General features: G+C 40.9%; 49 protein-coding genes and 1 tRNA gene (1 of these 50 running past the window's edge). 20 read left to right on the top strand and 30 right to left on the bottom strand.

The genetic code is table 11. The features are described 5' to 3' along the window. Positions 1–39: 39 nt before the first annotated feature. Positions 40–115: transfer RNA gene (locus K5R16_RS15590), tRNA-Gly, on the bottom strand. Positions 116–633: 518 nt separating this feature from the next. Beyond that, positions 634–2070, bottom strand: coding sequence for a glyceraldehyde-3-phosphate dehydrogenase (locus tag K5R16_RS15595; protein WP_220738477.1), 1437 nt, complete (start codon positions 2068–2070; stop codon positions 634–636). A 220-nt stretch (positions 2071–2290) separates the two neighbouring features. On the opposite strand from K5R16_RS15595, the gene K5R16_RS15600 reads away from it, so the two are divergent. Further along, positions 2291–3127, top strand: a complete 837-nt coding sequence (locus K5R16_RS15600) for a DUF2989 domain-containing protein (RefSeq protein ID WP_220738478.1) — start codon at positions 2291–2293, stop codon at positions 3125–3127. Positions 3128–3343: 216 nt separating this feature from the next. Next, positions 3344–4354 (top strand): type I glyceraldehyde-3-phosphate dehydrogenase, encoded by a 1011-nt coding sequence (gene gap, locus K5R16_RS15605; RefSeq protein ID WP_020912629.1) that lies wholly within the window; start codon positions 3344–3346, stop codon positions 4352–4354. 301 nt (positions 4355–4655) lie between these two features. On the opposite strand, the gene K5R16_RS15610 is transcribed toward gap, so the two are convergent. From K5R16_RS15610 to K5R16_RS15625, 4 genes are all read right to left on the bottom strand, one after another. Further along, positions 4656–4985, bottom strand: coding sequence for a hypothetical protein (locus tag K5R16_RS15610; RefSeq protein WP_220738479.1), 330 nt, complete (start codon positions 4983–4985; stop codon positions 4656–4658). 115 nt (positions 4986–5100) lie between these two features. After that, complete coding sequence (locus K5R16_RS15615; protein ID WP_020912627.1) at positions 5101–5376, bottom strand: hypothetical protein; 276 nt, start codon at positions 5374–5376, stop codon at positions 5101–5103. Between the two features lie 68 nt (positions 5377–5444). Then, complete coding sequence (locus tag K5R16_RS15620; protein ID WP_220738480.1) at positions 5445–6785, bottom strand: FAD-binding oxidoreductase; 1341 nt, start codon at positions 6783–6785, stop codon at positions 5445–5447. Between the two features lie 15 nt (positions 6786–6800). Beyond that, complete coding sequence (locus K5R16_RS15625) at positions 6801–7355, bottom strand: GNAT family N-acetyltransferase (protein WP_220738481.1); 555 nt, start codon at positions 7353–7355, stop codon at positions 6801–6803. A gap of 285 nt (positions 7356–7640) precedes the next feature. Between K5R16_RS15625 and K5R16_RS15630 the strand changes: the two genes are divergently transcribed. The 3 genes from K5R16_RS15630 (at position 7641) to K5R16_RS15640 (ending at position 12003) form a co-directional block, all read left to right on the top strand. Further along, positions 7641–8699, top strand: coding sequence for a hypothetical protein (locus K5R16_RS15630; RefSeq protein WP_220738482.1), 1059 nt, complete (start codon positions 7641–7643; stop codon positions 8697–8699). Between the two features lie 349 nt (positions 8700–9048). After that, positions 9049–11502, top strand: a complete 2454-nt coding sequence (locus K5R16_RS15635) for a M1 family metallopeptidase (protein WP_259649903.1) — start codon at positions 9049–9051, stop codon at positions 11500–11502. Positions 11503–11505: 3 nt separating this feature from the next. Further along, entirely contained in the window at positions 11506–12003 is a 498-nt protein-coding gene (locus K5R16_RS15640) for a DUF6702 family protein (RefSeq protein ID WP_220738484.1), read from the top strand. 62 nt (positions 12004–12065) lie between these two features. Here the strand turns inward: K5R16_RS15640 and K5R16_RS15645 are convergent, their stop codons facing one another. Then, entirely contained in the window at positions 12066–12455 is a 390-nt protein-coding gene (locus K5R16_RS15645; protein ID WP_220738485.1) for a glycine zipper family protein, read from the bottom strand. Between the two features lie 127 nt (positions 12456–12582). Here K5R16_RS15645 and K5R16_RS15650 point away from each other — a divergent pair, with 127 nt between their 5' ends. Further along, positions 12583–13608 carry an ecdysteroid 22-kinase family protein gene (locus K5R16_RS15650; protein ID WP_259649904.1) on the top strand — a complete coding sequence of 342 codons (1026 nt, stop codon included), beginning with the start codon at positions 12583–12585 and terminating at the stop codon, positions 13606–13608. Positions 13609–13724: 116 nt separating this feature from the next. Here the strand turns inward: K5R16_RS15650 and K5R16_RS15655 are convergent, their stop codons facing one another. Next, positions 13725–14225 carry a hypothetical protein gene (locus K5R16_RS15655; RefSeq protein WP_220738486.1) on the bottom strand — a complete coding sequence of 167 codons (501 nt, stop codon included), beginning with the start codon at positions 14223–14225 and terminating at the stop codon, positions 13725–13727. Positions 14226–14631: 406 nt separating this feature from the next. Here K5R16_RS15655 and K5R16_RS15660 point away from each other — a divergent pair, with 406 nt between their 5' ends. Continuing rightward, positions 14632–15675 (top strand): tyrosine-type recombinase/integrase, encoded by a 1044-nt coding sequence (locus tag K5R16_RS15660; RefSeq protein WP_220738487.1) that lies wholly within the window; start codon positions 14632–14634, stop codon positions 15673–15675. A 123-nt stretch (positions 15676–15798) separates the two neighbouring features. On the opposite strand, the gene K5R16_RS15665 is transcribed toward K5R16_RS15660, so the two are convergent. The 5 genes from K5R16_RS15665 to K5R16_RS15685 form a co-directional block, all read right to left on the bottom strand. After that, complete coding sequence (locus K5R16_RS15665; RefSeq protein ID WP_220738488.1) at positions 15799–17793, bottom strand: bifunctional UDP-sugar hydrolase/5'-nucleotidase; 1995 nt, start codon at positions 17791–17793, stop codon at positions 15799–15801. A 388-nt stretch (positions 17794–18181) separates the two neighbouring features. Continuing rightward, positions 18182–20761 (bottom strand): M1 family metallopeptidase, encoded by a 2580-nt coding sequence (locus K5R16_RS15670; RefSeq protein ID WP_220738489.1) that lies wholly within the window; start codon positions 20759–20761, stop codon positions 18182–18184. A 288-nt stretch (positions 20762–21049) separates the two neighbouring features. Further along, on the bottom strand, positions 21050–21784 hold the full coding sequence (locus K5R16_RS15675) for an RluA family pseudouridine synthase (RefSeq protein WP_259649905.1): 735 nt from the start codon (positions 21782–21784) through the stop codon (positions 21050–21052). A 311-nt stretch (positions 21785–22095) separates the two neighbouring features. Beyond that, positions 22096–23136, bottom strand: coding sequence for a porin (locus tag K5R16_RS15680; RefSeq protein ID WP_220738490.1), 1041 nt, complete (start codon positions 23134–23136; stop codon positions 22096–22098). An 80-nt stretch (positions 23137–23216) separates the two neighbouring features. Beyond that, on the bottom strand, positions 23217–24548 hold the full coding sequence (locus K5R16_RS15685) for an FMN-binding protein (protein WP_220738491.1): 1332 nt from the start codon (positions 24546–24548) through the stop codon (positions 23217–23219). A gap of 201 nt (positions 24549–24749) precedes the next feature. Between K5R16_RS15685 and K5R16_RS15690 the strand changes: the two genes are divergently transcribed. From K5R16_RS15690 to K5R16_RS15700, 3 genes are all read left to right on the top strand, one after another. After that, entirely contained in the window at positions 24750–25904 is a 1155-nt protein-coding gene (locus tag K5R16_RS15690; RefSeq protein ID WP_220738492.1) for an FAD:protein FMN transferase, read from the top strand. A 176-nt stretch (positions 25905–26080) separates the two neighbouring features. Further along, on the top strand, positions 26081–27826 hold the full coding sequence (locus K5R16_RS15695) for a PhnD/SsuA/transferrin family substrate-binding protein (protein ID WP_220738493.1): 1746 nt from the start codon (positions 26081–26083) through the stop codon (positions 27824–27826). A 7-nt stretch (positions 27827–27833) separates the two neighbouring features. Beyond that, complete coding sequence (locus tag K5R16_RS15700; RefSeq protein ID WP_220738494.1) at positions 27834–28436, top strand: response regulator transcription factor; 603 nt, start codon at positions 27834–27836, stop codon at positions 28434–28436. 33 nt (positions 28437–28469) lie between these two features. On the opposite strand, the gene K5R16_RS15705 is transcribed toward K5R16_RS15700, so the two are convergent. From K5R16_RS15705 to K5R16_RS15720, 4 genes are all read right to left on the bottom strand, one after another. Then, on the bottom strand, positions 28470–28739 hold the full coding sequence (locus tag K5R16_RS15705; protein WP_220738495.1) for a hypothetical protein: 270 nt from the start codon (positions 28737–28739) through the stop codon (positions 28470–28472). A 102-nt stretch (positions 28740–28841) separates the two neighbouring features. Beyond that, positions 28842–29600, bottom strand: a complete 759-nt coding sequence (locus K5R16_RS15710; RefSeq protein WP_220738496.1) for a tRNA-uridine aminocarboxypropyltransferase — start codon at positions 29598–29600, stop codon at positions 28842–28844. 87 nt (positions 29601–29687) lie between these two features. Further along, positions 29688–31001, bottom strand: a complete 1314-nt coding sequence (gene pssA / locus K5R16_RS15715; protein ID WP_259649906.1) for a CDP-diacylglycerol--serine O-phosphatidyltransferase — start codon at positions 30999–31001, stop codon at positions 29688–29690. A 10-nt stretch (positions 31002–31011) separates the two neighbouring features. Next, on the bottom strand, positions 31012–31344 hold the full coding sequence (locus tag K5R16_RS15720; RefSeq protein WP_220738498.1) for a DUF1904 family protein: 333 nt from the start codon (positions 31342–31344) through the stop codon (positions 31012–31014). 261 nt (positions 31345–31605) lie between these two features. Here K5R16_RS15720 and K5R16_RS15725 point away from each other — a divergent pair, with 261 nt between their 5' ends. Continuing rightward, entirely contained in the window at positions 31606–31782 is a 177-nt protein-coding gene (locus tag K5R16_RS15725; RefSeq protein ID WP_220738499.1) for a hypothetical protein, read from the top strand. Between the two features lie 30 nt (positions 31783–31812). Continuing rightward, positions 31813–33204: a D-alanyl-D-alanine carboxypeptidase/D-alanyl-D-alanine-endopeptidase gene (gene dacB, locus K5R16_RS15730; protein WP_220738500.1), complete on the top strand. Its 1392-nt coding sequence runs from the start codon at positions 31813–31815 to the stop codon at positions 33202–33204. A 123-nt stretch (positions 33205–33327) separates the two neighbouring features. On the opposite strand, the gene K5R16_RS15735 is transcribed toward dacB, so the two are convergent. After that, positions 33328–35088 (bottom strand): acyl-CoA dehydrogenase family protein, encoded by a 1761-nt coding sequence (locus tag K5R16_RS15735; RefSeq protein ID WP_220738501.1) that lies wholly within the window; start codon positions 35086–35088, stop codon positions 33328–33330. 361 nt (positions 35089–35449) lie between these two features. Between K5R16_RS15735 and K5R16_RS15740 the strand changes: the two genes are divergently transcribed. Continuing rightward, complete coding sequence (locus K5R16_RS15740) at positions 35450–36097, top strand: hypothetical protein (RefSeq protein ID WP_220738502.1); 648 nt, start codon at positions 35450–35452, stop codon at positions 36095–36097. 108 nt (positions 36098–36205) lie between these two features. Here the strand turns inward: K5R16_RS15740 and K5R16_RS15745 are convergent, their stop codons facing one another. The 9 genes from K5R16_RS15745 to aroA form a co-directional block, all read right to left on the bottom strand. Continuing rightward, complete coding sequence (locus K5R16_RS15745) at positions 36206–36748, bottom strand: DUF2058 domain-containing protein (RefSeq protein ID WP_220738503.1); 543 nt, start codon at positions 36746–36748, stop codon at positions 36206–36208. 17 nt (positions 36749–36765) lie between these two features. Continuing rightward, positions 36766–37578, bottom strand: coding sequence for an SDR family oxidoreductase (locus K5R16_RS15750; RefSeq protein ID WP_220738504.1), 813 nt, complete (start codon positions 37576–37578; stop codon positions 36766–36768). A gap of 96 nt (positions 37579–37674) precedes the next feature. Further along, positions 37675–38370, bottom strand: coding sequence for an orotidine-5'-phosphate decarboxylase (gene pyrF, locus K5R16_RS15755; RefSeq protein ID WP_220738505.1), 696 nt, complete (start codon positions 38368–38370; stop codon positions 37675–37677). 64 nt (positions 38371–38434) lie between these two features. Beyond that, on the bottom strand, positions 38435–39595 hold the full coding sequence (gene lapB / locus K5R16_RS15760) for a lipopolysaccharide assembly protein LapB (protein WP_220738506.1): 1161 nt from the start codon (positions 39593–39595) through the stop codon (positions 38435–38437). 1 nt (position 39596) lies between these two features. Then, on the bottom strand, positions 39597–39905 hold the full coding sequence (locus K5R16_RS15765) for a LapA family protein (protein WP_220738507.1): 309 nt from the start codon (positions 39903–39905) through the stop codon (positions 39597–39599). 122 nt (positions 39906–40027) lie between these two features. Further along, positions 40028–40315, bottom strand: coding sequence for an integration host factor subunit beta (gene ihfB, locus K5R16_RS15770; RefSeq protein WP_044555860.1), 288 nt, complete (start codon positions 40313–40315; stop codon positions 40028–40030). A 72-nt stretch (positions 40316–40387) separates the two neighbouring features. Beyond that, positions 40388–42055, bottom strand: coding sequence for a 30S ribosomal protein S1 (rpsA, locus tag K5R16_RS15775; RefSeq protein WP_020912589.1), 1668 nt, complete (start codon positions 42053–42055; stop codon positions 40388–40390). Between the two features lie 97 nt (positions 42056–42152). Then, entirely contained in the window at positions 42153–42845 is a 693-nt protein-coding gene (cmk, locus tag K5R16_RS15780) for a (d)CMP kinase (protein ID WP_220738508.1), read from the bottom strand. A gap of 180 nt (positions 42846–43025) precedes the next feature. After that, positions 43026–44306, bottom strand: coding sequence for a 3-phosphoshikimate 1-carboxyvinyltransferase (aroA, locus tag K5R16_RS15785; protein WP_220738509.1), 1281 nt, complete (start codon positions 44304–44306; stop codon positions 43026–43028). Positions 44307–44734: 428 nt separating this feature from the next. Between aroA and K5R16_RS15790 the strand changes: the two genes are divergently transcribed. Next, entirely contained in the window at positions 44735–45925 is a 1191-nt protein-coding gene (locus K5R16_RS15790) for an amino acid aminotransferase (protein ID WP_220738510.1), read from the top strand. Between the two features lie 54 nt (positions 45926–45979). Here K5R16_RS15790 and serC read toward each other — a convergent pair whose 3' ends face one another. Further along, on the bottom strand, positions 45980–47071 hold the full coding sequence (gene serC, locus K5R16_RS15795) for a 3-phosphoserine/phosphohydroxythreonine transaminase (protein WP_220738511.1): 1092 nt from the start codon (positions 47069–47071) through the stop codon (positions 45980–45982). A 264-nt stretch (positions 47072–47335) separates the two neighbouring features. On the opposite strand from serC, the gene K5R16_RS15800 reads away from it, so the two are divergent. Further along, entirely contained in the window at positions 47336–48493 is a 1158-nt protein-coding gene (locus K5R16_RS15800; RefSeq protein ID WP_220738512.1) for a serine hydrolase, read from the top strand. Positions 48494–48729: 236 nt separating this feature from the next. On the opposite strand, the gene gyrA is transcribed toward K5R16_RS15800, so the two are convergent. Next, complete coding sequence (gyrA, locus tag K5R16_RS15805; RefSeq protein ID WP_220738513.1) at positions 48730–51441, bottom strand: DNA gyrase subunit A; 2712 nt, start codon at positions 51439–51441, stop codon at positions 48730–48732. Positions 51442–51733: 292 nt separating this feature from the next. Between gyrA and ubiG the strand changes: the two genes are divergently transcribed. The 5 genes from ubiG to yfaE all read left to right on the top strand — a co-directional run bounded on the left by ubiG (position 51734) and on the right by yfaE (position 57377). After that, entirely contained in the window at positions 51734–52444 is a 711-nt protein-coding gene (ubiG, locus tag K5R16_RS15810; RefSeq protein WP_220738514.1) for a bifunctional 2-polyprenyl-6-hydroxyphenol methylase/3-demethylubiquinol 3-O-methyltransferase UbiG, read from the top strand. Further along, positions 52437–53132 carry an HAD family hydrolase gene (locus K5R16_RS15815; RefSeq protein ID WP_220738515.1) on the top strand — a complete coding sequence of 232 codons (696 nt, stop codon included), beginning with the start codon at positions 52437–52439 and terminating at the stop codon, positions 53130–53132. The genes ubiG and K5R16_RS15815 overlap by 8 nt, the downstream gene beginning before the upstream one ends. A gap of 399 nt (positions 53133–53531) precedes the next feature. Next, positions 53532–55820: a class 1a ribonucleoside-diphosphate reductase subunit alpha gene (nrdA, locus tag K5R16_RS15820; protein WP_220738516.1), complete on the top strand. Its 2289-nt coding sequence runs from the start codon at positions 53532–53534 to the stop codon at positions 55818–55820. 74 nt (positions 55821–55894) lie between these two features. Then, positions 55895–57025: a class Ia ribonucleoside-diphosphate reductase subunit beta gene (gene nrdB, locus K5R16_RS15825; protein WP_220738517.1), complete on the top strand. Its 1131-nt coding sequence runs from the start codon at positions 55895–55897 to the stop codon at positions 57023–57025. Next, the gene (gene yfaE / locus K5R16_RS15830; protein WP_220738518.1) at positions 56994–57377 is read left to right on the top strand and encodes a class I ribonucleotide reductase maintenance protein YfaE; all 384 of its coding nucleotides are present in this window, start codon (positions 56994–56996) and stop codon (positions 57375–57377) included. Before nrdB ends, yfaE begins: the two co-directional genes overlap by 32 nt. Positions 57378–57599: 222 nt before the next feature. Here yfaE and K5R16_RS15835 read toward each other — a convergent pair whose 3' ends face one another. Further along, positions 57600–57671: the final stretch of an FAD-dependent oxidoreductase gene (locus K5R16_RS15835; protein ID WP_220738519.1), read on the bottom strand. 1944 nt of this gene lie beyond the right edge of the window; the window shows 72 of its 2016 coding nt (coding positions 1945–2016); its start codon lies beyond the right edge, outside the window — the gene reads right to left on this strand; the stop codon is at positions 57600–57602.

Below are 57671 nucleotides of genomic sequence, written 5' to 3' on the forward strand. Positions count from 1 at the left end.
TCCGCAGCATAGCCATTCTGCCATCGCGCCATATTAAATTGGAGCGACATATCGGGTTCGAACCGATGACCTATACCTTGGCAAGGTATCGCTCTACCAACTGAGCTAATGTCGCATTTCAATTTAACCTGTAATCAAGTTCTTGCTTAGTTCGCTTCCCCTTGACTACGGAATGGCATTCTACCGATTTACTCTGCATAGTCAATCGAGAAAAATGCTTTTTATAACTGTTTGACGTTAAAAGCATCAAAGATAACGTTTTTTGTTCTTATTGATCGTTAGTTGCACAATATCAATGCCCTGCCGTGTTATTGAGTGCTTCTAAATAATACTAGAGTGCAAAATTTTCGTTTAGTAAAGGCTGACATATTCAAGTTATGTGTACAACTTTAGGCATATGATTTGAAATACGCTGCTTTTGCCGGGTGGAATGCTTTCAATATTCAGCTAAACGACTTTGAGAGTGCCAAAACCAATGCAGCCCCTTTATAATGCTGGCAATTTAGTGTCGGTCATAGAGCTGTGCTTGAGACCTAGGGCTGTTGTAATCCTTTGAAGTGAGTACTCAACTTAGCGTAAAATAAAAAACGCCTCTATACAGAGGCGTTTTAAATGTATACACGCTATCCAGACTTAACCAAGTGGTAATGACTGGTAGTTAAGACCTAACATTTTTTGCATCACGCCAACGACCTGGCAGCTATAGCCAAATTCATTGTCATACCAAACATAAAGAATAGTACGGTTACCGTCAGCAATGGTTGCTTGAGAATCAACAACACCTGCATAGCGAGAACCAACCAAATCACTAGACACGATCTCTGTAGATTCAGTGAAGTCGATTTGATTTTGCAGTTCAGACTGCAGCGCCATATCTTTTAGGTATTCATTCATTTCATGCTTATTAGTTTCACCATTAAGGTTTAAGCTAATAATTGCCATTGAAACGTTTGGTGTCGGAACACGAATCGCATTACCTGTTAACTTACCTTCAAGCACAGGTAATGCTTTAGAAACGGCTTTAGCTGCGCCAGTTTCAGTAATTACCATGTTCAAAGGTGCACTACGACCGCGACGATCAGCAGAGTGGTAGTTATCGATAAGGTTTTGGTCATTAGTGTAAGAGTGAATAGTCTCTACGTGACCATTAACAATGCCATATTTATCATTAACAGCTTTAAGTACCGGAGTAATGGCGTTAGTGGTACAGCTTGCTGCAGATACAATCGTATCTTCATCAAGAATGTCAGACTCGTTAACACCATAAACGATGTTCTTAATTGCGCCTTTAGCTGGAGCAGTTAAAAGTACTTTAGTTGCGCCCTTCGATTTAAGGTGCAACCCAAGTCCAGCTTCATCTTTCCATATACCCGTGTTATCTACCACTAGTGCGTTAGATATACCGTACTTTGTGTAATCAACTTCATCTGGAGAGTTTGCGTAGATGACTTGAATATAAGTACCGTTAGCAATGATTGCATTGTTTTCTTCGTCGACTTCTACTGAACCATTGAATGGGCCATGTACAGAGTCGCGACGAAGTAGGCTTGCGCGTTTTTCTAGGTCGCCCTTACGGCCACCACGAAGTACGATAGCACGAAGTCTAAGCTTATTGCTTACACCCGTTCTTTCAATTAACAAGCGAGCTAGAAGACGTCCAATACGGCCAAAACCGTAAAGAACAACATCTCTTGCTTCTTCAGTATCTTCTTGTGTAATAGCTGCTGACAATTCGCTGCTCATGTAAGCTTCGATTTGGCTCGCATCTTTATATTCACGCCAGTAATTAACAGCCAGTTTTCCAATGTCGACTTTACACTGTTTTACCGCTAACTTGCTTAAAGCTTCGATAAATGGAAAGCTTTCACGTAGTCTTAGTTTGTCACCGACATGACGGCGCACTAAACGGTGTGATTTAATGATTTCGATGGTAGAAGCGTTAAGTAATGGTTTACCGTATACGACAACCTCTACACCTTGGTTACGATATAACTTACCAAGTAAAGGCTGCATAGCCTCTGCCATTTCGAAACGTTCTTGCCAGCTTTGTAGGTGTTTATCAGCGCTCATTAACAGATCCTTTATCTCACTTTTCTGATTTTTTACCAGAAATGTTTGAGTAACAAAAAGAAAAGACCAATAATCTAGGTTATGTAGGGTGTCTTTCCCCGTTTGGTCGGCGCTATTGTAATGAAAACTGGCCTTTCAGGCTAGTCAGATATTTTATATAACGATGTAATTTAATTAGATAAAAACCAGCATGGAGCCTGTTTTGAGTAGAAAATTTGTAATGTTTACATCACTTCTAGGAATTACGGCCTTTTTTGGTCTATTTGGCTGCGAACCGACCTCAAATACACAGAAGATCTGTAACAAAAATCCTGAACTTTGTTCCGATCTACATAAAGATAGTTGGTGCAGATTCGAAAAAGGTGACCTTATCCGTAACAGATACCTGTTAATGACGACGGAATCACCAAAAGGCGAACAGCTTTTCGACCAATTATTGTACTTAGAAGATTACAACAAGTGCATTGAACTTGCTGCTGGAGTGCAGCATATTTTGCATCCTGAGCGCACAAACGATCGCGCTCGTGCTTTTGGGTTAAGCTCTCAGACACTGGCTCAACTGCAAGAAACAACCAAAAATAGCCAAGATCCACATTTGGCTTATTATCATTGGTCTAGGTTTAACGATATAGAAGCTGGAAAAGTACTATTCGACGCAGAGAAGAATGGTTTAATTAAAGATATTAGGCTTAAAGCGCAACTAGCGGCTCATTATTTAAAGAGCAACCCTAGTAAAGCGAAACGTTTGTACGCAGCAACATTATCAGGCGCCGACAAAGCCTCATTTGATCCAGATTGGTTGTTAGCTTTAGCTACCCTCTATAAAAACGAAAATCGCCCAGAGATGCACTATTTGCTATCAAAAACAAATATCATCATGACAGATGCTAATTTTGTAGAGGAGCAGATGTTAGCAATGATCCAAGGAAATAGGATATTGCAGGAAAAGTTAGATAAAGAAGCTGAAAATTTGGCTAATGTACTAGAATCTGGAATGTATGCGCAAAGTAAGCTAAAAATTGTCTTGGAGCAGGATTTAGACCAAGCAGTTAATTAAAAATGGCGCGTGTAGTTTGTATTCGGCAATATGTTTGCCAACTTACAAACATTTTCTTAATTTAGCTGAAAAATAGCGAAATACGCGATCCATGTAAAAAAATTACCTAAATTGTTAAGGGAATCGCGCCTATTTGGTCGATATTGCTTGACGGTAGCTGTCAGTTTGGTAATTTTACTACCAGATTCTATTTAAACTTTACCTGAGGGATATGAGATGACTATCCGAGTTGCAATTAACGGCTATGGCCGTATCGGCCGCAATGTTCTACGTGCTCTATATGAAAGCGAAAAGAACTACCCTATCAAAATTGTTGCGTTAAATGATCTAGGCGACGCTTCAATCAACGCTCACCTAACAAAGTATGATTCTGTTCATGGTCGCTTCAATGCAAAAGTTGAGCACGCTGACGATGCTATTTTTGTTAATGAAGATAAGATCCTTACATTCCAAGAGCGTGACCCATCGAAACTTCCATGGGATGAGCTCAATGTAGATGTTGTTTTCGAGTGTACAGGTATATTCACTTCTAAAGAGTCTGTGCAACCTCACCTAACTGCTGGCGCAAAGAAAGTCATTATCTCTGCACCAGGTAAGAATGTTGATGCAACGGTTGTTTACGGTGTTAACAATGACGAAATTACTGGCGACATGACTGTAATTTCTAATGCCTCTTGTACTACTAACTGTTTAGCACCATTTGCTAAGCCGTTAAATGATGAGATTGGTATTGAATCAGGTCTAATGACAACCATTCATGCTTACACTAACGATCAACGTTTATCAGATGTTTACCATACTGATTTGCGCCGTGCTCGTGCTGCTGCAATGTCAATGATCCCAACACGTACTGGCGCTGCTGCTGCAGTGGGCCTCGTTGTACCAGAACTTGCTGGTAAGTTTGATGGTTTAGCAGTACGTGTACCAACAGTAAACGTATCACTGGTCGATCTTTCTTTCGTAGCTGCTCGCGACACGACAGTCGAAGAGATTAACGCTATCATTGAAAAAGCAGCTTCTGTTGCGCCACTGAGTGAAGTTCTAGCTGTAAACCATGAACCTTTGGTTTCTATCGACTTTAACCATAACCCGTACTCGTCTAACTTTGATGCGACTCAAACTCGCGTTAATGGACGTCTAGTTAAAGTTATGGCTTGGTATGACAACGAATGGGGTTTCAGCAACCGCATGCTAGATAACGCTGTTGCGTTAATGTCTGCAAAGTAAATTTGCTAATACCATAAAATAAAAAAGCCCAGCAATGCTGGGCTTTTTTGTATCTAGCTATGCAACCAATAGCGCTAATAACCTATATAGAGCTATTCAAGTAATTTCAGTTGGCCGTTAGCAATAATGACTGTGGGCTCTGCAAGTAATAATAGGGTTATCATTAAGTTTACACGCCGTAGTTAGATAGAGAGCAAAGTCTGCGCCGCGCCATTGTATAAACCGATAAATGGCCTTATCTAAGACCACTAAACTCTCGTTGAGCGATCTAATCTTTATACTCATCGGTATTAGATCAATATTAGTGTTTTGATTGCACTTTTGGGTTCATGCAAAGGTAGTCGTCTATCATTTCAATATTTTGGTCGATATAACCCAATAATATCTTTTGTTCAACTTCACCTATCTCAGCACTCAAAATTGCTCGATGTAGCTCAAGCGCTTCAGATTTGTGACTTAGTAATGTCATTGAAGAGATAAGATTACTCTCTAGACATCGCTTAAGTAATGCTCGCTGTGTAAGCTTAATTGATGTTTGGACTGAGTCACATAAAACGGATAGTTTTTCATCAATGATTATCTGCGCTGCTAGACCTGCGTGTTGCCTGTTTAGTTGTCTACTTGAATACATCTAACACCTCTATAAAATAAGATTTTCACTTTCTATAAGAGATTATATTTCTTGTTAGCTGTACCTAGGCTTAATCAGGTGAGTGTACATAACTGTATGTATCTACGTTAATATTCTAGCTGCGCTTTATACGTACCACTTTGAACACATCGATTTCAAAACCTGCTATGCCTTCTGTTGCGCTATAGTAAGTCATGTTGACTCGGGCACCTTTTAAGCACTTATATTTTTTTCGGCGTTTAAACTTAAACGGGGTATCGCAATCTTCTATCATGACCGTATGCAGCACCCAGTCTTCTTTCTCTCGTTGAACATGAGATAAAACAGAAACATTTTCAGAGTGAACGAGTTGCTGGTGTTGATTTAGCATCTTGTCTACAGGTGTTTTCACGAACTTCGTCCTAATAAAAAAATCAGTCTATAAAGGTAGCACAACCAGCGGGAACTGTATTGAGCTAGCTAAAGAAATCGGTCTCTTAACCAGCCATAATGGTAATAGCCCCACTGTCCTACCCGTCTTAGTTGCGGTAATGGGAATTTAGGTAGCGGTAGTTGATAAAGTGGTAAAGCTGGAACTTGTCTTCCGGCTATTTGTTCAGCTAGCCTGAACGCTGCTTGTGAGCTGAAAGATACCCCTGAACCACAATACCCCATACTATAGCCTACGCCGTTAGAGGCATATACATGTGGCATGTCATCGAGTGCTGCGGCGATCCAACCAGTCCAATTATAAGCGACAGCCTTATTCTGCAGCGCTGGAAAACACTTATCAAGCGCAAACTTTAATCGTTTCTGGTAAATAGGCTTATGTGCATCTTTGCCTTGAATCGCCCCTCTGCCACCGAAAAGTAGCCTGTTATCTGGCAACAAGCGGTAATAATACTTAAGAATGCGGGTATCCATTGTCACCTGATGGGTATTGAGGCCACAGCTATGCAGCTCTTGTTCCGATAATGGCTCGGTAACAATCACATTGCTGAGTATCGGTAAGTAACGATTATCAATATTTGAACTGAACGACTTTGGTGTATAGGCGTTTCCTGCGGTGATGACCTTGTTAGCCGTGATTTCCCCTTTAGAGGTTATCAGACGGTGTTTATTACCTTCTGTAAGCCATTCGGTTACGCAGGTGTTTTCATAAAGGTCAACGCCCTTTCCTAGCACCATTGATTTATAACCTAGCAATAATTTTAACGGGTTAACACCAAAACCATCAGCTAATCTTAACGCACCATAGGCTTGTTGATGATCCATGAATTCAGTTTTAAAGCGGCTAGCCGTTATAAACTCAGCATCTTCTCCAAGTTCTTTCTTTATAAACCCAGCAGCGCTTTGCAGCTGATCTAGTGCTTTTTTGTTATGCGCTACTTTTAAATAACCTTTTTGTTGCGGTTCGCAATCAATATTAAACTCGTTGATCAGCCCATCGACTCTAGATACCGCTTCGCTAAACTCATTGTAAATGCCCTTAGCGGTGTCGAGATCCCATCTCGATGCCATCTGCTTATAGCCCAGTCTTCCTGAGCCCTTTAATACAAAACCTGCATTTCTTGCTGATGCACCAAAGCCGACTTGGTTGGCTTCCAACACACAGACATCAATGTTGTGCTCAGTTGCTAGATAATAAGCACTCAACAAACCGGTATAGCCGCCGCCTATTACCGCGACATCAACACTTCGATTACCCGGCAACATTGGACTCGCTACGCCTAATGATGCGGTGCTTGCCCAGTATGAGTGGCAAGGCTTTAGGTTTGCAGGCGTACTGTTATAAAGTGGGTCAAATAGTTCACTATTCATAAAAAGCTTATAATTTTAGTTAAAGGTCAGTAACATTTCACTGGCGGTACATGTGCAGTTTGAACCGCATATCACGCAAATATAATCGGGGTGGTCACTGGTATCATTCCATCGATTTGGATGATCTTTGATGAGTATGCCACCTGCTTTACTAAAGTAACGCACAGCTGAGTTATTTGGGCTTTGTTTCCATAGATGGCTTATCCCAGCTCGCGCCCCCTGACGCTTTAGCGCTGCCACTGAAGACTGCAACAGCAATCCGCCTAAGCCTTTACCTCGAGCCTCTTCTGCGACCGTATTGCATTTAAAGTAACCGACATGCTCGGTTGGAACTGACCATTCGTCTGGTGAGCACCATTTATCTATATCCCATTGCTCGGCAGCATAGGTCAGCCTAAAACCGAGTAATTTGCCAGATTCTAATGCAACAAAGCTACTATTAATGCCGTTTTTGGAGCCTTTTTCAACAATCATTGATAAAGAACTGCGGTCTAAGTAACCTTCACCATGAACCAAATTACCCAGGTTAATCACTTCGTCAAAGTAAGTATCTGTAATTTCAAAAATCATATTCTATTATTTTTATCCTAAAACGGTGAATCGGCACAATAGCATATTCATAACCAAATTCTGAATCGGTGAAAGAATCGTCGAGTTCAATTTTAAAAAAAGCGCAGTTTATGGATGTTCTGCTCGTACCTTTTGGTTTCCGATTAGGTGTAGGGAGTATATTAAATTCGCTGACGTTTTAATCTATTGTGCAGCTAGGTTTGTACTTATATGTCCATTTCCATTATGTTATTAGAAAAAATTCAATGATTAAACATCATATGATAGTGAACAGGGATAAGTTAAGTGTCTAAAGATAAGCTTTTAGCGCCAACATTTAATGTGGCACGTTATATTATAAACATGAACAACCGAGTATATGATGGTTTACTTGCTTTCATTGGTAAACTTACCTTTGTTCAAAAGCTCTATCTTTTTGCCTTTATTTTATTATGTTTTAGCAAGAGTTTAGTCATTGTTGCAGCCATAACGGTTGTTGGATTACTCGCTGAATTCTGGCCGCTATTTGCTCGAGTATGGCACTCTCTAGCAGGAAAAGCAGTGTTACTACTTTTCTATGCCGTTATTGCTAACTTTGCGTTAGCAGGTGCCGCCTCGGTCGTTAATGAGGTTGTTGGCGTATCTTCGAGTCATTTTAGCTATACCCATAACTTCGCTATTTTGCTTTATCTGCCCGCATGGACATTGGCAATCAGCATTATTGCACTATTACTGCTTCAAATTTTTGTACCTTTCTACCTGTTTACTCTGTTGTTATTAAAACCGTTTGGTGTCGACGGCTTTAACCTTACTAATTTGCAACATTATCAGAAGTGGACGATGTTTTTTCGCCTCATTCTATCCAGTATTTTGCTTTATCACTTAGCACTTATAAGCGATGTAGATTCGGTTATAGAGGAAAACCTTGATAACCCCAAGTTGCTCAATATCCAACAGACATCAACCGAGGGAGCAGATCTTGAGAAGATTATTCTAGACTCTGTGGGTGAGAGTGAGGTCGATGCTCTAGAGCAAGAAAATACTGACGATAAAAGCGCTCCGACTAACAACGAGAAGCACGATTCAGGCAACTCGACGTTAGACTCCTTGGAGCAAGAGATTAAAACCAGTGTTAATAAATCATTGCGATTACGGGCGCTCTATTCTCAAAAAACAAGGGAATTAATTGCGCACTTTGCTTATCAATTAGAAGCAGATGGAAAGTCGCGCTGCGCTATTTCTGATAATGCTCATATTGTTGAACTTAATGATTATGAAATTCTAGAGATCAGCCCTGATATGTCGAAACCATATGGATATGATTTCGAGGTCAAAGTGTGCCAATCTCCGGCTTTTCCACTTTGACCCCAATGTTAAAGTCACCAGCAAGGGTTCAAATGATTAGAACGGCATATCCCGTTCAAAGGGTATAAAGTAAAAATTGTAAACCTTTGTTAATCGTTAGTATTTTGTGTTTAATGAAGACGCTAAACATAAGTTATATAGCGGTATAATATGCTGGCATTAAGAAGATTACTGCAATTAATTCGCTTTTGTAAGCCAATAAAGCGCTAGATCCTATAAGTAATAACCCAAAAAACCTTTTAGCAACAGGGTTAACTTAGTGTATCGAGTCTATTGTATAATTTTCTAAAACAACCCCATTAAAATAAGCAATGACGCAATGTCGTTGTAATAATAAGAGATGTATCCAGTGAATAAGAATAACAATTCATCCATATTACTGTGCGCAGTAATAGCTGGTTTAGCTTTGCCAGTCCAAGCCTCAGCGATAAAACAATCTAAAGGCGATTTTGAAGATAAGTTTCGACAGCTAGATGTGGACTTACCGACGCCAAACGTATATCGCAATGCTGCGGGAGAACCTGGTCATCAGTATTGGCAGCAGCAAGTCGATTATCACATTAAGGCCTCTCTAAATGAAGATAAAAGGCGTCTTGAAGCCGAGCAAACTGTCACTTACACCAACAACTCACCTGACACACTAAAATACCTTTGGCTTCAGTTAGATCAGAACTACTATAAAGCGGATTCTATCGCCACTCGGACGCGTACTTTCTCAAGTCCTTCTGAACTTGCTAGCAGTGTTAATGGTAAGCCAACTAAAATCAGTTTAAAAACATTACGTGGTCAACAGTTTTTAGCTGACAACGAAGTCGGATATCAAATAGGTGAAGTCACAGTCAATGGCACTCCTCTTCGAGTAACCATTGTCGGTACCAATATGAGAATCGATCTTCTCGAACCACTCAAACCGGGTAAAGACGTAGAGTTTGAATTCAACTACGCTTTTAACATTACCGATCAAAAAGCGGTTGGTGGTCGCAGTGGCTACGAGCACTTCCCCGACGATGAACGTGATGGCGGCAATGACATATTTCAACTTGCACAATGGTTTCCAAGATTACACGCCTACACAGATTATGAAGCTTGGACAAATAAAGCTTTCTTAGGCAGTGGTGAATTCACCTTGGAGTTCGGTGATTATGATGTTGAATTAACTGTGCCAGCCGACCATATTGTTGCGGCTACTGGAGAATTAGCCAATGCCAGTTCAGTATTAAACAAAACGCAGCGCAAACGTTTTGAAAAAGCCAAAACCAGCAAAAGACCGGTTTTCATTGTGACCGAAGCTGAAGCTTTAGAAAATGAGTCAGCGGCAACCAGTAAAACCAAAACATGGCACTTTGAAGCTGAAAATGTGCGCGATTTTGCATGGTCTTCCTCTAGAAAGTTTATGTGGGATGCTAAAGGTTACCAGCAACAATCTTCTGAACGCCCTTTAGTCATGGCAATGTCTTTTTATCCTAAGGAAGGTGGCGACCTTTGGAAAAAGTATTCAACAGAATCAATCATCCATACCATGGAGGTGTATTCAAAGTATTCTTTTGATTACCCATATCCCACAGCTCAATCTATTAATGGTCCCGTTGGTGGAATGGAATATCCAATGATCACCTTCAACGGGCCTCGCACCGAATTACAAGAAGATGGTAGCAGAACCTATACATTGTCAGAAAAGCGTTTTCTGATAGGTGTTGTTATCCATGAAATTGGCCATATTTACTTTCCGATGATCGTAAACTCAGACGAAAGGCAGTGGACATGGATGGACGAAGGGCTTAATAGCTTTTTAGACTCCGTTGCAAAAAGAGAATGGGAAACTGAATCTCATTGGGCTAGAGAGCCGCGCGACATTGTTGAATATATGAAATCTACAGTGCAAGTGCCGGTTATGACTCAGTCTGATAGTGTATTGAAACTCGGCCCTAATGCTTACACCAAACCCGCAGTCGCTTTAGATATTTTACGAGAAGTTGTTCTTGGACGAGAGCTTTTTGATTTTGCATTTAAAGAGTATGCCACTCGCTGGAAGTATAAACGCCCTACTCCATCTGACTTTTTTAGAACCATGGAAGAAGCATCTGGTGTTGACCTAGATTGGTTTTGGAGAGGCTGGTTTTACAGCACGGATCATGTTGATATCTCAATCGACAAAGTCTACAAGCTTAGAATGAATACTAAAAATCCAGATATTGATTTTGCTCGCGAACGTCAAATGGAGCAGGATAAGCCGACTCCTATCGCCATAGAGAGAAACAAAGAGCAAGGGCTTAAAACCTGGATAGATCTAAACCCGGATGTAACTGATTTTTATGAATCTAACGACGAATATACAGTTACTAACAAAGAGAGAAATAAATACAATAAGTTTATTAAGAAGTTAGAGCCATGGGAACGTGACGTCATAAAGAGAGCGATTAAAGAAGATAAAAATTATTATGTGCTTGAGTTTTCAAATCTAGGTGGGCTTGTGATGCCTATTTTACTGCAATTGACTTATGAAGATGGCAGTGTAGAAGCGCTAAATATTCCTGCAGAGATCTGGCGTAGAAGTCCAAAGTCAGTCAATAAACTCATCGTATCAGACAAAGTCCTAAAAGAAGTTGAAATTGATCCTAGCTGGCAAACAGCGGATGTTGATTTGAACAACAACTACTTCCCCCGCAGGATTATTCCATCAAGAATTGAAGCCTATAAAAAAGAGAAAAGTAAGGCAAAAGTTAAACGCGATATTATGCAGGATATTAAAACAGAACTTAAAACTGAAGAAGATGAAGAGTCTAATTCAGAAAAGGCTGGATAAGATATGAGATTAACAATAATTATTGCGGTTTTCATTGGGTTAATCTCACTTTCGGTAAGCGCACATCAGCAAAAAATGGCAACCACTACCGTTAGTTTTAACCACAGAGTTGATAATATAGAAGTAATGCACAAGTTTTATCTTCATGATGCTGAGCATGCGGTAAGGGATCTTTTTGATCCCAGTGCAGACATTTTAAGTAGCAAAGCAACCCAGAATAGCTTTGCGGAATATGTACAGACTCAGTTTGCAATTGAGATTAATGATTCCAAACAGCTACCACTTAAGTTTGTTGGATTAGAGCTTGATGGCAAGTATATTTGGATCTATCAAGAAACCGCAATTCCAAGCAATGTCACTGAACTGTCAATTTCAAACGGAGCGTTACAAGAATTGTGGCCAGCCCAGTTAAACTTGGTCAATATTGAAGGCAAAGGTGAGTTACAGTCTTTACTATTCAACGATAGCGATCAATGGCTTAGCGTGTCATTGGCCGAATAACATATTAAAGGGTTAACACTAAGAAAGTGTTAGCCCTTACGCTCACTTGGAGCAAATCAAACTTAATTCAGTACGACATAACCACGATTTACCATACAGTTTTTAACCACATTTTGTTGTTCAGCTTCAAATTTTGAAGCATCATTGCGGCGACTTCTGCCATTAGATAACACTCCTAGGCCAAGCCCTATTGCTGCACCTTGTTTGGCACCGTCAGTTCCTGAACCACCGGCGATAGCTTTACCCGCTGAACCAATTGCAGCTCCTTTTGCTGCACTGCCAACTGCACTGCTACTACTATCTGTTTTTTGAACTTGGGTAGATAATTCAGTACATTGGTGCAGATCATAGATATAATCTTTTTCATCCACTCCTGTTTTATCTACAATAATATTTGCCGTAACATTTGATGAAACCAGTAGTAAAATAACCATGAGCATGCTTTTATTCATTGGGTGCACCTTAGCTGTTCTAATTCAATAATTGACAAGTACGCTAACAGAATGCAAAAACACATTACACTCGTAAAAGTACCAGTATTATCAATTATGGTACAAAGGCTTAGATTAGGTTGTTAAATTGACACAAAATGCAGTGAAACTCGAAGAAAGATTGTCTACGCTTTTGGCAACGACTCAGTTTGAAAAAATTGAACTAATCCAATTACTTTGGTCAGGTTATGGCGAAATTGGCCGCTATGAAAATACAGATAAATCCAATCGTTATTACGGTCGCTTTATTGTAAAACATATCTCACCGCCGGCTAGCCAACAACACCCACGAGGATGGGATGGAGCAGCAGCACATCAACGAAAGCTAACCTCCTATAATGTTGAGGCGGAGTTTTATCAACATTGGGCCAATAGCATTAAACCGACTTGTGCTGTTCCCAAGTTTATTGCCCAGGAAAATCTAGATAATACATGTCCAAATTCTAAAATAATCGTTATGTCAGATTTAGATGCTGAGGGTTACCCAATCAGACTTTCAAATGCATCGGTTGACGTTGCAGGTACTTGTCTACAATGGCTGGCGAGATTTCATGCACTTAATTTACAGTCTAAAGTTACTGAGGATTGGCCGAAAAATCTATGGCCGATTGGCACTTACTGGTATTTAGATACTCGACTTACTGAGTATAACGCCATGGAGGAAAGTGAGCTTAAACGCTCCGCAGCGCTACTCGACGCGAAGCTTAATAACTGTCAGTTTAAGACCTTAGTCCATGGTGATGCAAAAATTGCAAACTTCTGTTTTTCTGATGATTTATCAGAAGTAGCTGCGGTAGATTTTCAATATGTAGGTGGCGGATGCGGTATGAAGGACGTTATTTATTTTCTGGGTAGTTGTCTAGATGAAACAACTCTTGAACAGCATTTCGACGCCTTAATCGATGTTTATTTTAACCACCTCAAGACAAGTATAGAAAAGTTAAACAGCAACTATTGTAGCAATCAAATTGAATCGGAATGGCGTGAACTGATCGATATAACATGGGCCGACTTTGAGCGGTTTCTTGCTGGTTGGGCGCCAACCCACACTAAGCGTACAGGCTTTAGCCAAAACCGGACAATGGCTGCACTTAACAAAATCCATAGTCGTTAAGCTTAAGCTGACCGATCTGCAGCAAAATTTTTCTGCAAACTAAAGTAAGTATTCTTTAACTATCTAGAGGCTACAACACAAAAGATAGTTAAAGTGACTTTATCTACAGGGTTAGCTTAAGTTGTTTCGCCCTCTTTGCTAGCATCAATCTTTAATTGCTCACACTCACTCAGCAAAAAATCTAACGCTTGATCAAAACTGTCTAGTTGTTTTATCGACATAAAGGCTTTGAGTCTATGAATGAGATCATTGCTTAATTCTATGTGAGATTTCTTTTTGCGTTTTTTAATTTGTGCTAACTCCTTTCTGACCATGCGCCAGCCATAGTCGCTAAACATTTCATTTAAACAAAAATTTAGTTGTTCTAACTCTCTCCTTAGATCCGCACTTCGCTTTCGAGTCACTAATGAAAGTAACTCTGATATTTTTAGGAATTTTGTTTCTGACTCTGCACCACTTTCAAACCAATCTAGTCTCTTTAAAATTTGCTCTCTGGGTATGAGTCTAAAGATCAGCGGTAACGCTATAACGATTTCATCTCTTTGAAGCAGTAATAGCTTACGTCCCTTTGTCGGTTTATTACTATGGTATTTCCACTCTTGCTTCGTATTATTCATCAGCTTAGTCATTAATTTAAAAGTATGGTTAAACCATTTATATGTAGATAATATTGAATAACTCACAGATAAACAAGTGTTTGGCGCGACTCTTTTAGACTACCATTAAAATGGTATAACCATATTAATAATTTTCTTAATCCACTGAGAGTTGTGTTCTAAGTTTGGCAAGTTAACGCTCAAAACCAAATCGTGCTTTAGCGGCGCATATTCTTATATCTATTGCTTGTACCGTTCATTATTCCAGCTAAACCTGTTCATTTTTGTCGCGCTTGTATATAACTCAACCTCTACCAGTGATAATGACGATTATCACTGGTAGAGATTGTTATAAATCAATACACTATCTTGCTCATATTGGCGCTAAATTCATAAATTAACGATATAGAAAGAGGTAATCTAGGAAATGAGTCGAAAACATATTAGCCCCATTTCCAATAAAGTACCGAGCAATAACAGCGACAATGGCTTTTACCAAGAAGCTGAACTTCCTATTTCGATGCTTAATGATTTTGAAAGTGCAGCCAAAGAAACCCGCTATGAAATTTCTGAAAACACTCGGAGAGTTTATCGTTCAAGCTTTGGCATTTTTAAAGCTTATTGTGAAACTCATGGGCTAAGCTCAAACCCTGCCGATCCCAGAACGGTTATTTCTTTTATCGGTCATCAAAAAGATTTTTATCAAGCAAAGAGTGGCCACCAGCTATCGACTCAAACGATCAATAGTCGATTAGCTGCAATTCGCTTTCATCATATTCAATCTGGTACCCCCTCGCCAACTGAACACCCTTTGGTTATCCGAGTTATGCGCGGACTTATGCGCAATCACAATCGAATAGTTTCGGACTATGATCAGCAACCGATCATGTACGATGAACTGGAAATATTGATCCAAGCTATTGAAAGCCAAAGTCAGGCTCTGACTAAAAAACGTGACAAAGCAATTATCTTATTAGGTTTTCAAGGTGGTTTTAGACGTTCAGAATTAGCTAATATAAAAGTAAATCATTTGAGCTTTTTAAGAGACAAACTCAAAGTTAGGCTGCCCTACTCTAAAAGTAATCAGCAAGGTCAAAGAGAGTGGAAAGTGCTGCCAAAAGATGAAATATTTTCAGCTTACGAACCTTTAAAAGATTGGATTGATGCCGCAAAAATAAAAGAGGGCCACTTATTTAGATCACTAACTCGAGATGGCAGATATATTAGAGACTATCAAGTACTAGATGCTAACTCAGGCAAAGGTTTCTTACGCGGTGATGATATTTATCAATTAGTAAAGCGTTATTGTAATAAGGCTGATTTAGATCCTAAGTTTTATGGTGCACACAGTTTAAGAAGCGGTTGTGTAACGCAACTACATGAAAATAATAAAGATCACCTATACATTATGGGGCGAACAGGCCATACCGATCCTAGATCGCTAAATCATTATTTGAAACCTAACGATTAGAGGCCTCAGCAGTATTAATATTGTTGATTACCGAAAACTATTATTATTTAAAATAAAAAGGGCACTCTCTTAGAGCGCCCTTTTATTATTTAATACACTATACATTTATTATATATAACGTATTTAGTCTTTATAGTTCACAGTTGTAGATTCAAATGGTGACTGTTCTAAAACCACTTTTTCTTCAGCATAATCGATAAAAGAAAGCGCATCTGTATTACAGATATCAGTACCATTATCATCACAACTTGGTGCGTTATCTGCGTATACAACGCTGTAAGTATTTTCAGTTGAATTATAGGTCAAGTGATCAACTTTATAAGCTTTATAACCTGTCGCGGTTTTAACAAGATCAATTCGGTCAGTCGCTTGCAGTTGAGCATCACCTAATGCATTCCAACCATCATTACCGCTAGCATTATAGTTATTGACGATGACGACGTAGTCAGTGTTGCCGCTAATAGGCTCCCATCGAGGTTCAGATTCAGTGCCAGTGTTGATATCAATTGAACTGATATTGCCACTGGTATTTTTAACCTCTTCGGTGAAGGTATAACGCATACCGCCTACATATGGGAATTTACCGGCATGGCTTCCAACAGGAAGTGTCGCATCAATAGTAGAAGTTAATAGGTCCGTTAGTACCTCACCATTGATCGTTAATACCGATAAATAATTAGAAAATGGCAGTAGTTCTAAGCTTGCATGCCCTTCCCTAAATTCACCAGAAGCAATATCAGTTCGTACGCCACCAGCACCAACTAATCCAATCTGCACTTTTTTACCAATCACTGAATTTACATCAGCTTGGTTTGCCCAATAGACCATACCTTCAGCGATTAATGGCGCGACATCAGAACCGTGTTTGTCTGTTCCTGCATCACCAGGGCGACGCTCATGATTTATCTCTTGTGGTGCATTGGCTACGACTTCACCATAGGCTTCTTCTAGTGCAGGTTTATAGGTCGCATCAATATGAACGCGCATATCGTTATTCTCATCGACATCATCAATAAGTGCAGTCTCATCAATGAAGCTTTCTACTTTTTCATGATCGGCGCCAGTAAGCAGATCGCTTTCTTCACGTTTGCCATCTCGATAAAACTCCTCGTTAGTCAATAGCGTATTTTGACCCGCACAAGACAACAGTTCACCTTCACTGTCAAACTTTACATCAACCTTACCAATAGCTTGTGCGTATTGGCCCGCTTGGACGATACAAGTTTGCCCGACTTCATCTTTTTGCTTTACCAGTTGGGCATACACACCATTATCGCCATGACCTAAGTCAGTAAAATCTCCTAATAATGTATGGGAGTGGCCACCAACAATAACATCTATGTCAGTAGTACCTTCAGCAAGCGCAATATCTCTGGCATTGCCAATATGAGATAACACTACAATTTTATTTACGCCTTGGGCTTTAAGTGCAGTAACAGTCACTTGAGTAAATGCGATTTCGTTTTCAAATTTAACGTCACCAGTACCCGTTGCTATAGTTGGCATATCTTCTAAAACAACACCAACAACGGCAACTATTTGCTCATTGTCGTTTGCTTCAGAAACTTCATTGATTTTACGTTTGGTTGCACCGTCAAATGCAAATAACTGGTATGGTTTTAGGTTTTTTGAACCACTCAATGCTGAATCAAAACCAGCATCCATATTGTTAGCCAGTAGTGGGAAATTAACATTATCGATAAAGCTAGCAAGTTTACTCGTATCTAAATCAAACTCGTGATTTCCTAATGCCATTGCATCTAATCCCATTTGGGAAAGTAAATCTGCGTTCGCCGTGCCTTCGTTCAATTTGAAGTAGGCTGTACCCTGCCATGCATCACCACCGTGCAAGAATAGTAATGGTTGGCTAGTCTCTTCTTTAATCTCATTTGCTGCTTCAAGTAATCTTGGATAACCACCAAACTCATTAAAAACAACTTCACCATCCTTACCCATAGTAAAGCTAGACTTTACCGGATCAAAGTTTGAGTGTGTATCATTGATGTGGGCAATGGTAAGGTTAAAACCTTTATCCCCTTGGTTTGTGTCATCATCGTTTGAACAAGCAGATAACGCCGCTAGTAAGGCTACTGCTATTACTGTTTTTTGTAGTTTCATTATACTTTCTTCTTTTATATAGGACCCGCTGACAAAATAGCAGAAGTTCACAGGAGAAACCACACTGGTTAACGCCTTGTAAAATCAACATATACAACAACTTAACTACAGTTGGTGTTAGCCTTATATCAGCAATAAGTATAAACAGTTAACAGTAGAGTTAGTTTAGGAATATAAAATCTGAAAGGTGCATTTGTTGATTCATTTAGTCGATTGACTCGCTGCCTTAAAATTTTAAAAGCGGCTAACTGTTATTTTTTTGTTTTAAATGCAGTATTAATTAGTTGCATGTTTGAAGGTGATAAAATAGCAACCAATACCAAAATGAGCTGAAAATGTTAAATAAAAAAGCCAGCATATAAGCTGGCTTTATTCGAAACGGTTTACTTTAGAATTGCTTTAGGTAACTAGCAACACTTGCTTGTTCACGTTGTTTTAGACTTACACAATTACGAACACTCTCATCTAACTTGGCAAGCGTTCGTTTAAACTCTGGGTTAGCCTTCAATTTAGGCGCAAAAAACTTATCGGTGGTTTCAAGCGAGCTTAACTCGCAGCCCGACCCCGTATAATATGGAATATTTGCTACCGCAAATGGAGGCAGTTTTTCTTTTATCGTTGAGTAATTAGCATAAACCCAATTTCTAAAGCGTAATCGTCGTGCTTCAGTATAAGATTGCCCAGATAAAACATATCTCAAATCTGGGGCATTGATCTTATCTGTCAGTGAATAAGCTAGCATATCATCTTGCAGCTTTTCTGTAGGAGCATAACCCAACGCGTTCATTAAACGAGTTCGTTTCTGTGGATCTTTAGTCTTCTCAAACTCACTCTTTACCAGATTTAGCAACTGCTCATCGCCGTAATACACTGCTACGGTAAGATAAGTACCGATTAGATAAGGATCGACTTGATCGTTGCCTGCAATGTAGGCCTTGGCTTGTTTAGTGGCTGTTGCAATAATATCTTTGTCTTTGGCTTCAAACGCCAATAAGTTGATCAGTGTTGGACGAAGCTTGCTAATCGCGGTCTTTTCATTAGCTTTAGCTGCTACGCCGTATTTCTCAATCGCACTACTTGCACGCTTAGAGATAAAGTTCGCCCATTGTGCCTTGTTGCTTTCATCTATAAATGTACGTTTTTGAGACTGAAGATAACCTAAAGCAGTTGAAACTATTTCTGGATGTTGGTCGTCAATAAACTCACCGAGGATATTAAGTAGTTCACCACCAGAAACAAAACCAGCATCAAGTAATGCGTCAGCAGACGAGATTAACGCTTTGCGCTCTCGTGGAGTTAACTGTGTTTTAGCATTAGCGAGCAGAGTTTGCATCTGCGCTTCATCCAATAACCAGCGATAATAACCCATTGCATCTGAATCCGGGTAGATCCAATCTGGCGCAAAATCTAGCGCTATGGTCTGGCTCTGTTTCGTTAACAAAATCGTTTTATGTTTAACCTTGTCACCTTTGCCAAACTTGATAGAAACAGGCACTGTCCAAGTTTGAGCTTTAGCCTCTGTTCCTGCAGTTACAAATCGGCTTTGTGTTAAGGTCAACTTATTGCCTTTAAGATCCACTTTTATTAAAGGATAAGAAGACTGCTCAATAAACGTGCCTAATACCGCACCCACATCCTTACCAGAAGATTTAGACAGCGCATTCCATAAATCGTCCGCCTGAGTATTCTCAAAAGCATGATCTTTAATGTACTGACGAATACCCGCCTTAAACTCTTTTTCACCGATATAGTTTTCTACCATATCAAGCACGGCTTCACCCTTGCTATAAGCTAGACCTAAACCGTCCATGATATCCGCTTCAGTTTTAATAGGCTTACGGATAGGCTTTGTTGAAACCCTTGCATCCATCGCCATCACATAGTTTTTTGAAAGAGAAAGGTCAGATTCAAACTCTGGGTGAATTTGATGGGTAATTTTTGCAGCCATCCAGCTAGCGAATGCTTCGTTTAACCAAAGATCATTCCACCACTGCATGGTCACTAAGTTGCCATACCATTGGTGTGCTAGCTCATGAGCAATTATCGATACAGCTCGCTCTTTACTATTTTGGCTGGCATTTTTTTCATCAACTAACAGAATATCTTCTCTGTAAGTAACTAGGCCGGCATTTTCCATTGCACCGAAAGGAAACTCAGGTACAGCTACGGTATCCAGTTTTTCATATGGGTAATCGACACCAAAGTAATCTTCTAAAGCCGACAATACTTCAGGCATTTTCTTAGCGGCGTACTGTGCTAACTCAATTTTGCCCTTGGTGGTAATAACCCTACCTGGGACTTTCATACCTTTAACTTCTATCTCTTCAAATTGCCCTATAGCAAATGCAACGAGGTAAGACGACAAAGGTTTAGTTTGTTTAAAGACATGAGTGGTTAAACCATTCTTTTCATTTGCAGATAGTTCTGGCGTATTGCTATAAACTTTTTCAGTACTCGGCGCGGTAATCGTCACTTGATACGGGATCTTGTAGCCTGGCTCATCGAAGCTTGGAAATGCTCGGCGTGCATCACTCATTTCAAACTGAGTGAACAGATACGGCTGTCCACCATCAATAGTCTTATAAAGACCAACCGATTGCCTATTATAGGGCGCGGTAAAGTCCATAGAAAGATGGTATTTACCAGGTTCAATGACATGCTTACAATCAAACAAAACAACGCCAGTGTCTTGCATAGTTGCTGCCATTTGACAGTCTTTGGCACCCGCTAACAAGATATTGCTGGCAGTATATTCTAAGCCGTTTAGCTGCAGTTGTTGAGTGGGCTCTTTAACAATAAGTTCTATTGAAGTACTGCCTGAGAAAGTATCTTTTTGTGGGTCTAGGTTAAGCTTCACCGACTGCGTGATAGGCTCGGCAACTTTACTTAATACGTATTCGTTAGAATGAGCATTAAAGCTAGTTACACTAGACAGTGTGACCAAAGAGGCCGTGACGACTCTATACATGTAAATTCCTATTTTCTTGTTTTGCGCTAAATCGAGCTTCCATGCTTTAGTTTGCATCGATTTATGGCTAAGAGAGTAGCGATACTCGCGTAAAAATGGTTAGAATCTTTACAAGCGGTAACGCTTTACCCAAGTAAGATAACAAATATTTAACAGCAGCGGGAGCAACAACATACGGTGTGTTAAAGCATGTTGTAACAATTCATGACTAGCACTAAGAGAGTAGTATAAAGTAATTCAATATAGGTTAAATAACGTGCGACTAATGTCAGAAGGCCATAATTCCTGTCAAAAAGGGCATGGGCTAAAACCAAGCACTTTTACAGCTGTAATCGGGTGTTCAAATTCTAGACGGGTTGCATGTAACATTAATCGCGGTGCTAGCTGGTGCGAATAAGAGGAACCATAAAGATCACAGCCTATAATGGGGTATCCAATATATTGGCTATGGATCCTAAGCTGATGAGTACGCCCAGTTTCTGGGGTCAGCTCGACTCGGGTAACCGTTATAGCTTTGCTTAAGCTGTCTGCTTGATAGTCTTCTTTAGCCAAAACATTGTAAACAGAGCGAGCGGACTTGCCCTCCTCCTCACATAACTTCATCAATGGAAAATTAGGTTTATCTTTAGCAATAGCGGCACTTATTATCCCTGTAGTTTCACTCAACTCCCCCAGTAGTAAAGCGGTGTAACGTTTTAATACCATACGTTCGCTAAACTGGCGACACAGTAGTGCATTAGTCTGCTTATTTAACGCGATGACCATTATGCCCGAAGTACCAAAGTCCAATCGGTGCACTAAAGAGCAACCCGGAAAATCTTTTACTAAACGGTAATGAACTGAATCAAGGTTTAGCGGATTTTTGCCCGATAATGACAATAAACCAGAAGGCTTGTTGATTAGCAGTAGGTATTCATCTTGATAAAGAATGGTTATTTCTTCAAAACAAGTAGGAGCAATAAAATCATCAACCACAGGGGGCATATGTGAAACCGTATATACGACAGAGTTGGCAGCAATCATACAGCATGCGTAGCAATTCAACGACTGAAGTAACGGTATATGAGGTAAATCTTCATTGCTATAACGCACTTTAGCACTAACAGAGTAGCGAGAAACCTCAATATAAAAACCAGTCAGAAAGACGCATAAAAAGTCATTATAAAAAGTATATCCCCGTGATATTTTTAACTTACATGCATACCCAACCAGAAGTATGAATAAAAACAATAAGTGATACTGCCAAATTAATGGCTAAAACGGCATGTTTAACAAAATGCTAAGTCGAATGCGCTTCCCTGCGCATTCTATGGGGTTAATTGATTTGCAGGGCTTTAGAAATCAATTCTAAAACCAATGCTAGCAATGGTATCGTCAAAATCTGAATATTGCTTAACATCAAATTGACCGATCTCAGTGTGAATACGTGTCGATTTGCTCAATCGATATTCAGCGCCTACTGCCCACTGTGAAACTTCAGGAACATCGGTTGCGGCTTCAGCCAGTGCGTCATAAACTCGTCCGGCGATTTTACCTGTTCCAGAATCGTCCTGACCGTATTGGACTTTTAGCAATAGCTTATCGATTTGGTATTTTGCGCTAATAATAAAGCCATCACCATCTCTTTGCTGCCAGTTAGTTTTGTTAGGATTAACCAGTTCAGAGCTTTGGTAAATCGTCCCCAACATTAAGTTACCCGCTTTATATTGAGCAACAGCTCGCACACCTTTGATATCTTCTACGCCATCGGTATAAGCGGCAGCTAAGTACAAATTACTACTCTTAAAATGCTTATCACCATAAGTCACTGCGACTTGGTAATTACCATTGTCACGACGAATATCATCTTCGGCATAATAGTTATCTTCCATAATATAGCTGGCGCCAAACTGGATGTTGTTCCATTTTTGGGTTCTATATAACAATGAATCTCCCCAGCGCTTATCACCAGCAAATAGGCGATCGTGTTTCATCGAATACATATCCATGGCGTCAGCTGTTCCTTTAGCCATTTTAAATACAGGATCAATTCGACCTGCAGCTAGCTGTCCATAGACGCTGTGTTTTATACCTAAAAATGTTGGTCGAGCAGAAAATGGATTACTGCCTTTATCTTGGGAGGCGCCATTAACACCGACTTCAATCTGGTAGAAAACACTAAAGTCATCCGATAGCGCGGCATCTCCTTTAACCCCTAATCGACTCCAGTTATTCTCTAACACGGTTCCGCTTTTGCCATTGTGTGTTGCACTGCCACTGTCAGAGTTGGTAATCGAATAATCGATGCGGCCATAGAATTTGTAAGCATCTGCCATTACGCTTGGTGAGGTTAAAACAGCGACTGCAACTAAAGCTAGTTTCATTGTTTTCATCATCGTTTCTCTTTAATTATGTAATTTGGTAGACATCTTGTTCCTACTGCTCTGGGTCAGTTAAGAACAACAATTTCATTCATCTAGATTTTTTTATGCTCAACGATCACGTTGTCCTGGCGCATCTGTTGGTAGAGAATGTCTGCTTGCTTTAGATAATGCTCCCAAGCATCAGAACGCTTAGTAAATCCGGTAGCCGCATAGCTTCCGGTATCGCCTGTTGCAGGTAAGTCATCAATTAGGAACAGTGAACCACCTTGCTGAAGGTGATCGTTTAGCGCATCGATCATGACATTAAAACCAATTCTTGACGGTTCTACATAATTGATAGATTCATATTTTGATTGGCGGTAGAATTTCTTTAATGAAGCATCATTTATTTGTATTTTCTCATCAGCAAAAACTTCGTCGTAATGAGCTTTAGTGATCTGCTTGCTATTCTTGTCTACAACTATACGTAAGATCGCAGTGACCCCAGTCCACTTGCCTTTTTGATCAAGCAGCTTTTCGGCATGCTGATAGAATAACTGCTCTGTGCCCTCTCCATTAATTTGAGCATGTATTTTAGCCGTGAGCGGTACCATTGATTGCTGGATACTATTGGATGCACCAGCAACAACATCGATACCGGCATACTTTAAGCGGTTAGGCTCTTTTAATTTATTGCGTAACACAGGGTCAAAATCAGGGTTCAATTCAAAAGTTAACTTGTCTTGTTCAACCATTAACTTTTCCATGGTGAGCGCTGACTGTACCCAAGCCGTTCCCTTTTTCTTACCCATAGAAAAGTTATATTCAGACATGCGTTTAGGTACGTTTTGGTAAAGGCGAGTGTAATAGTTCGGGCGGCCGCTCTCATTAAATTCTGCAAATATCACGTCTTTGGCGTTATTACTGCCTGTTACAATAGCAACACTGCCCATATGCCCCTGACGAAAGCGAGCTTCTTGATAATAGTAATCACCTTTTAGCAATCCTAATTGTGGTTGAATAGACCATTGCAACTTAAAGTTGTCATCACCAGTGGCTTCTTTCGCGGCTACTGATACATATTCTGGTGTAGAACCGTCAACTCTAGGGAGGCTATTAATGGCTTTTAGAATGCCATTGGATGAGTAAGTCGCTCCTGATACGGCATCTATTCCTTCTTGACCATTGTTGGCGACCACTTTTGGTAATAGGCGCTCGGCGTTTAAATACAGTGATTCAGTTTCTTTCTGTGACTTAGTTTTAATATCAACTATGTGGCCATTCTTCACTTCTACGGTGAGCGTAATAATACTCTTCTTGCCTTTAGCTGAAACATCATGTATTCCATCTACATACTTTCCATGGGGCGTTGTATTACTACAGCCCACCAATGTCATTGTCATAATAGCTGCGGCACTAAACACTAGTTTACGATTAAAATTCATATTAAAACCTTCAAATGTTATTTCATTGCCAACAGCATAAAAGGTTATATGTTTTCGACAATTGCGGAAAACCGCAATAAAATAAGTTTAATTTCATTTATTTGATCGAGATAACATTTGTAACATTGTTTTATTAAAAATTTGATAAATCATGCTAACAATTAAAAGGGAATATGAACTATATAAAATCAAGGTTGTAAAGTGAAAGTATATATATTACCCCTACTATTATTATCTTCGTATACTCAAGCTGCTTTACTAACACAGCCAGAAGCGCCTGAGTTTAAAGTTATTACTGTCGACACTCAGGGAGAGCCGTACCGCTGTGAGGGAAACTCACTAATAACAGCAACGCACAATGGTTTAAATCTTACGACCCTAAAATATTTTGGCACCTCAATAAGTATTGATATATATGGAGAAGACAGTTCGAAAGCCGTTATGTGCAATGCTTTGAATGTAATACAAAAATATCACTACCTTGCATCAAATTATAGCACTTACCCTCATGTTACTAATGTTAAATCTATCAATAACTCTCCAAATCAAATACACGTAATAGAACCAGAGTTAACTGAGCTCATTCAAGCGAGTATTGAATGGCATGACAAATCAGACGGCTACTTTAACATTGCACTATCACCCGTCATTGATCTTTGGCGAGGATATAGAGCTCAGTGCAAAGGCGAAACTAAGCGTTTACAACAATGTAAAACACCAACAGAATCAGAACTAAAAAATGCAGCTAAATTCACTGATATCAATATGATAAAGCTAAACAGTAAGAACAATACGATACAAATGCAATCAGGCATGAGTATTGATTTAGGAGGTATTGCTAAAGGCTGGATGGCTGAAATGGTATATAGACAGCTTAAAAAAGATGGAGTCAAAAACTTCATGATTAATGCTGGTGGTAACATAAGGCATTATGGCATCCATCCACAAGGACGAGCGTTCACAACCGCTATAGAAAACCCAATATGTAAGAAATATAACAACTTGCTATCACACTGCCAAAGTCTCTCTGAGCAATATCATGAAATTATTACCGGTAAGAATTTAGCAATAGTATCTAGTGGTAATTATCTACGCTATTATCGTGCTAATGGTAAAGAATATCACCATTTAATCAACCCAAAAACATTAAAGCCTAAGAGCAGTGGTATATCAACGACGGTTGTCATGAATAACAATCAGATATATGCCGATATTATATCGACTATGTTGTTTCTTATGCCTTACCAACAATCGCTTGATTATGCTAATAGTCACCCAGCCATTGAAGCCGTTTGGTATTTAACCGACGACGGAAAGAAAATGGAAAGTAATAAACTTAATAATTATCGTATTTAAAGTAACGTTTAAAATCAATATAAATTTAAAATAGTCACGGATGACTTTCAATTTTTATATAGTGGTTTTCCGCATAACTAACATAAGTGTGAGAGGTTTCAATTAAAACCACTATTTTTAGCAAATTTTTCTATATTGCGCCATAATGCAGATACCGTCCCCCGCTAGCTATTTTAATGAAATCTAAACTTTATCTATTAGCTATCTTTGCTTATTTCATTTTTTCCCCGCTTAGCTATGCTGCCGATGCTAAAGTCTTACGGATAGGTGTATTAGCGTTTGCACTCACAGAAGCGGTGCTCTCTCGTTGGCAGCCAACAATTGACCGCTTAGAAGCTGATCTAGGTACACCAGTCCAATTAGTTGCCTTAACACCTACAGAGCTAGATCAAGCAGTAGAGCAAAAAACAGTAGATTTCATTATTACCAATGCATTAACAGCGGTCAGTTATAAAAGAGAACACGGCACCAGTAGCCTATTAACACTAGTACCTTTGATGTCAAACAACCCAGCATTTGCAGTGGGTTCTGCATTAGTCACTCGTAAAGAGCTTGAAATAAACAGCCTGACGGACCTTAGCAGGCTAAAAGTAATTTCTACAGATCGTAAAGCGTTTGGCGGCTTTCAAATATTAGCAGGAGAAATGGCACAACAAGGTCTCAATCCTTTCGATGATTTTAAGCAGTTACATTTTGTTGGCTTTCCACAAAAAAAACTGCTCTCACTAATAGAAACGGGTGATGCCGATATTGCTATTTTACCTACCTGCGTATTAGAAAACGCAATTAAACATCATGAAGTCTCTGCTGGTACACTAAAAGTGGTGTTAGTAAAACCAATAGCAGAGCTAAAATGTCAAAGTTCAAGCAGATTATACCCTTATTACTCTTTCTCAAAATTAGGTCAAACCGATCACCAGCTCGCCACTAAAGTCATTAAATCCCTACTTTCTATTCAAGCAACGGACAATGCAGCTACTATGGGCCAATATGATTCTTGGTCAGCGACAGTTAATGATAGCGATGTCTTTAAGCTACTGAGACAATTGCAACAATGGCCATTTGTTACAAACTGGACCTCCATTTTTAAATCCGCTCTTCCTTGGATTTTTGCTAGTTTTATTATACTGTTACTCGGCTATTTACATCATTTAAGAGTCAAAAGACTGGTCGTTTTACGAACTCGAGACTTAAAATCAGAAGTTTTTCAGCATCAGAAGACCCAAGACGCTTTATTTGTCCAAACAGAACAGTTCTATAAAGCCCAAAGAGTGCTTTTAACGGGTGAGATGGCGTCAGGTATTGCTCACGAACTTAATCAACCACTCGCTGGGATCCGCTATCTGACACAAGGTTGTATCTACCGCTTGTCTGCTGAACAGTCAGATCTTAAAGACGCTATGACCAAGGCGATACAGCAGGTTGATCGTGCCCAAGTAACGATTAAACGTTTCAAAAATTTTTGTCATCAGCCAAGTGTAATGAGCCATTGCAATATCAACGTAATCCTTGACGATACATTAAGTCTGATGGCAGCAGATTTCTCAAAAATACAATTGAAACCTCACTTAGCGACTGAAAATATAGTTATAAATGGTGATACAAGTCTATTGCAGCAGGTTTTTGTAAATATAATACGTAACGCGCTCGATGCTATGGAAGACGTTGCAAATCCTGAATTATCAATAATCATGGAAACAGTTGAAGGACAGGCAAAAATTGAATTTGTCGATAATGGTAAAGGACTGTCACCACAAGCATTAGAGCGACTTTTCTTTCCATTTGAAACGTCAAAAAAGAATGGATTAGGCTTAGGTATGATCATTTGTAAGCGAATTATTGAAGAGCATCATGGCAAGATCAGTGCCTGCAATAATCAAGATCTAGGTTTAACGTTAACTATCACCCTACCGCTGGAGTAATACAACTTTGTGTAGATTGTATTTGGTCGACGATGATCAGGATGTACTCGACTCTCTAACTTGGATGTTAACCGGTTTGGGATACCAGCCCAAGGGCTTTCTGTCAGCTGATAACTTTCTTAATAGCGTGGACTTAACACACCCAGGAATTGCAATTTTGGATGTACAAATGCCAGGTATGGACGGCAGTGCATTGTTGAGCCACATAACCAGCCTTCATAGCCCGATAGCGGTAATTATGTTGAGTGGTCATGGCAGTATTGCTATGGCAGTACAAGCTATTCAAAAAGGTGCTCTCGATTTTCTTGAAAAGCCTGTTGATGGCGATAAGCTCCAACAATTACTTGAAAGAGCTAAAATTCAAACAGCGCAAAATCAGCAACGAAACATAGATCGTCAAAGCTTAGAAAGTAAGCTTGCAACGTTAACACCTAGAGAATATGAAGTGATGGAAAAGGTGTTGGAAGGAAAACTCAATAAAGTGATAGCAGCTGAACTTAACGTCGCACAGAGAACGCTCGAGTTACATCGTCAAAAAGTAATGCTAAAGATGCAAGTTAGCAATGTAGCAGAACTTGCGTATCTGATGGGGAGAAGTTCAGAGTACTAGCTTATCGCTGATTATCGTTACTCATGTTGTGCTTTAAGCTATTCGGCTCCCAGGGATCCGTTTTATATTTGCCCATGTAGCGCAAAATTCCCAACCTCTGTCTTTACACACTAACCCGGCACTGTAACGACTTTTGGCAATTAAGCTTGAATTACCTTTAACTGTATTGAAGTCATACTTAGCGCTACTAAAAGCACCTAAATGGACTCCGCTTAACGCGACTACAGAGAATAAAATAGATAGGCTACAAAGTGCATGTGTATGGCAGAACTGATTAAGCATAGTGTTGCTGTGTTGCGTCATAGTCTGCCTCCTCATTTGCATATCGAAGTTTAAGGATATCGTAAACCATAATAAATTCAATATATTGATTTTAAAGACAGATATTTCTATCTGTAATGGCAATCAATCGTTCACTAATGACAGTGCATATGCTTGTTGAAAACGGTGCTGAAGTTCACCAATTATAGCGCTATCGCGACTATTGCGACTTCTTCCGTGTAGTGAAGATTCAACAAACAACTCAAACCAAGCTTCTAATACGCCGCCATTTGATGGTTCTCCTGCGGCACTTAAAGCAAGTGCTGCAACCTCAGCAGTACCGAGTTGAAACGCTCGGGCTCCTTTCCTTAACGCATAGCTAGCAGTGAATTCTGGCGTAAATGAAAGTAGTGGCAGCTTATGCAGATAACTACTTTTACGGAACATCTTTATCGCTTCGCGCCAACTGCCGTCGAGTACAATAAACAAAGGGCACTTGCCATTCGGTAGTTTAGTTTTATCAACTTGGCTTACTACCGTTTGATTTTCTACTGCATATTCTGATGGAAAAATAACAAAAGCTTGATATTTAGGGTCGGTTATTATCGACAACATTTTTTTGTTTGGCTCATTTCTTGACCAAATGAATGCATGAGTATCGGGGATTATATCGGCAATAAGTCGACCACTATTACTTGGCTTTAAGACTTCATCGTCGTACATGATAAGCATAAAAGATAGCTCACTGCAGACTTGTAAACGGTTTTGGCAAGTACAAAACTGTTCTGCTAGTAAGCAAGATTGACAGCGTACGACGTTTTTACCTCTAGCTGTAAATGGCTTAGAGGATATGGCTTTTCTGTATTCATATAAACGATGAACCGCATGTTTTGGCAAAGTCATGTATAAAAATCTATCCAGTTATCATTGGCGCTCAAAAGAAAAAAGCCTACTCATAGGCAGGCTTTTATCAGTATAAGTGTATCTTAATTAGAGTATACGTCTTAACAGGAAATCTGCTTTTAACCGTTTAATACGCTTCATTATTTTTCGTACCGGTGCAGGATAGTTATGCAAAGTTTCTATTTGTGAGTAATGATACAACCTTTCTGTATGCTCAAGAATGTGCGCTTGTTCCTCTTCGAACTTTTGCTTCCAGCTTTCATTGTCATCTTGGATTAACAGACCGTTTTCTAAATCTAACGCCCAAGCTCTTGGATTTAGGTTACTACCGGTAATGAGGTGACGTTTGCCATCAGCACTCACCCCTTTTAAATGGTAACTGTTGCGTCCATCTTTCCAGAGGTGGATATTAAGTTGGCCGTTTTCGATCGCCCATTGCTGTCGTTTAGCGAATTTTCGGAGCGATTGCTCGTACATATAAGGCAATGCACCAATGGTTGAGAACTCCTCTTCAGGCGGTATGTAGAAATCATTAGAGGTCTTGTCGCCCACAACGATATCGATACGTTTGCCATTGCGTAAATGCTTAGCTAGCGCCCTGACTAAAATATAGGGGGGATTAAAATAGGGAGTGCAGATAAAAAGCGCATCTTCTGACTCCTCTACCATCGCTACCACAACTTTATTCAATTGGTTCTTCTTACGTCCCAAACCAACAAGAGGCGTGACACGATTACCAATTTTCGTTGAAGTGAACTTATACTCCGCTTTAGACAAACGATGCTTTAAACTACTGACTTCAACTTTAGTCGGTAAACGTTCTGCATCTTTTGGCTGAGTTAATGAACTGACAGCAACATCATTAACCAAGTAGGTCATGATCATCTCACGCATACTGCGTGCTAGTTCAGCAGACTCAATCACATGATAACGATCAAAACGGTATTTATCATTTTGATGAAGATAGATATTATTGAGACTGGCGCCACTAAAGATAACGGCGTCGTCGACAATGAAGCCTTTTAAGTGAAGCACGCCCATAAATTCACGAGATTTCACTGGTACGCCAAGTATATCTATTTGGTGTTCAGCTGCTTCGTTGACTTTGCGGTACATGAAGTAGTTACCGCTATCACCTTTGTGACCGATCAAGCCACGTCGAGCTCGATGAAAGTCAACCAACACTTTAATATCAATCTCGGGGTTACGCTGCTTGGCAGCCATTAAAGCACTGAGTACTTCCCTGCCCGCTTCATCATCTTCAAGATAAAGTGCGGCGATGTAAACCGAATGCGTGGCGCTTTCAATACGCTTTAACAGCTCAGCTCTTAACGCTTTTGGCGTTAATAACCACTGCAAGGATTCAGATTGTAGCGGTATACCACCTAGCTGACTCAGCAAGGCTCTCTCCTTAATAATGCTTACCATCTTTATAATAAGTGCTGGGCGTTAACTCTCTAAACATAACAACGGTATGTTTAAGCTCCGGATAAGCACAAGTAACGGCTTCTCGAATAGCCCTTTCGGCACGATGGTGTGTTTCGGGATCTTTAGGGAACCATAACACTTCGATTTGAGCCATCTCGCTTACGCTTTGTCCGCGTCTATAGCTTTGACTATTAACCCAATCGATAATGAATGATTCAGCCTTTGCCTGACAAATTTCAGCAAGAACGTCGATCAGCGTATCGCTTAAGTTAGCAACAATGCTTTGCGACATTCCATAAACTCTAATATGCGGCATCAAGAATCCTCTTAGATAAGGGCATAGAAATTACCGATTTAAGCTGCTTTCGGCAAGTATTTTCTACTGAATAGCGTTGTAGCACGCATAAAACAGCATCTATACGGCTGTTTAGGTATATTTTTAGCCAAACCTAGTACTTAAAGGTGATGGGCAGTAGCCTCATAATTGTTCTATCAATGACTAATTAACTCAGTGATCACAGCATCTTTAATGTTCTTTTGATACTATTAAAACTTACTTTCAACCATCGAGATCATGATGAATTTTAAATCTTTATTGACTCTTTTAGCAGTTTTGTTAGGCGCTTGGGCTATATTTCACTTTAAAGCGCAGTTAGGGTTACTCATGTTGCCACTTTTCTTTGGTTTAGTGCTATTTGTAACTTTAAAGCTTTATCGTTTAATGGAAAAAGATGATGCAGATAAGCCCGACTAACCTTTTTCGCTTTTACCTAAGGAAACCCTATTGAACCTCAGAAATATTGTAACGTCGGCCATACTGTTAACGTTATCAACTAACGTTGTAGCCAGTGATATCAAGCTCATATTGCCAGATACCACCGCTCTTACGGCAATTAAGTACAGCAATCATCAAAACAACAGTAAGTTGGATCAGAATTCTGACAAATTGTTTATTCCTGCTAGTACGATGAAACTGCTTACGGCCGTTGCAGCTTCCGCTTCGCTGGGTGATGAATTTAAATATCAAACTAAAGTGCTTGCCAAGACGCCGATACAGGACGGTAAGATTGACGGCGACGTTTACATCGTATTCTCTGGCGATCCAACACTATCTTCCGAAGATATTAAGAGCTTGTTTTCTCAACTGCAGCAACAGGGATTAACGCTCATTACAGGTAACATTTATCTTGTAGGTGAAGAGTATGAGTTACAACATGCTCCGGGCCGAGTATGGGATGATTTAGGGATCTGTTACTCAGCGCCAGTATCCAGTTTCATTATTAATGACAACTGTTTTAAAGCGCAATTTTTACCTAAGCTTGCAGATGATGCTGGAGAGGTTAAGATTGTTGGCAGCGAACCTGTGGCCATAGAAAGTAGAGCCATATTTGATAAAAGCTTGCAACAACCGATATGCGATTTAACTTTGGCTCGCCTTGAAAACAACCATTTTAGGTTAGATGGCTGTTATCCAGGTAGCAAGCCTTTAAAGCTAAACATAGCCATTACCGATCCCGCTCGCTTTGCTAAAGATAAACTGACTCAAATCGTCAATAAAAGTAAAATTGCCCTGCGCGGTCAGGTATTACTGGCTAATCAACGTCCTGCTTCGTCTCTGTTAATCGCTGAGCATCAATCTGCGCCATTAACAGATTTAATTGCTACTATGTTATTAAAATCAGATAACTTAATCGCTGACAGTCTTCTAAAGCGCTTAGGACAGCAAGTCTACGGCGCTCCTGGAACATTTTCTAATGGTAGCGCTGCGATGAAGCTTATTCTTATCCAACAAGGGATTGATTTATCAGGCGCTCATATAGTCGATGGCTCAGGTCTGTCCCGCTATAACTTGCTAAGTGCAAATCAACTCGCTGAAGTGTTAGCGTTAGTTAGAGATAATTCTGCCTATAGGCACATTATAAACTCACTGCCAGTCGCAGGGGAAAGCGGCACACTGAAATATCGAAAAGGATACCTAAACGTTTCCCTTAAAGGAAAGGTGTTGGCAAAGACAGGATCAATGTTAGGCGTATCAAATATGGCGGGCTTTATTAAGGATGGCGATAAAATAGCAGCGACATTCGTTGTTTTACAAAATGGTGTCAGCCCTGAAAAAGAGCCGGCAGCAAAGCCAAGTTTTGATGTATCTATACTACAACAGCTTATCGCGCGGTAAATTTCTCCAGCCCTTCTTCTCGCCATTTAATCGTTGCATATTCAATGGATACTAAAAGCCAGCGTTCAATTAATTTGAATGCTGGCTTTTACAGGTTCTATGACTTATCGCTTTAGCGACTATTTAAAATAGTGACTCATCAATCTCCATGACAGAGGCATCACCCGCAGCGACTTGTGATAAATGGTAGTCCGCTTTTCCTATCAACTTGTCAAAATAGAAACGACTTAAGTGCTGCTTTTGCTGCTTAAATTTACTGTCTTCATGATCATGTGCCGCATTTGTCATTGCTAGCCAAAAATAACCATAAAGGCTATAACCGAATGCATCAAGGTAATCTACGGCACAGGCATTGATTAACGCCGGCTGAGCTAGTTTAACTTCATTCACACCATTCGCTACATTGATGAGTTTTTCAAACAGCTTCAATACTGTTGCTTTATCATCAGCTGATACATTGTCAAATTGTGCAATATTCGCGGTCTGCTCAGCGACAAATTCTGTTAAAGCGCTAAGATTGTCGCCAGTCACCTTACGGCCCAAGAAATCAATTGCCTGTATGCCATTGGTTCCTTCATAGATCTGAGCTATACGAGTATCACGTACAAGTTGCTCAATACCTGTCTCTCGAATATATCCGTGACCGCCAAATACTTGCTGCGCCATAATCGCTGCATCTAAACCTCGATCACTTAAAAATGCTTTTGAAACTGGCGTGAGTAGACCGACATAACGACTGGCTTTAGCTTTCTGTTCAGCATTATCCGAGTATTTCGCTAAATCTAATTGCTGACCGGTATAAACAGAGAGTGCCCGTCCAGCTTCAGTTAACGTTCTTACCGTTAACAACATACGTCTGACATCACCGTGTACAAGGATAGGATCACTGGTCGCTCCCGTTGGCGAGCCGCCTGCTGCAACACCCTGCACTCGCTCTTTCGCGTAATCAGCTGCCATTTGATAGGCCGCTTGCGAAGTGCCTAAGCCTTGGATGCCAATGGCTAGTCGTTCATAATTCATCATGGTAAACATGCAAACCAAACCGCGGTTCGGCTTACCAATGAGATAACCTTCTGCATCATCAAAATTCATTACACAGGTAGCTGAACCCTTAAGACCCATCTTATGTTCAATAGATCCCACAGTAACGCCGTTACTATCGCCTAGGCTATTGTCATCATTGACTTTGATCTTTGGTACAAGGAACAGCGATATGCCATTGGTATTTGGCAGCTTTGCCAGTACTAAATGGATGACGTTTTCAGTTAGATCATGATCGCCACCAGTAATAAAGATTTTACTACCAGTAATGTTGTAACTGCCATTCTCATTTGGAACCGCTTTGGTGCGTATATTGCGCAGGTCAGAGCCCGCTTGTGGCTCTGTCATATCCATCGCTCCAGCCCATTCTCCGCTATACATCATCGGCAAATACTGCTGTTTAATCTCTTCAGTACCATGAGCGTGAATAGCCAAGGCTGCACCGGCGGTTAACGAGCCATACAAGGTAAAAGCATTACATGCACTGTAAGCCATCTCATCCACCAAAACACCGAGCATCTTCGGCATTCCCATACCACCGAGTTCAGGATCACCACATAGACCGACCCAACCGCCTTCCGCGTACTGGTCATATACCGCTTTATAACCATCAGGTGTGATCACCTTATCAGCTTCATGACGAACACCTTGCTCATCACCGCTACGGTTTATAGGATGGATAAGTTCTCTACTGATTTTGTCTGCTTCATCTAAAATCGCAGCGGCTGTATCCATATCCACAGACTCTGCCATTGCAGGTAACTCGGACCAGGTTTTAGGTGCATCAAATACGTTTTCAAGTAGAAAGCGCATCTCTGCTAATGGGGCGTTGTAGGGATTCATATAATGCTCTTAAACGATAGATTTAAACAGTTGTTTCAATCTATCAGATATAGCAGAAAAAGGAAGTAAATTATTAACAGGTGCTGTTTATTTAGCCAAGTCAGCACCTAGTCAACTCACTGTGACCTTATCCTTTATTTACTATTATTAGTCCTCCTCTAATCTGCGCTTGGTGTATGTAATACAATCAGAGAACCATTCACTGATTCTTCTCCGAAAATCAACATTCTTGGCTGACGTTAATCAATTCTATAGGTCCTTAAACTCGTAGTTTCACCAGTATCATTACTGCATCACTATCTCTATGCTTCTGCGTGAGTTAACCATCTCAAGAATTTATCGATACAATAACGGACAATGAATGAACCTAACCCAACGAATTAGCCTCCTTGGTCTTACAGCTTTATTATACTCAGCACCGGTCATATCATCAGAACAACAAACAGAAAAGCATTTAGATGACCCGACTCGTATCATGACAAAAGTCGGTGCCGGCTACGACGGAGAGTTAACGTTTAATGGTTCTATCGGATTGGACGAAACAAGGATGTTACGTGGACAGATTAATGCTGACGGCAGTCAATGGCAGTTAGGTGGTTCATGGTTATTTGAAAAAGGCATTCTAAATGCTTATCTAAATGGCCATGAAGAGCGCAATACCTACAATTTAGGCACCTATGTCTCGTTATCATTAATGGGCATTGATACCGGCAAGTGGATGGTGTTTCCAATGGCGGGGGTTAGTTTTGTAGACGGTAAGAAAGACAACGACAATAGTACCGGAGCCTATTTAGGTGCATTTGCCATTCGTCCAATAGATGCTCAGTGGTCGCTGGTCACTTATGCGGGTGGATCAATAGGCTCTAATAACTACTCGAGCTATTGGCTCGGTGCAGGCGCTAGTTATAAAATCACTTCTAAACACAGTGTCAGACTTATGGGATCTTATTCAGAAGATAATTATCGTACCGATAACAAACTCAGCTTGTCTTATAGCTACGAGCTTTAGCTAAACTGACGGTTCGTCAGGATAAAAATGCCGACAGAAACTCTTTTCAGAATCTCAAAAAAAACCGCAGTGACAAAACACTGCGGTTAGTTTATTAACTAAACATAGTTACCACATTAGGTCATCAGGAATAACGTAATCAGCGTAAGGGTCGTCTTCTTCAACGACTTCAACGTTATCTTCTTGCGCCCATAAATAGCCAACCCAGGTTGGTACTAGTAGGTTTACACGCTCTACAAGTTTATGTGGCACTAAGTAACTAATATCTTCGTGTCTTACAATACCTAAGTGGCCTTTCAACAACTCACTTTGCATTTTCTTATCGACATAAAGAGAATAAATTTTCTTCTCGAAGGTAAAGTTAAATTTAATGTCTGCCTCTTTAGACGGAGTAATGGCAAATTTTTTAAATTCAGTGACGAGTCCGCGAACTAAACCTTTCTCTGAGGCTTCGTTAAATCGCTGTTCATTTAACTGCTTATCTTTTTCGATTTGCGCTAGCTTCTTGGCTGCGATCTCTTTCTTTAGCGCCTCGCTACCGTCATCGACTTTTGCTTTTTTGTCGCGACGTTTTTGAGTTTTAGTGTCTCTTACTTTCTGCTTACTAACCAAACCAGCTTTAAGCAGCTGTTCCTGAAAAGGGTTTGCCATATCTAATATTCTCTAATTCAACTTTGTTTTTGTTTCGCTAATTGACCAATTTCGGCAATTGCTGCGCCGGCTCCACCGAGAGACCAGCCACCGTCTACCGGTAAAACGGCACCAGTTATATAGGAAGCCATATCGGAGGCTAAAAACAACGCAGCATTAGCGATGTCTTCGCAACGACCATTGCGCCTCAATGGTACACCTTTTGCGACATGATCCTGTAACTCTTGTGTTGGTGCTAATCGATCGAATCCCTCCGTCCCAGCAATAGGCCCCGGTACAATTGAGTTAATTCGAATGCCTTTATAGCCCCACTCGATTGCAAGGGTTTTAGTTAACATATCGACGCCGGCTTTAGCTGCACAAACATGTACTTGCATCGGCATTGGCACAAAAGCTTGAGGCGCTGAAATCTGAATAATCGCACCGCCTTTGTCTTTCAATAAAGGTAAAGCTTGCTTTAATACCTGGAAGCTACCGAGTAGGTCTATATCCATGACAGACTTAAAGCCATTTTCAGATAATTTCTCCGCGGTCGCTGGAAAGTTACCCGCGGCCCCACTGACTAGCACATCTATAGTACCAAAAGCTGCCGCGATATATTCAAAACCGAGTGATAAAGCGTCTAAATCTCTTACGTCAAAACAAGCGCCGATATGATGAGCGTCAGGGTTTTCGATGGTTAGTTTTTCCACCGCGGCATCGACTTTATCTTTGCTTCTACTCGCGACAGCGACGTTTGCGCCAGCCTTTGCGAAACTTAAAGCTATACCAAGATTGATACCGCTAGTGCCGCCAACGACAACGACGTTTTTCCCCTGATAATCAAACATAAAGTGCACTCCGGTTGCTATATAAAATTAAAATCAGTTCACTGATTTCTAACTTATAGCAGTACACTTTATTTTTAAAGCGTTTAATCTAAACGTTTATGCAATTGATTGATGTATCTCTTGCAAAGCCTTCAGCGGATCTAACGCTTTAGTGATCGGTCGACCAATAACTAAGTAATCAGACCCGGCAGCTAGAGCCTGTGGTGGCGTCATAACTCGGTGCTGATCACCTTTTTCACTCCCAACAGGTCTTATCCCTGGGGTGATCAATTTAAATTCTTGGCCAAATTCTGCTTTTAATAAACTTGCTTCTTGCGCAGAGCAAACCACACCATCTAGTTCGGCGCGTTGAGTTAATGCCGCTAAACGCAATACATGTTCTGATGCGGGTACGTTTATGCCAAGTAATTGCAGCTCATCATCACTCATTGAGGTCAAGACAGTTACAGCAATCAGTAACGGTGCTTTATCACCATATTGCTCAAGCGCTCTTTTAGCCGCTTCCATCATCGCCAGTCCACCAGAAGCATGAACGTTTGTCATCCAAACGCCTAACTCAGCAGCAGCTGAAACGGCTTTAGCAACCGTATTAGGGATATCGTGAAATTTTAAATCTAAAAACAGATCAAAGCCGCGGCTATGAATATCGGTTACGATTTGAGGGCCAAATAAGGTAAACATTTCTTTACCTATTTTAAGACGGCACATATCAGGGTCAAGCTTATCTATTAGCTGCAAAGCATCGTTTCTATTGTCGTAATCTAGTGCTACCAAAATAGGTTTGTTCGTCATTTTTTCTCCAATCACTTTGCGTTTTAAATACTATTAATATGTTTTTAGGGCGGCAAGAGAACAACTACTCTCCGTCTAGCCCCCTTACTCTTTTTATACTTCCCCAATTCTTACAAGAGGGGCAATGCCAATACAATCTATGCGATGGAAAGCCACATTCGCTGCAGCGATATCCAGGGCGAAATTTAATTTGCTGTTCAACCAATTGCTCTAACATTGATAAACTTTTTTTAGCTTGACCATCTTCGGCTTGCTTAACATGCATCTTCATCAGATGCTGAAAGCTCTTCATTGTAGGGTGCCTTATCAAACCTTCTAGAATAAGTTTCTCAGCATCTTTCTCATTTCCTTGAGAAATCATGTGCTGAGCTAAAGTCACTGCGATACTTGCGCCAGCGCCCTTCTCTATCGCTTCTCTAAGAAGTTCTTGATAGCCAATATTGTCATCGGTGAGTAAGTAAACTTGCTTAGCAATGGGCAGGCTGTCAGGAAAGAGCTCTACATCGGTATTGAGTAGTTTCTCTATAGATTGCTTGCAGGACTTAAAATCTTCAAGCTTCAGGTACAGTTCTGCTAATGTAAGCAGCGCCCTTCCACAACTTGGATCAATTTTATTCGCTGATAGTAACCGTTTTAACTTTATGGCATCGTCAGTTGACTCTGCCGCAAGTTCACAATAGAAATGAGCACTGTCGTGTTTGAGCACTTGCTGACGTTTACGTTTAAGCTTCTTAATGATATCAATCGCTTTTTGCCAGTCTTTGGTGACTTGATAAATGGCAATAAGCTGAGTTTCAGCCTCTTCGCTATGATCTTCCTGATTCACAAGATTAATAAAAATCTCTTCTGCGCGATCATAAAATCCAGCTGCGAGATAGTCTTTACCCAATTCCATCATCGCAATATCTCTTTGCTCTGTGGTTAGGCTAGGTCTAGCGATGAGGTTCTGGTGGATTCGAATCGAGCGGTCCACTTCTCCGCGCTTTCTAAAAAGGGAACCTAAAGAAAGGTGAGTATCAATGGTTTCGTCATCGACATCCAACATTGATATAAATAGGTCAACCGCTTTGTCAGATTCATTAGACAGTAGAAAATTTAAGCCAGTGAAGTAATCTCTACTGAGCTGTTTTCTTTGATTTGTCTGTTTCTGTCTGACACTTCTGCGCCCCATGTACCAGCCATATCCGGCGGCAATAGGTAGCAACAGAAAGAGAATTTCTAACATATTACGCGTCTACTTCCTTTGTCGCACTTTCAGTCACTGCGTTAGCCTTGTCGGCCATTAGAGTGTCATTAGCAGCAACTTGCTTCTTTAAACGCCTTATAGAAAGCTTAAGTCCGGCGATATGGTACATAGCAAACACCCAGCTCACTAAAAAGCCAGCTAAAAAAACACATGCAAGCACAACGGGCAATCTAAACTCACCCTGAGCAACAAAATAGCTAATGCTTACAACCTGTTCGTTACGGGCACCGAAGATAAGCGCTATGAAAAAAAATGCGGCGACTAAAACGGCAATAATGAATGACTTCACGTTAAGCTCCATACACGTGGTGGTAAGCTTTGATTATCTAAGAAAAAGAGTGAACTAGCTAGTGTTACCTAAGTTTTAGATATAAAAAAGCCTCCCAAGGGAGGCTTTTAATACAGTGTAAATTACGCGTTGACCGCGTCAACACGTTCGCGCAGTTCTTTGCCTGGCTTAAAGTGCGGTACGTACTTGCCTTCCAAGTCGACTGAGGTACCAGTCTTTGGATTACGGCCAGTGCGCGGTGCACGATAATGAAGTGAGAAACTACCAAAGCCTCGGATTTCGATACGATCTCCACCCTCTAATGTATCAGCCATTTGCTCCAACATTTCTTTAATAGCGCTTTCCACTTCCTTCGCAGACAGCTGCGACTGCCTAGTGGCAAGTTTTTCGATCAGTTCGGATTTTGTCATCCTATACCCTCTATTATCAAGCCAAACACAGTCACCTTTTAGGGGTGCATGCACCCCTGAACTTCAAGGCGATTATTTACGAGCTGCTTTGAACGCTTCAGCCATCGCACTGCTCATGACAGCGTCTTCCTGCTTGTTCAAGCTAGCCATTGCTTCTTTCTCTTCAGCTTCATCCTTAGCACGGATAGAAAGGCTGATGGTGCGGTTCTTACGATCTACACCCATGAACTTAGACTCGACTTTGTCACCTACAGAGTAAACTGTTGATGCATCTTCGATGCGCTCACGAGAGATATCTGAAACGCGAAGGTAACCTTCAACAGTCTCAGCTAGTTCAATTGTAACACCTTTTGCGTCAACTGCAGTAACAACACCATTTACAACAACACCTTTCTTCTTATCAGCAAGGTATGCATTGAATGGATCGTCTTCAGTTTGCTTAACGCCTAAGCTGATACGCTCGCGCTCTGGGTCAACAGAAAGAACAACTGCGTTGATTTCGTCGCCTTTCTTGTATTCAGCAACTGCGTCTTCGCCAGTACCATTCCAAGAGATATCAGAAAGGTGAACTAGACCGTCGATGCCGCCGTCAAGACCGATGAAGATACCGAAGTCAGTGATTGACTTGATCTTACCAGAAACCTTGTCGCCCTTGTTGAAACGCTCTGCGAAGTCATCCCATGGGTTAGTCTTACATTGCTTAAGACCAAGAGAAATACGACGACGCTCTTCATCGATGTCTAGAACTAGAACTTCTACTTCATCACCTAGGTTAACAACCTTTGATGGGTGGATGTTCTTGTTAGTCCAATCCATTTCAGAAACGTGAACAAGACCTTCAACGCCTTCTTCGATTTCAACGAAACAACCGTAGTCAGTTAGGTTAGTAACGCGACCAGTCAAACGTGTGTTTTCTGGGTAGCGCTTGCTGATTTCTAACCATGGATCTTCGCCAAGTTGCTTAAGACCTAGTGATACACGTGTGCGCTCACGGTCGTACTTAAGAACTTTAACGTTGATTTCGTCACCAACATTAACGATTTCTGATGGGTGCTTAACACGCTTCCAAGCCATATCAGTGATATGTAGAAGACCGTCAACACCACCAAGATCAACGAATGCACCGTAGTCAGTAAGGTTCTTAACGATACCTTTAACTGATTGACCTTCTTGAAGGTTCTCAAGAAGAGCATCACGCTCTGCGCTGCTTTCAGATTCGATAACTGCACGACGAGAAACAACAACGTTGTTGCGCTTCTGGTCAAGCTTGATAACTTTGAATTCTAATTCTTTGTTTTCTAGGTGAGCTGTATCGCGAACTGGGCGAACGTCAACTAGAGAACCAGGTAGGAATGCACGGATACCGTTTAATTCAACAGTGAAACCGCCTTTAACCTTACCATTGATGATACCGATTACAGTTTCAGCATCTTCGTACGCTTTTTCTAGAACGATCCAAGCTTCGTGACGCTTAGCTTTTTCGCGAGACAATTGAGTCTCACCGAAGCCATCTTCAACAGAGTCAAGAGCAACGTGCACGGTATCGCCAACAGAAATTTCAAGTTCGCCAGAAGCGTTCTTGAACTGTTCAGCTGGGATTGGGCTTTCAGACTTAAGACCTGCGTCAACAAGTACAGTACCGTTTTCGATGCGTACAACTACACCAGTTACGATAGAACCTGGACGGAACTCCAAAGTTTCAAGGGATTGTTCAAATAGATCAGCAAAAGATTCAGTCATGTTTAAGTTACTTTCTTTAATAAACCACAGCCCATCCTGGACGCGGAGTCAGTATAATAATTTGCCTCATCCTTGGAGCAAATAGTTAAATACCTGCTTACGCAGGTACTTGAAAACTTTTATGAATATGAGTCAGCGCCATGGCTAACACATCTTCGATAGAAATGTTCGTCGTATCGATTACAAGTGCGTCTTCGGCTGGTACCAAAGGAGCGACACTGCGATTCATATCGCGGTCGTCACGCTCTTTTATCTCTGACAAAAGCTGATCGATTTTAACATCGAAGCCATTGTCCTGCAACTGATTATAGCGTCTTTGCGCCCTTTCCTCTGCACTAGCAGTCAAAAAAAGTTTTGCTGGCGTTGCAGGGAAAACAACCGTTCCCATATCACGACCATCAGCAATCAATCCTGGTACTTCAGCAAAAGCACGCTGACGACGCAGCAATGCTTCTCTAACACGCGGGAAAGCCGCTACTTTTGATGCAGCATTTGAGCACTCTTGGCTGCGTATCGTTGTTGATACGTCTTCGCCTTCCAGCACCACTTTAATGCCTTTGCTTTCATTACCTGTAATAAATTGCACGTCCAAATGTGCAGCTAGTAATGTTAGCGATTCTTCATTATCAAGTTCTACGTTGTGATGAATAGCAGCTAATGCTAATACGCGATAAATTGCACCACTATCTAACAACTTGTAACCTAACTTCTCAGCAAGTAATTGACTAATAGTACCTTTTCCCGCACCGCTAGGGCCGTCAACAGTGACAACAGGAGCCCGTTCTAACATAAAATCCTCCACAAGAAATTCAATCTTCCTTGATATAACCGAAAATGAGCGCGCGCATTATAAACCATGTAACGCGAGAAAGCGGCATCTAATTCAAATAAACGGAGATCTCATTAAGATATGGTTCAGATTTATGACAAAAACCTGAACCATATAACCTAATGTACTAGAGGAGGTATTTTAGTTTGCAAGCGCGTTAAACTGATTAAAGTAATCAGGGAAAGTTTTAGAGGTACACTCAGGTTCATTAATCGTTATGCCACAATCAGCAAAGGCCAACATTGAAAAGCACATCGCCATTCGATGATCGTTATAAGTATCAATATTTGCGGTATGCGGTTTGGCTGGCGGCGTCACACTAATGTAGTCATGACCTTCATCAACTATAGCTCCTACCTTACGTAATTCAGTCGCCATCGCCGCTAAGCGATCGGTTTCTTTAATGCGCCAGTTATAAATATTACGAATATGCGTTGTACCAGTTGCAAACAGCGCCGCTGTCGCAATCGTCATCGCGGCGTCCGGAATGTGGTTCATATCAAGATCAACAGCGTTTAATTTCGAGCCACGAGCAATAATGTAGTCATCGCCCCACTCTATGTCTGCGCCCATCTGCGCCAATACATCAGCAAACTTTACATCACCTTGAATACTGAGTTTGCCTACACCGGTCACTTTGACTTCGCCGCCCTTAATTGCACCTGCCGCAAGAAAGTAAGATGCTGATGACGCATCACCTTCTACCAATAGTTTTCCAGGACTGGTATAGCGTTGGCCAGTTTTGATTTCAAAAGAGGTGTAACTATTATTGGTAACGTTAACACCAAACTGCGCCATTAACGCTAAAGTAATATCAATGTAAGGCTTAGATACTAGTTCGCCCTTAATGTTAATATTGACATCACCTTTCGCTAGCGGTGCAACCATTAGCAAAGCTGTTAAGAACTGACTAGAGAGATCACCCGCTATTTCAACATCACCACCGCTCAAGCCCGTAGCATTAATGGTTAATGGCGGAAAGCCATCATTTTTTAAGTAGCTAACATCGGCGCCAAGTTGGCGTAATGAGTCAACCAGATCGCCAATGGGACGTTCTTCCATTCGAGGTTCACCGGTTAAGGTAAACTCTCCATTGCCTAATGTAAGTGCAGCGCAAAGTGGCCGCATAGCAGTGCCTGCATTGCCCAAAAATAATGTTTGTGCAACATCGCTGTTAAGCGTGCCAGCGAGTCCATCAACTTCACAAACCGTGTTGTTATTTGATAAGCGATAGTTCACGCCTAATTGCTTGAGTGATGCCAACATATAGCGGATATCGTCAGAATCGAGCAAGTTTGTTAATGTCGTGGTCCCTTCGGCTAACGTTGCAAGTAACAGCGCGCGGTTAGAAATGCTTTTAGATCCTGGGATATTAATGGTCCCGTTTACTTTTTCGATAGGCTCTAAACGTAATTGATTCATTGATAACTTCTTTAAATTACTGCAGGAGTCAAACTCACCTGCGGGTTAACAGTAGACGTTCATGCTAAATGCTTGTTAGGTCACCACGACAAAATGACAGCTGTTTAGCGATTGTTTGAACTTCGTAGTTACAAATTTACTGATTGCTGCGAAGTATTCAACACTTTTTTGCTAAAAACTTACCTTTAAGCCCTAAAAGTTATTCAAGTGGTAGAAATAGACATTTATCAGGGGTGAAAATGACACGTTTGCTCAAAAATAAACGTATTGGAATATATTATTGCCAATTTTTATCCAAACGAAATTCATGATAATCACTATTAAATAACTACAAATTTACGTTACCCTAGGTAATATAAGAATAACTAAATAAATTGGCATTATTTGCTATAGAAAGTAGGCCAATAAACAAAGAGGTAGATGGAGCTATGTTCAACAAACTGACCGCTATGCCTGCAGATCCAATTTTAGGATTACTGACTAAATACCGTGAAGATAATCATACACAGAAAGTTGATCTAGGTGTCGGGGTATATAAAGACGAATCAGGTCACACCCCTATTCTGACTTGTGTAAAGAAAGCTGAGAAGTATCGTTTAGACACTGAGTCAACAAAAGTTTACATCGGCCCAACAGGTTCTGCTGACTTTAATCGTCTAATGTCTGAACTGGCTTTTGGTGCAGAAAACCGTGCAATTCTAGCTAACAGAGTACGTACAGTGTCCACTCCAGGCGGCACTGGAGCACTTAGAGTCGCTGCGGATTTTATTAAGCGCTGTAATCCAAACTCTGTGCTTTGGGTTAGCGATCCAACATGGGCAAACCATACAGGCTTATTTGAAGCGGCGGGGATCACTGTTAAAACCTACCCTTATTATGATTACGACACTAAATCACTGAAATTTGCAGAAATGAAAGCCGCACTGTCAGAAATTGGCAGCGATGATGTGGTACTGCTACATGCTTGTTGTCATAACCCAAGTGGTATGGATCTCAACCAACAACAATGGGACGAGGTTATCGAGCTTACTGCAGAGCAAGGCTTTACACCACTGATTGATATGGCCTATCAAGGCTTTGGAGAAGGTGTTGATGAAGATGCGTATGGCGTTCGGAAAATGGCTGCGACAGTCAACAACATGATCTTATGCAGCTCTTGCTCTAAGAATTTCGGTCTTTACCGAGAACGTATTGGCGCCTGTAGCATTATAGGTAAAGATGCAGCCGCCAGTGATGTTGCTTTCTCCGTCTTACTTTATGTTGTGCGTTGTATCTATTCGATGCCGCCAGCACACGGTGCAGCAATAGTGGAAACGATTCTAGGTTCAAATGAGCTAAAACAAGAGTGGTTAGACGAGTTAACGGTAATGCGCGATCGCATTAACGGCAATCGTGCAATGTTAGTTAATAAGCTCAAAGAGATTGGCGTTACTAGTAACTTTGACTTCATCACTGAGCAAAAAGGCATGTTCTCGTTCTTAGGGATCACGCCAGAGCAAGTCGCACAGCTTCAAAGTGAATACAGTGTTTATATGGTCGACTCCAGCCGTATAAGCATTGCGGGCATAGGTACTGGAAATGTTGATTACTTAGCAAAATCAATTGCTAAAGTGCTCTAAGCTTTAAAGTGCCAGTAAAAAGCCGCTTTTGATAGCGGCTTTTTAATTTACTCATCAGCTATGTTTTTTAGCAAAGTTTTGCATGAAACTCACTAATTCAATGACGCCTTCAATCGGCATGGCATTGTAAATACTCGCGCGCATTCCGCCTACACTACGGTGCCCTTTCAGTGCTACCAAGCCAGCCTGTTTAGCTTCTTCCAAAAATTGGTTATCAAGCTCAGCATTAACAAGCTGGAAAGTTACATTCATACGAGAGCGATTCTCGTTAGCAACGCCACTAGTATAGAAATCAAGGTCATCTATGCACTGGTACAGACGCTTAGCTTTCTCAATATTAATTTTTTCAACGGACTCAACGCCACCACTCGCTTTTAACCATGCAAAAACTTCTGCTGCTAAGTACCATGCAAATGTCGGCGGAGTGTTATACATAGAGCCATGTTTTACCGCCAGTTTATAATCCATGATGGAAGACTGCGGCAAACTCGGTAGCGCCAGCATATCATCGCGTACAATGACAATACTCAAGCCTGATGGCCCTATATTTTTTTGTGCTCCAGCATAAATGAGGCCAAATTGATTTACATCTATTTTTCGCGACAAAATATTTGATGACATATCAGCGATAACTGGCCATGGGCTATTAATCGTGTCAAAGATCTCAATACCGTCCACAGTCTCGTTCGGGCAGTAATGTAGGTACCGGTAATCTTTATCGATATTTGAAAACGAAGGTAAAGAAACGCTGTTTAAGCCATTACTCTTTTCGACGATATTCATGGTATCGATACTGTCTTCACCAGCCAGCTTTTTAGCTTCTTCTACTGCAGCTGAAGACCAACTGCCGTCAACTAGATAAAGTGCTCGGCCTTTATTGCCAAGAAAGTTATTGGCGATAGCCGAAAACTGACCTCGACCACCGCCATGCATAAAGAGCACATGATAGTTTGCCGGAATGTCCATTAACTCGCGTAAATTCGCTTCAGCTTGAGTGGTTAGCGCTATGAACTCTTTACTACGGTGACTAATCTCCATCACCGAAGTACCCATATTATTCCAATTTAACAACTCACTCTGTGCTTTTTGCATAACAGCTTGAGGTAACATGGCAGGTCCAGCACAGAAATTAAAAGTAGCGCTCACAGATTTTGTCCTTCTATTGTGATCAATAAAATAATCGACTCGATGTAAAACTTTTCCGAGTATAGCGTAACTGTTTGGATGCTAAAATGAAAAAAACATTTAGTGCTTAGCTATTATTAAAATACAAATTTTTATTAACTATCATTCGTACAACGAGTAATATTACCCTTTTCCTCGGCAACGAGCCGTTAAAGTATTACGCTGTTTTCTTTACGTACAGAAATCTTCTTTAGCACAGCGTAATTTGGCACATTGGAACTGTAAATGTTTTTTAAATCGACTTTTATTATTGGTACATTCTCTTTAGCAGCGCTGTTACCGTTTGATCAAGCAAGCGCCACGTCTTCAAATTATGCTTCCCTCTCTGATAATTTTGCAACGGATTTTAAACGAGAGTTGAAAAGCGAAAAGGTACCAGGTGGCGCCTTTGTTATTGTAGAAAATGACACGCTATTAAAATTGTCCACTTACGGTAAGCGCCGTAAAAATGGTAAATATAACATCAATGCTGACACTGTATTTAGGTTAGCCTCCGTTTCTAAAACCTTCGCGGGAACCTTAGCAGGTCTTTTAGTTGAAGAGCATAAACTCGATTGGCGCCAACCTATAGTCAGCTTTCTACCAAAGTTCACTCTTGCTGAACGGCAAAGTGCTCAGCAAATTAGCTTAGGCCATATCATTGGACACAGCACTGGCTTATGGCCAAACAGTTATGACAACTTAATCAATGCAAATGTCAAAATGCCGAAAATTATTGATAAGTTTGCTGAGCTAACACCTATGTGTAAACCGGGAGTCTGCTATGGCTATCAAAACGTAGCGTTTTCTTTTATTCAAACGGCAATTGAAAAGCAATCCAAACAAAGCTACCAACAGATGCTTCAGCAAAGGATATTTACCCCATTAGACATGAGTTCTGCATCGCTAGGGTATGACGCATTTCAACAAACCGTCAATCGTGCGGAGCCGCATGTAAAAACAAAGTCTGGTTTTAAGCGAGTTAAAGTAAAGCCAAACTACTACCAACTCGCACCAGCTGCAGGCGTGAACGCTAGCATTACAGATATGTCTAAATGGTTAATGGCAAATTTGGGGCAAAACCCAGAAGTGCTCTCTGCAAACGTGATTATGGATTTAACCACTCCAGGTATTAAAACCACTAAAGAGTTACGTCGTAGAGATTGGCGTAAACATCTGGACAGCGCGCATTACGGTAAAGGCTGGCGGGTGTACCAATTCGAAGGAAGGCAGTTGATTTATCACGCTGGTTGGGTCGCCGGCTACGTGGCTGAAATTTCATACTCACCAGAGCTTAACATTGGTATGGCAATGTTACTTAATGGCGAATCTAGGGTAGCAACTAAACTCAGTGCTGAATTTTGGCAAGACGCATTTTTAATCGCTGATAAACTTAAGAAGTAATGTTCTCCTTACGAAGCGATTTAGTTATTGATGTGTGCTCGCCAATATAGAGTTTGGCTTTAGCAACAAGTAAGCTAAAACTGCTTAGCCAATATGGCTAAAACACTACTTCTACTTCTACTTCTACTTCTACTTCTAGCAAAGTTTTATACACACTAGAAATCAGTTACGTTTATTAGCAGCAATAAAAAAGGATGCCCATAGCATCCTTTTTTACTTCGTATTAATAACTACGATTAAGCTTCAGTGTCTGGCTCGTCGTTTTCTGCAGTATCAGCAGCTTCTGCACTTTGTGTTTCAGTTTCTGCTGTTGGCTCTGAGATGATAGGGTTACCCTCTTCATCAAGCTCAACTTCATCGTCCTGAATTTCATCAATGCGTTGTAAACCGACAACCTTCTCATCTTCCGCAGTGCGAATGATAGTCACACCTTGAGTATTACGACCAATACTCGATACTCCAGTTGCAGGAGTTCGAACTAAAGTTCCTTTGTCACTGATAAGCATGATTTCATCATTATCGCCAACTTGTACAGCACCAACTACAGCACCATTACGTTCGCTCACTTTGATAGAAACAACGCCTTTTGTACCACGACTCTTAGCTGGGTACTCAGAAAGTGCAGTTCGCTTACCATAACCATTTTCGGTTACCGTCAAGATTGCGCCATCTTCTTTAGGCACAATTAGCGATACAACAGTTTGGCCATCTTCAAGCTTAATACCACGAACACCGGTAGCGGTACGGCCCATCGCACGTAGTGCAATCACCTCTTCACCAGTTTCTGGGTCAATCTTCACTTCGCCAGTTTCTGCATTACGTGCTTTTTCGTTAAAGCGTACTACTTTACCTTCGTTAGAGAACAACATGATGTCGTCATTACCATCGGTAATATCAACGCCAATCAGTTGGTCACCATCTTTCAAGTTAACTGCAATAATGCCGTTAGCACGAGGGTTGCTGTACGCTGTTAACGCTGTTTTCTTAACCGTTCCGTGAGAAGTTGCCATAATGATATATTTATCATCGGCATATTCACGTACTGGTAAAATAGCGGTAATGCGCTCACCTTCAGATAGAGGTAATAAGTTTACAATAGGACGCCCACGAGCTGTACGGCTCGCAAGTGGCAATTGATAAACCTTCAGCCAATACATTTTGCCGAAGTCAGAGAAACATAAAATAGTATCGTGAGTATTCGCTACCAATAGTTTTTCGACGAAATCTTCATCTTTAACTTTAGTCGCAGCTTTACCCTTACCACCACGGCGCTGCGCCTGATAGTCTGTAAGCGCTTGATATTTTGCATAACCAAGATGAGAAAGTGTAACTACAACGTCCTCTTCGTTGATGAGATCTTCAAGACTCATATCAACTTCATTGGCATTGATAACAGTGCGACGTTCATCGCCAAAGTTTTCAAGCACTTCATGAAGCTCTTCAGTAATCACTTCCATCAAGCGTTGCGGGCTACTTAATATAAGTAGCAATGCAGCGATAACTTCTAGCAACTCTTCATATTCTGCGATGATCTTGTCATGTTCAAGACCTGTAAGACGGTGCAAACGAAGCTCAAGAATTGCTTGCGCTTGTTGTTCTGTCAGGAAGTACTTGTCATCACGAATACCAAACTCTGGATCTAACCACTCTGGACGCGCTGCATCGTCACCTGCTTTTTCAAGCATGCCTTTAACATGTCCAAGTTCCCAACCTTGTGCAACCAATTTAACCTTGGCTTCAGCGGGTGTTGGCGATGCTTTAATGAGCGCAATAATAGGGTCAATATTTGCCAGAGCTACCGCTAGAGCTTCCAATGTATGGGCTCTTTCGCGGGCTTTACGCAGTTCAAATACAGTACGACGAGTCACAACTTCGCGGCGGTGAAGAATAAAGCACTCGAGCATCTCTTTCAGGTTAAATAGTTTTGGCTGACCGTTAGTCAACGCAACCATGTTAATACCAAAAGAGCACTGCATCTGTGTTTGAGCGTATAAGTTGTTTAGTACAACTTCACCCACTTCACCACGCTTGATCTCAATGACTATACGCATACCGTCTTTATCAGACTCGTCACGTAGGCCACTGATCCCTTCTATCTTTTTATCTTTAACAAGCTCAGCCATCTTCTCGATAAGGCGGGCTTTGTTAACTTGATATGGAATTTCGTGAACAATAATACGTTCACGCCCATTGTCTTCAGTTTCCACATCTGCACGGGCGCGCATAACAGCACGACCTCGACCCGTTTTATAAGCGTCGATGATGCCCTTACGACCATTAATAATCGCTGCGGTAGGAAAATCTGGTCCTGGAATATGTTCCATTAACTGTTCGATAGACAACGCTGGGTCTTCGATAAGCGCCAAACAACCGGCAATCACTTCAGTAATGTTGTGAGGAGGTATATTTGTTGCCATACCAACGGCAATACCTGATGAACCATTAACCAGTAATGTCGGTATGCGAGTAGGTAAAACAGCTGGGATAAACTCTGTACCATCATAGTTAGGTACAAAATCAACCGTCTCTTTCTCAAGATCTGCTAATAACTGATGCGCAACTTTGTCCATACGGATTTCTGTATAACGCATTGCAGCTGCAGCATCGCCATCGACTGAACCGAAGTTACCTTGGCCGTCGATAAGTGGATATCTCATTGAGAATGGCTGCGCTAAACGAACGATCGTGTCGTATACAGCAGTGTCACCATGTGGGTGATACTTACCAATTACGTCACCGACAACACGAGCCGATTTCTTATATGGCTTGTTCCAGTCGTTTTTCAATTCGTTCATCGCGAATAAGACGCGACGATGAACAGGCTTTAAGCCATCACGAACATCGGGCAGTGCCCGGCCTACAATTACACTCATAGCGTAATCGAGGTAAGAATTCTTTAATTCGTCTTCAATATTAATTGGTGTTATAGATGAAGCCAGATCAGTCATAAACTGCTCGATCCCCTGAAATTTAGCATGCAATTCTCACTCATAAGAACGGCCATGCTTGAAAACGTGATTTGGCATTCTAACACAGTTATTTGGTGGCGCTAGACCCAATACAGCATTCATTTTAAATAAGCACAAAAACGCAATACTATTGATTAAAATCAAGGCATAAGTGCATTTTATAGCCACTTCGAGTAGATCTTAGAAAACCAAGCGATATCCGCTTTGTTTATTGCCGCTAATCATTATAATGAAGCACAAAAGACGAATTAATCGATCTGAGGTAATTACAGTGCAAAACAACAATAATGTCGATCCTGAAGAGATTGCAAAATTTGAAAAAATGGCAGCGACTTGGTGGGATCTAAATGGTGAATTCAAGCCCCTGCACAATCTTAATCCGCTGCGCCTCAATTATATCGATCAAACAGCTGGCGGTATCTTTGGTAAAAAGGTACTCGATGTCGGCTGTGGTGGCGGGATTTTATCTGAAAGCATGGCGCGTATTGGTGCTGATGTAACGGGCTTAGATATGGGTGAAGAACCGCTTGATGTTGCTCGTCTGCATGCATTAGACACGGGTGTTTCAATAAACTATATAAAAAACACCGCAGAAAACCATCGTGATCAGCACCGACAACAATATGATGTCATTACCTGTATGGAGATGCTTGAACATGTACCTGACCCAAGCTCAGTGATCCAAGCTTGCGCTGATATGGTAAAACCTGGCGGCTATGTTTTTTTCTCCACTATTAATAGAAACATTCGAGCCTATGTAGAAACCATCTTAGGTGCTGAATATTTATTAAAGATGCTGCCAGTCGGGACCCATGATCATAATAAGTTTATCAGGCCCTCGGAACTAATCGGCCTTGCTGATAATGCCGAGCTAATCTGCAACGATGCTGTAGGGATCACCTACAATCCAATTACTGATGTGTTTAAGTACACAAAAAGTTTAGAAGTCAATTATATGATAGCGACGACTAAAAATGACTGATTGTCACTTAACAAACAAGCGCCTCACCATTAAAGGGGTGCTTTTTGATCTTGATGGCACTTTAGCCGACACTGCACCAGATATGATTGAAGCGCTCAATATTAGCCTTGCACAGTTCGGTTTTGCTGCAGCTAATAGCAGTGAACTACGTTATCAAGCGTCACATGGTAGTTTAGCTTTAGTGCAAACCGCACTGCCTGAGCAAAACGAAGCGATGCATGCTCAAGTGCAATCAGCCCTGCTGAATAACTATCCCCAAGTAAACGGAAAGCACTGTCAGCTTTTCACTGGCTTAGAGATATTTTTAGAATTATTGTCAGAACACGACATTCCATTTGGGGTCGTCACCAATAAACCCGCCAGATTTACCCGACCACTGATGATTAAAATGGGTTTTGAAAAACGAATGCCTACCATCATAAGTGGCGACAGTACCTTGCATTCAAAGCCTCATACTGCACCGATGCAGCTTGCTGCGCAGCAATTATCTGTGCAACCTGAGCACATACTTTATCTTGGCGATGCAGAGCGAGACATGCAAGCAGCAAAGGCCAGCGGTATGCATGCAGGACTCGCTAAGTGGGGCTATATTGGCCCCAATGATGCAATAAATGACTGGCCAAGCGATATTAGTTTTGAAGATCCAAACTCTCTCACCGAGTGGTTGAAAAACCACCTGAGCATTTAAGCAACCAATCTCGTTTGCAAATGATGAAGATCGCTATGGGATCCAGCGATCTTCAACAAGTTTTTTAGCTGTTCAAATAATCTTCTTCGACGGAGAACTCAAATCAAAACAAGCTTCAAGGGTTAGCTATTACTAACCCTAATAATTATCCTCAAGATATCCACAACTTGTACCCATAATTCGTACTTGCAAAAATCCAATAACCTCACTATCTTGTACCTTAGAAATTTTAAAACACCATATATTGTGTGTGAGTGACAATCGTAGACACTAGTTAGCTGTTTGTGTCAACAGATTGGTTGCCACTGTTTTACAGTTTCATTTCGATGTTTACAGGGAAACGTACAGTGCGCCTTAATAGGTCACTTTCATCAATATAAGAACCAAGGTTTATCTTTAATGAATAGCAATATGACAGTCACAAAACGTAGTGGCGAACGTGAGACCATTGATCTTGACAAGATCCATCGTGTTATAGAATGGGCAGCGAAAGGACTCACCAATGTGTCAGTCTCTGAAGTTGAATTACGTTCTCACCTACAGTTTTTCGAAGGGATCCCTACTGAGGCGATCCATGAGACTATCATTAAAGCCGCTGCTGACTTAATCTCCCCAGAAGCGCCAGACTACCAATTTTTGGCAGCAAGACTCGCCATTTTCCACTTACGTAAGAAAGCATTCGGTCAATTTGAACCACCAAAACTTTTTGATCATGTGGTTAAACTCATTGAGTTAGGCAAATACGACGCACATATACTGGAAGATTATAGCCGCGAAGAGATCGACATTTTAGGCGGTTATATCGATCACTGGCGCGATATGAACTTTTCTTACGCTGCAGTTAAGCAGTTAGAAGGTAAGTATTTAGTTCAGAACCGTGTCACTCATGAAATTTATGAAAGCGCTCAGTTCCTTTATATCTTGGTTGCAGCATGTCTATTCGCAAAATATCCAAAAGAGACTCGTCTTAAATACATAAAAGATTTTTACGATGCGACCTCTACGTTCAAGATTTCGCTTCCTACGCCGATTATGGCGGGTGTTCGTACCCCTACTCGCCAATTTAGCTCATGTGTATTGATTGAGTGCGGTGACAGCTTAGATTCAATTAACGCGACATCATCTTCAATCGTTAAATATGTGTCACAGCGAGCAGGGATTGGCGTTAATGCAGGTCGTATTCGTGCATTAGGTAGTCCTATTCGCGGTGGAGAAGCATTCCATACAGGTTGCTTACCTTTTTATAAGTATTTCCAAACTGCAGTAAAATCTTGTTCGCAAGGTGGTGTTCGTGGCGGAGCTGCAACCCTGTTCTACCCTATTTGGCATTTAGAAGTTGAATCACTACTCGTGCTAAAGAACAACCGTGGTGTAGACGACAACCGTATCCGTCATTTAGATTACGGCGTTCAAATCAACAAGTTGATGTATCAACGCATGATCCAAGGTGGCATGATCAGCTTATTCAGCCCATCTGACGTTCCAGGTATGTATGATGCATTCTTTGAAGATCAAGATGAGTTTGAACGTCTTTATTTGAAGTATGAAGCAGACGAAAGTATTCGTAAGCAACAAATCAAAGCCGTCGAGCTGTTTTCATTAATGATGCAAGAGCGAGCTTCTACGGGTCGCATCTATATACAGAATGTCGACCACTGTAACACTCACAGTCCATTCGATTCTAAAGTGGCTCCGGTTCGCCAATCTAACTTATGTTTAGAGATTGCATTACCTACTAAGCCACTGAATAACATCAATGATCCTGATGGTGAAATTGCCCTTTGTACGCTTTCGGCGTTAAACCTAGGTGCAATTAAAAATCTAGAAGAACTTGAACCTTTAGCAGATCTTGCTGTTCGTGCACTGGACAACTTACTAGATTATCAAGATTACCCGATCATCTCTGCAGAAAAAGCATCGATGAACCGTCGTACGCTTGGTATCGGTGTTATTAACTTCGCTAACTACCTTGCTAAAGAAGGTGTTCGTTACTCTGACGGCTCAGCGAACAGCATTACCCATAAAACGTTCGAGGCGATTCAGTACTATTTGTTGAAAGCTTCAAACAATTTAGCAAAAGAGCAAGGCGCGTGCCCTTCGTTCCATGAAACAACTTACTCTAAGGGTATTTTGCCAATAGATACCTACAAGCGTGATCTTGATAAGATCTGTGATGAGCCATTACATATGGACTGGGAATCACTGCGCGAAGAGATTAAAACTCACGGCCTGCGTAACTCTACACTTTCAGCATTGATGCCATCAGAGACTTCATCTCAAATCTCTAACGCAACCAATGGTATTGAGCCTCCACGAGGTTTAATCAGCGTTAAAGCAAGTAAAGATGGCCAACTTAAACAAGTTGTTCCTGATTTTGATAAGTATCAGTACAGCTATGAGCTACTCTGGCAAATGCCGAACAATGACGGCTATATTCAGTTAGTTGGTTTGATGCAAAAGTTTGTTGATCAATCTATTTCGGCTAATACAAATTACGATCCGGGCCGTTTCCCTGATGGAAAAGTACCGATGAAGGTTCTGCTAAAGGATCTATTGACCGCATACAAATATGGTGTGAAAACACTTTACTATCACAATACCCGTGATGGAGCTTCAGATAGTCACGACGATATCACTGCCATTGAGGTAGAAGATGACAGTTGCGCTGGTGGCGCATGTAAGATCTAATCCTACGGATTTCATCACTCGTATTTAAACGTTAATTAAAGGGGGCTACGCCCCCATTATCGGAAGATAGAAAAATGGCCTACTCTACATTTTGTCAAACACCTAATAATGCAATGCTTGAGCCTATGTTTCTTGGGCAGTCTGTCAATGTTGCTCGTTATGATCAGCAGAAATATGAAGTTTTTGAAAAACTCATTGAAAAGCAGCTTTCATTTTTCTGGCGTCCAGAAGAAGTAGACGTAAGCAAAGATAAAATTGATTATGCCGCTTTGCCTGAGCATGAGAAGCATATCTTTATCTCAAACCTAAAATACCAAACACTACTTGATTCGATTCAGGGCCGCTCACCCAATGTTGCTTTCTTGCCATTGGTTTCACTGCCTGAACTTGAAACTTGGATTGAGACTTGGTCTTTTTCAGAAACGATTCATTCTCGTTCTTACACCCATATTATTCGTAACATCGTTAACGACCCATCTGTTGTTTTTGACGATATTGTCGAAAATGAAGAGATTTTAAAGCGTGCAACTGACATTGCAGCCTACTACGACAAGCTCATTAAATTGAGCCAAGCATTTCATTTGCATGGCGAAGGCAGCCATCAAATAGACGGTGAAGTCGTAGAAGTGACTAAGCGCGAAATTAAAAAGGCGCTCTATTTGTGTATGGTGTCGGTAAACGTACTCGAAGCGATTCGCTTCTATGTCAGCTTTGCTTGCTCATTTGCTTTTGCTGAACGTAATGTGATGGAAGGTAATGCTAAAATTATTCGCCTTATTGCCCGTGATGAAGCTTTGCACCTAAATAGTACCCAACATATTTTGAAGATTATGCATTTAGGTAAAGACGATCCTGAAATGGCAGAAATTGCAAAAGAGTGTGAACAAACTGCTATCGACATTTTTGTTAAAGCTGCTGAGCAAGAGAAAGAGTGGGCTAAATACCTGTTCAAAGACGGCTCTATGATTGGCTTAAATGAGCAAATCCTTTGTCAGTATGTTGAGTACATTACCAATGAGCGTATGAAAGCGGTTAATTTTGAATCGCCATATGCAGAGCAGAGCAACCCACTACCTTGGATGAAGAATTGGCTAGAGAGTGATGCGGTGCAGGTAGCGCCACAAGAAGTTGAAGTGTCATCTTATCTAGTTGGCCAAATTGATGCCTCTATTGATGAAGACGAGTTCTCTGACTTTGACCTTTAAAGCCGTCAGTTTTAGTCAAGCTAGTTTTAAAAAGGCTCCTATTGTCAGCCTGCAAGGTCAACCTGTGCTGTTGTTTAATCAACAGCACCTGACCTTGCTTGAGGCGCTAGAACAAAAAAAAGTGAGTACATTTTCAGAGTGCCGCAATGGCTTTTGTGGCCAATGTAAGACTAAAATTATTAGTGGTTCTGTCAGTTATATCACCGAACCACTGGTTACCTTAGAAGCCGACGAATGCCTGCCCTGCTGTTGTGTTCCTGATACTGACATCGATTTAGATCTATCTGTTGACGGCGCAGAGCTTGTTGGTAGAGCGATTAACACCAAGCAAGCTCAAACTTGTAACACATAATCAACGAAAACTGTTGTTTAATTGCAACCAGCATATACCCACCCGACTAAACACTTTAGGTTTCCGAGGCAAATTAACCACTCGTTGCACAATATACGAGTGCTTAAATTAATTTTGCCATACTCTTTTTATTTTTACATGATGCCCATCTAACATTAGCACCTTAGGCTAATATTAGATGGGGTTGATAATGACGCAAACTAAATAGAATTAATAGTTACGTTAGAGTGCAATTGCGAGTTCTGCGCCTTGGCGGATGGCGCGTTTAGCATCAAGCTCAGCGGCAACATCAAC

The sequence above is a fragment of the Shewanella sp. c952 genome (genome assembly GCF_019654975.1).
GTDB lineage: Bacteria > Pseudomonadota > Gammaproteobacteria > Enterobacterales > Shewanellaceae > Shewanella.

Coding starts and splice junctions, on each gene's coding strand:
- yfaE (WP_220738518.1), top strand. CDS start 56,994: ATGAAGACGAGTTCTCTGACTTTGACCTTTAAAGCCGTCAGTTTTAGT.
- lapB (WP_220738506.1), bottom strand. CDS start 39,595: ATGTTAGAAATTCTCTTTCTGTTGCTACCTATTGCCGCCGGATATGGC.
- K5R16_RS15750 (WP_220738504.1), bottom strand. CDS start 37,578: ATGTTTGATTATCAGGGGAAAAACGTCGTTGTCGTTGGCGGCACTAGC.
- rpsA (WP_020912589.1), bottom strand. CDS start 42,055: ATGACTGAATCTTTTGCTGATCTATTTGAACAATCCCTTGAAACTTTG.
- K5R16_RS15710 (WP_220738496.1), bottom strand. CDS start 29,600: ATGACTTTGCCAAAACATGCGGTTCATCGTTTATATGAATACAGAAAA.
- K5R16_RS15720 (WP_220738498.1), bottom strand. CDS start 31,344: ATGCCGCATATTAGAGTTTATGGAATGTCGCAAAGCATTGTTGCTAAC.
- gap (WP_020912629.1), top strand. CDS start 3,344: ATGACTATCCGAGTTGCAATTAACGGCTATGGCCGTATCGGCCGCAAT.
- K5R16_RS15745 (WP_220738503.1), bottom strand. CDS start 36,748: ATGGCAAACCCTTTTCAGGAACAGCTGCTTAAAGCTGGTTTGGTTAGT.
- K5R16_RS15640 (WP_220738484.1), top strand. CDS start 11,506: ATGAGATTAACAATAATTATTGCGGTTTTCATTGGGTTAATCTCACTT.
- K5R16_RS15660 (WP_220738487.1), top strand. CDS start 14,632: ATGAGTCGAAAACATATTAGCCCCATTTCCAATAAAGTACCGAGCAAT.
- K5R16_RS15790 (WP_220738510.1), top strand. CDS start 44,735: ATGTTCAACAAACTGACCGCTATGCCTGCAGATCCAATTTTAGGATTA.
- K5R16_RS15595 (WP_220738477.1), bottom strand. CDS start 2,070: ATGAGCGCTGATAAACACCTACAAAGCTGGCAAGAACGTTTCGAAATG.
- K5R16_RS15665 (WP_220738488.1), bottom strand. CDS start 17,793: ATGAAACTACAAAAAACAGTAATAGCAGTAGCCTTACTAGCGGCGTTA.
- K5R16_RS15695 (WP_220738493.1), top strand. CDS start 26,081: ATGAAATCTAAACTTTATCTATTAGCTATCTTTGCTTATTTCATTTTT.
- K5R16_RS15725 (WP_220738499.1), top strand. CDS start 31,606: ATGAATTTTAAATCTTTATTGACTCTTTTAGCAGTTTTGTTAGGCGCT.
- K5R16_RS15610 (WP_220738479.1), bottom strand. CDS start 4,985: ATGTATTCAAGTAGACAACTAAACAGGCAACACGCAGGTCTAGCAGCG.
- K5R16_RS15735 (WP_220738501.1), bottom strand. CDS start 35,088: ATGAATCCCTACAACGCCCCATTAGCAGAGATGCGCTTTCTACTTGAA.
- K5R16_RS15670 (WP_220738489.1), bottom strand. CDS start 20,761: ATGTATAGAGTCGTCACGGCCTCTTTGGTCACACTGTCTAGTGTAACT.
- aroA (WP_220738509.1), bottom strand. CDS start 44,306: ATGAATCAATTACGTTTAGAGCCTATCGAAAAAGTAAACGGGACCATT.
- ihfB (WP_044555860.1), bottom strand. CDS start 40,315: ATGACAAAATCCGAACTGATCGAAAAACTTGCCACTAGGCAGTCGCAG.
- K5R16_RS15600 (WP_220738478.1), top strand. CDS start 2,291: ATGTTTACATCACTTCTAGGAATTACGGCCTTTTTTGGTCTATTTGGC.
- nrdA (WP_220738516.1), top strand. CDS start 53,532: ATGAATAGCAATATGACAGTCACAAAACGTAGTGGCGAACGTGAGACC.
- K5R16_RS15645 (WP_220738485.1), bottom strand. CDS start 12,455: ATGAATAAAAGCATGCTCATGGTTATTTTACTACTGGTTTCATCAAAT.
- gyrA (WP_220738513.1), bottom strand. CDS start 51,441: ATGACTGATCTGGCTTCATCTATAACACCAATTAATATTGAAGACGAA.
- K5R16_RS15815 (WP_220738515.1), top strand. CDS start 52,437: ATGACTGATTGTCACTTAACAAACAAGCGCCTCACCATTAAAGGGGTG.
- nrdB (WP_220738517.1), top strand. CDS start 55,895: ATGGCCTACTCTACATTTTGTCAAACACCTAATAATGCAATGCTTGAG.
- K5R16_RS15740 (WP_220738502.1), top strand. CDS start 35,450: ATGAACCTAACCCAACGAATTAGCCTCCTTGGTCTTACAGCTTTATTA.
- cmk (WP_220738508.1), bottom strand. CDS start 42,845: ATGTTAGAACGGGCTCCTGTTGTCACTGTTGACGGCCCTAGCGGTGCG.
- K5R16_RS15625 (WP_220738481.1), bottom strand. CDS start 7,355: ATGATTTTTGAAATTACAGATACTTACTTTGACGAAGTGATTAACCTG.
- K5R16_RS15685 (WP_220738491.1), bottom strand. CDS start 24,548: ATGAATTTTAATCGTAAACTAGTGTTTAGTGCCGCAGCTATTATGACA.
- K5R16_RS15680 (WP_220738490.1), bottom strand. CDS start 23,136: ATGATGAAAACAATGAAACTAGCTTTAGTTGCAGTCGCTGTTTTAACC.
- K5R16_RS15620 (WP_220738480.1), bottom strand. CDS start 6,785: ATGAATAGTGAACTATTTGACCCACTTTATAACAGTACGCCTGCAAAC.
- K5R16_RS15800 (WP_220738512.1), top strand. CDS start 47,336: ATGTTTTTTAAATCGACTTTTATTATTGGTACATTCTCTTTAGCAGCG.
- K5R16_RS15675 (WP_259649905.1), bottom strand. CDS start 21,784: ATGATTGCTGCCAACTCTGTCGTATATACGGTTTCACATATGCCCCCT.
- K5R16_RS15705 (WP_220738495.1), bottom strand. CDS start 28,739: ATGACGCAACACAGCAACACTATGCTTAATCAGTTCTGCCATACACAT.
- pyrF (WP_220738505.1), bottom strand. CDS start 38,370: ATGACGAACAAACCTATTTTGGTAGCACTAGATTACGACAATAGAAAC.
- K5R16_RS15655 (WP_220738486.1), bottom strand. CDS start 14,225: ATGAATAATACGAAGCAAGAGTGGAAATACCATAGTAATAAACCGACA.